The organism is Parerythrobacter aurantius, from assembly GCF_045291475.1.
Lineage (GTDB): Bacteria > Pseudomonadota > Alphaproteobacteria > Sphingomonadales > Sphingomonadaceae > Parerythrobacter > Parerythrobacter aurantius.
On sequence record NZ_CP147985.1, the window covers coordinates 1,393,240 to 1,449,002 of the forward strand.

The window sequence follows — 55,763 nt, forward strand, 5'->3', positions numbered from 1 at the left end:
CGAAGATCTCGAGCTGGCAGGCTGGCAACGGTGGATCGACGCCAGCCTGACCGCGGCTTTCCTGGTCACCCGTGAAGCATTGCCATTTCTCCGGCGCGCCGAGGGTGCAAGCGTCGCCAACATATCGTCCACTCGGGCCGTGATGAGCGAACCGGAAACCTTCGCCTACGCGGCGGCCAAGGGCGGGCTCGATGCCCTGACGCACTCCCTTGCCATCTCGCTTGGTCCCGGCATCAGGGTCAACGCCATCAGGCCCGGCTGGATCGAAACCGGACCATGGCAGAAGGAAGCGGCGCGCACCCGGCCCGACCACCGCCCGATCGATGGTGCCCAGCACCCGGCCGGCCGGGTCGGCGAGCCGCGCGATATTGCGCAGGCCGTGCTCTACTTGCACGAAGCTGGCTTCGTCACAGGCCAGGCGATCAACATCGACGGCGGCATGAGCGTCAAGATGATCTACGCCGACTGACCTCTCGCTTCCAGAGCGCATGGGCCCGGGCCACTGCCGTGCCGGGAATCGCTTGCAATATGCAGCCGGGCCGCTATGTGCGCGGCCTTCACTGACACGTGATTCAACCGCCTGCCTGGCTGAAAGGGCTGCCAGGGCCGACCGGACGTGTCTCTGCAAAGGAGATGAAAATGCCCAAGCTGAAGACCAAGAGCGGCGTGAAGAAGCGCTTCAAGCTCACCGCCACCGGCAAGGTCAAGCATGGTGTCGCCGGCAAGCGTCACCGCCTGATCAGCCACAATGCCAAGTACATCCGTACCAACCGCGGCACCACCGTCCTGTCGGAAGCCGACACCAAGACGGTGAAGAAATGGGCCCCTTACGGGCTCGATTGAGCGCGCTGGCTTAAGGAGAACTTGACATGACTCGTATCAAACGCGGCGTCACCACGCGCGCCAAGCACAAGCGGATCCTGGAACAGGCGAAGGGCTATCGCGGCCGTCGCAAGAACACGATCCGCGTCGCCCGCCAGGCCGTCGAAAAGGCCGGGCAGTACGCCTATCGCGACCGCAAGGTGAAGAAGCGCAATTTCCGCGCCCTGTGGATCCAGCGCATCAACGCAGCCGTTCGCGCGGAAGGCCTGACCTATTCGCAGTTCATGCACGGCACCAAGCTGGCCGGGATCGAGCTCGACCGCAAGGTGATGGCCGATCTTGCCATGAACGAAGGCGCCGCCTTCAAGGCGATCATCGCGCAGGCCAAGGCAGCCCTGCCGGCCTGACGACTTGCGAATGCCTATCGGAAGGGGTGCTGCGGGATGCCGCTGCACCCCTTTTCGCATCTGTTGCTTGTATGATTGCGACAGGATAGATTGTAGGGCGGACCGATGAGCGAAACAGCCGCCCTCGACCTGCAGTTTTTTCCCGCGCCCGCAGAGCTCGCGGATTGCATTTCAACGATCTATCGCCTCGATGTTGATCTTGCTGCCGGCGAGATGCTGAGCGACGAATTGCTGCCCGAATGGGGCAATCTGCGCTTCGTCAGCCATAGTCAGGAACGCGAAGGTCATCTGGGCGCCTGCAGGCTCGGCGAGGGCGGCTTCTATGCCAGCGGGCCGAGCGACCGGCGGACACCGGTCGAACTGGGCAAGACGCGGCTCTGGGGTGTGGGCTTGCTGCCGCTCGGTTGGGCCAGCCTGGTTCGCGCGCCTGCGGGCGAACTCGCCAATCAGGTATTCGACGGCGCTCGCCATCCCGCTTTCGCCCAATTCGCGTCGATCGCAAAAGAACTCGACCGGTCCGCGATCGACGATGCAACCGAATATGAATGCCTTTGCAAAGGCTTGTTGCAACACGCCAGGCCTCCGCGCGACGAGCAACGGATCCGCGATGTACAGCAGGTAATGAGCGACCCCTATCTCGTCCAGATCCCGGATTTCGCCACGCGGGCCGGCATCAGCGTGCGGACCCTCGAGCGGATCTGCCTGCGATATTTCGGGTTCAGCCCCAATGTTGTCCTGCGTCGGCAGCGCCTCGTCCGCAGCCTCGCCTCATTCATGAGCGAGGAAACCGCCCGCTGGAGCGATGCGATCGACCGGCATTACCACGACCAGTCGCATTTCGTGCGCGAGTTCCACCATTTTATGGGAATGAGCCCGACCGATTACGCCAGCCGACCGCATCCCATCGTCGGTTCCTTCATACAGAACAGGCAGAGAGTCTGGGGCCGCCCGGCCCTTGCCGGAGACGATGTGCCGGCAAGCCTCGCCTAGGGGGCGCGGAACAAGGGACCCTTGCGCACACGCTCAAGCGTACGCACTGGATGACGCATGTGCTTCGCCAGACGCAGAGCTCGTCCGGCCCACAGGTCGCTTGTCCGCATGGGGCGGCCCATCAGGCGTTCGAAATTACGCTCCGCACTGGCCCTGTGCTGGCTGGCAAGTCGCCCCGACATGGTGATGGAACCCGGGTGCAGCCGGTAGCATCCCAGAAAGGCGTCGACCGTGGATATTCGAGCGCCCGACAGGTAGAGCGAGGTCAGCAGGCTTCCGTCCCAGTTGCTGCGGTCGGCCGGATCGAAACCGCCGCTGGCCCGGAACGCCTCGGCACGGATGAAGGTGGCGGGCTGGATCTGGACATGGGCGCCCGTCGCGACGGCATAGCGGGTGAAGGGTTCCGACCACACCCGGCGAAGCGTCCGGCCCTGCGCATCGATCGCCAGCGCGTGGCCACAGGCGACATCGACATGGCCATGCCGCGCAAACCAGCTTTCCATGTGCGCCAGCGCGCCCGGCAGCAGCACGTCGTCGGAATTGAGATAACAGAAGATCGCACCCGTGGCCCGGGCGAACCCGTGGTTGAGGCCGTCGGCCGGGCCCTTATCCGGTTCGAACACCGGGACGAGGCGCGGGTCGTCGTAACCGGCGATAATGTCGCGGCTGCCGTCGGTCGAACCCGGATCGCAGACGATATACTCGAAGCTCGCGCCTTCCTGCGACAGGACGGAGTCCATCGCCTGCCGCAGGAACGCGGCCTGATTGAGCGAAATGGTGACCACGGAGAAAGTCGGGGTCATTCGATGAAGCCGGACTCGCGCAGGAAATATCCTAGGTCGGCAGGCAGTTCGCCGACCCGCATGGCGGGATTGCCGCGGTAAAGCCCGAGCGGCTGCGTCTCGCGCGTGTCGAGAACCGAACCCGCGCCGAGGATCGAGCGTTCGGGCAGGGCGCTGCCCTTGAGCAATATCGCCCGCGAGCCGACAAAGGCATGCGCCCCGATCGCGATGGCGGCTGCATCCTGCCGCGATTCGCGGAAGTCGAAGCTGTGGCTGATGATCTGCGAATGCCAGCCCGCCACTGTCGCATGGTGCCCCACGCTTACGCCGCCCGTGCAGTCGATCAGGTGCCTGTGCGTAACCGCGCCTTCGTCTGCGATGACGAGCGACGGAGTCCGGTCGGGCAGGTGGGCAAAGCTGCCGCCAGCCCCCCTGCGGACTGCCGTGACCCAATTCAGGTTGCCGAGACGGGCATTGTAACCGAGCTCGAGGAGCGACAGTCCCTTGACGAGGGTCAGGTGTCCGACAACCGCGCCTTCGCCGAGCACTGCCCTGTCGGCCCCGATCACCGACAGGCCGATGCGGGCGCTGCGCGCAATCGTGAAACCGGGGATCAGACCCAGCAACGGCCGCCTCAGCGGCCAGGGCAGCGGGAGCACCAGCAACTGGAACAGCATCCGCAGCGTCATGCGGCGCTGTCCCGTGTCGAAACCTGCTGCGCCGGATTGCCGGCCCATACCGTGCCCGCCGGGAGATCGCGCGTGGCGCATCCGCGCGCGCCAAGTACCGCCGCTTCGCCGACTGTCACGCCCGGGCCGACAAAGGCCTCGGCCGCGATCCATGCCTTGGCGCCGATGGCGATGGGACGGGTCACGAGCTGGTGCGCAGGATGACGATAGTCGTGATCGCCGGTGCACAGGAAGGCCCGCTGCGATACGACGGCGCCCGTACCGATGGCGACCGGCGCCTGGTTATAGCACTGCACCCCGGGGCCGAGCGTGCTCCATGCGTCCATCGTCAGATTGCGCGGCAACCAGATACGGGCGGAAGGATAGATGCGGGCGTGCGGGGCGAGACTGGCTCCGAACAGGCGCAACAGGGTGCGCCGCCAGGCCCAGCCGAACGGCGGCGGCAGGATCCGCGCGAGCAGCAGCCAAACGACCGCGAACAGGGCGCGCTCGATGCGATTGGCCAGCGAGAAACTGGGCCCGCCATGCACCGGATCGTGGGTGCGTGCATCCAGCGGTTCGCTCATGACCCCGCTTCCGCCAAGGCCTTCCCGAGCCGGGCCCTTTCGGCAGGCTCCATGGCAGAGGCTCCAAGGCCATGAGCCACCGATTGCAGCAAGTCGCGGCGTCGCGCCGTGTCCTGCCGTTCGAGCGCAAGCGCGAAATCGATCCGTCCTCCCAGCGCAGACGGCCGGCTTGCGGGCAGCCGCAGGTACACCAGCCACCATTGTCCGGCGACGGCGTTCACGGCCCGTGCCGCCAGAGCCTCGGGTCCGCCGGGTCTCGTCATCATCAGGTCGGCGGCCGGGGCCGCGGCTTCACCGCCGAGTGTTCGCCCCAGCGCGTCGATGCGCTGGGCGGCAATCTCCATGTCGCCATTGTCCAGCGCCAGGGCAGCGAGACGGGCGTTGGTGAGGGGGTCTCTCCAACCGAGCGCCGCCGAAAGGTTCAGCGCCCCCGTCCGGTCGAGCACCTCGCCGCTCTCTATGACGATTCCCAGCGCTTGCTGGCCAAGAGGCATGACCCTCAAGGCCGCGCGCGCGCGGGCCGCGGCCACTTGCTTCGCGTCACCAGCCGGGGATCGCAGCGCCGCGCGGGCACTGGCCAATACGGCTTGTGCCCCTGCTGGCAAGGGTGCCGCCGACGGATCGGTGGCCTGCAGCGCCGGCGGGAGCAGGATCGCCGAACCGGCCAGCGTTGCGAGCAAGGCGAAACCTGCCGCCAGTGCGCGGTGCATCACGCCCGCTCCGCACCATAGCTGTAGTAATAGCCGTATTCGTAGCCGTAGCCTGCACTTTGCGGATCGAACTTGTTGAGCACCGCACCGTCGATCGTCACATCGTTGCCGGCAAGGCGGCGGATGGCCGCCGCCGCCCGGCCATGGCTGGCCCGCCCGGCTTCTATGACGAACACGAGATGTTCGATCCGGCGGGCGAGCAGCACGGTGTCGGCAAGGCCCATCACGGGCGGTCCGTCATAGATTACGACGTCGTAGCTGCCGTTCGCCCATTCGCGGAACTCCTCGAAGGACTGGCCGGAGAAATATTCGGGAACCGATGGCGGAAGCGGGCCGGAGGCCATGAGATCGAGGTTGGGGCCGGCCGCGATCACGGCATCGGCCGGCGCGATCTGGCGGGTCAGCACATCGGTCAGCCCGCGCTCGCGCCCGACGCCGAAGATGGCGTGTTGCGAAGGACGCCGGAGATCGGCATCGACCACCAGCACGCGGCGCCCTTCGCGCGCGAAACTGCGGGCGATGCCATAGGCGACAAGGCTCTTGCCTTCGGACTGCTGTGCGCTGGTGATGAGGAGGTCCGTCTTGCCGCCCGTTCCCAGCAGGCCGAGCGAGGTGCGTAGCGCTGCAAAAGCCTCCGACACGCTGGACTTGGGATTGTCCAGCACCTGCGGCGGCGTCGCGCCAGGATCGAGCCGCGGTACGCTGCCGAGGAACGGCAGGCCGAACCTGGTCGAAACGTCGTCCGGCGTACGCGCCGCATCGTCGACGAATTCGCGCAGGAAGACATAGATGCCTGCCAGCAACAGCCCGGCCAGCAGGCCGAGCGCCGCATTGATCAGCGGCTTCGGCCTCACTGGCGATGCCGCCGGCTGGGCCTGTTCGATGACCGAAATGTTGGATGTGGTGATCCCGGCCGAGGCGCTGACTTCCTGGAAGCGCGCCAGGAGGTCGTCATACATGTTGCGGCGCGTGGTCGTCTCGCGGGCGAGGATGTTGAATTCGATCCGCCGTGCCTGCTCGCTGGCGGTATTCTGCTGCAGTCCGGCAAGATCGGCGGCAAGTTGCTGTTCGTTGCGGAGCGCTGCCTGGTACCGTTGCCGCAGCGACCCGCGAATGTCGGCCACGGCGCGCGAAAGGTCGCGTTGCAGCGAAGCGATGCGCCGGGTGTGTTCCAGCATCACCGGATGTTCGGCGCGATAGCGCGAGGCATCCCGGCTGCGGTCGGCTTCCACCACCGCCAATTCGCGCTGCAGCTGCCCGATATAGGGATTGGTCTGGACTTCGGGGATTTCCAGCGGATCGCCTGCAGAGGCAGCGCGATAGCGTTGCTCTGCCGCAATCCGTTCCGCCCGCACCTGGCCCAGCGAATCCGCCGCGCCGATCAGGGTCCGCTGCGTCAGCGACATCGGCGCATCGTCGTTCGATCCGTCGCCGTCGAGATTGACCAGGTTGTTCGCCTGCGCATAGCCGACCTGCGCCCGTTCCGCCTCTTCCAGGGCCTGCTTTGCCTCGGCCAGCTTGCCGGCGAGGTACTCGCGCGCGTAGGAGGTATTGTCGAATTGCCGCTCGATATTGCCGGCAATGAAGGCTTCCGCATAGGCGTTGGCGATGTCCGCCGCATAGGCCGCGTCAGGGCTTTCGAAATAGACGTCGACGATGCGGCTGTAGCGCGGGAGATCGGCGGAGACGTTGGCTTGGAGTGCGGCAGCGATGGCATCCTTGCGTGTCTGCGCCAGCGTCTTGCCGGCCGCCGGGGTGGTCGGCGCAGAGATATGCATCCGTTCGAAGAAGGTGTCGCCTTCGGCCAGCTTTTCGCGCTCGACCAGGGTCAGCGCGGTGCCGCGGCTCAGCAGGACGTCGATCTGGGTCTGGATGAACCGTTCCACGTCCCAGTCGACCGTCCGCAACGAGTTCTCTTCGCCGAGGACGTCGTCGGTTTCGCTGTCGATCTGGAGGGCGGTCCGGGCGCTGTAGACCGGCGTCGTTGCCAGCGCGAGCGCGATCGCAATGGCGAGGGCGAGCGACAGTATTCCGCCCACGGCATAACGATGGCGGTAGATCGCCGACCATACGCGCCTGAGGTCGATGCCGAGACCCGGCATGCCGCGGTCCTCGGCATAGAGGCCCTGGCTGGGTTCGGTGATGCTGCCGGACATATTCACGCCCGCCCCCGCCGGTTCGTGCGCGCGCGATCAGTTGCCGTCATCGGTATCCGCCGGCGCACTGCCGCTTCCGTTGTTGTCGGCCAGGATGGCGAAGGTCTGGAAGATGCCCAGCAGCGGCGCCATTTGCAGCGCATCGCGATAGGCGAGCTTGAGCCCGTCGGTTCCGACGATGACCTGGTCCCCGGCGAGGATTTCGATATCGGGCGCGGTGCCCGCGTTGATGGCCCCAAGGTCGAACATGCCGCCGACCCGTTCGCCATTGTAGCGCCGGAACACCACCACTTGGTCGAATTTGGCGACATTGGTCGGACCGCGGGCGAGGGCGACAGCATCGACCAGCGAAATCCGGCCCGGGATCGGATAAACCCCGGGCTGGGTAACGGCGCCGGCGACCGTTACCTGCTGCTGCGCGGATTCGAGGATCGACACCGTGACGCTGGGATCGACGAGGAAGCGGGCAGCGAACCGGCGTTCGAGGTCGCGGGCGAATTCCGCCGCGGTCAGGCCGGCGGCATCGACCGGGCCCAGCAGCGGTACCTGGATATTGCCGTCAGGGTCGACGATGCCGCGCTCGATCGACAGTTCCTCTTCGCGGTAAACCGTTATGGCGATGGTGTCGCTCGGCCGGATTTCCACGCGGCGCGGCGAAAAGACATTGCCTTCGGGTATCGCGGCATAGGCCGCCTCGCCCGCGGGTACCACCGGGGCGGGACCGGTGCTGCAACCGGCGAGCGCCAGCGCGGCCACCGATGCCAATGCCAGTTTCCGCCATTTGCCGTCCATTTCGACCCCTTGGTCCGACCCTTGTCCGGGTGTTAGTCCGGCCCGACCCCGGGTGGCAATGGCTTTCGCCGGTTATCCTGCATTGCGAACGCCAATGCCAACAGCGCCGCCAGCGCGTCGGTCCGCAACGGATAGTCAACGGCGGAATGGGCCAGCAGGACGGCGCATATCCACCACAGCGACCAAGACGCCGTCCCCGACCGGGTCTGCAGCTTGCCCGCAGCAAACGCTATCAGCGCGAGCGGAGCCGCCATGGCCACTGCCAGGCCGAGCCAACCCCCTTCCAGCATGAGCTGGAGATAGTCGTTATGTGCTGCGACCACGAAGTTACCGTCGAGCGTGTCGAGATCCTCGAAGGTCATGTAGACAGGAACGAAGCTGCCCCAGCCGGAACCCCACGGGAAATAGGCCCGTGCCGCTGCCAGCGTGGTTTCGGCTATGTGGAAACGATCATCCTGCGCCAGCCCGGCAAAGCGGTCGAACACAGGAGCAAGCGCGGGGACTTGCAGGAGCACCACTGCTGCCAGAATCAGGGCCAGGCCCCCGCCCAGGACGGTGCGGACAGAAGGACGCCACCACAGTATTTGCGACACCACTATGGCCACCAGGCCGAGTACGATGCCGGCGCGCGAGGTCGTGGCCAGGATGCCCGCGAACAGCAGCAGGCTTGCCGCCAGCATGACCGGGCTGGACCGACGGTCCCGCTCGTTCTTGCGCAGTGCCGGGAGCAGCAGCAGTGCACTGGCAAGGAACGCTGCCAGGTGATTGCGATTGGCGAAAAGCCCGGTGGCGTAGCCCGCGTGATCGATATCATAAGGGGCGAGCGTGCCGGAGATGCGCTGCACCACGCCGAGAACTGCCATGACGAGCGCTGCGCCGACGATACCTCGCAACAGGATCCGCCGTTCGTCGGCGCTCAGCCGGCCTGCGGCGACCAGCAGCACCAGCGGGGCTGCCAGAGATGCCAGCGCCGCCCCTGCCGCGCCGGGATCGAGTGCCAGTGGCCTCCATCCCGGCTGCATCCCTGCAGCGAGCAGCACATCGGCGGCAAGCGCGCGTCCCGGCAGGGCTGTCCAGACCGAAGGGGGCAGGGGTACCAGTTGCAACCAGGCGAGACCGTAAAGGGCGAGCGCAAGGCGCGCGGGCCAGGCCAGCGGCTCGCTGCGCGTGCCTGCAAGAAGCAGACCCAGCACAGGCATGGCAGCGAGAAAGCAGACCAGCACATTGGCGGGTCGCGCGGTACCGCCAGCGATCAGCACCACGGCGAGCTGGCAGGCGACGGCGGCGAACAGCCAGTCCTTGCGCGAGGGGGCGAGCGGGTCAGCCGCCATGATCAAGCCATTCGCCGAGCCTGCCGTGCGCCCGAGCGGTCGCCAGCAGGTCGCGCTGCAGGAGCGAGTGCCCCGTTTCGCGCAGGCGCCGCGCGAGCCAGCCGCCGCCGGTTTCGCCGGAGCCCGCCGTCCCGGCCGCTCCATGCCGTGGCCGGTCCCTGCCGCGCAGGCGCCGTGTCGCCTCGGCAAGACCGCCGCGAACACCGCCGCGCTGCCATCCCTGCACGACCGCAGTGGTGGCACCGACCGTCTTGCGATGGTCGAGGTCCTGCAGCAACAGGTCGGGCGTGATGTCGGCAATGTGCGGCGGCAGCATCGGCTGGAAACCCGATTGCGCCAGCAGGCCGGGGCTGCACCAGCGGTCCGCCAGCGCCACGACCAGCGCCGCGCCCCGTTCCCACCCGCCGGCCTGCGCCATGTGACGAAGGTCCTGCCAGTCGAAGCCGCCATGGCGGGCCATCATGGCGGTGTCGACCAGGCTGAGCGGGCCACCGTCGAGCCGGTTGGAATAGGCTGCATGGACTAGGGCATGGGCCATGCGGTCGAGCGGCACCAGATAGGGCACCGGATCGTCGCCTTCGCAAACAGCACGCTGCAGCATCGCCGCGCTGTCGCACGCGGGCATGACACGGCCGATCGTCTCGCTGCGTTCCCAAAGCCGCATATGCAGCTCGATCCTGACCCCGTCGGGCGCAAGCAGTGGCGGCAGGTGCTTGTCGTGATGGAGCATCTCTTCCGCTGGCCGGGCCGAAGCCTCTTCTTGGCGGTAGCCATTTGCAACCAGCAGGTCGAAAGCCGGCAGCACGTTGTCCGGCGCCAAGAGCAGGTCGAGATCACGCATCGGCCGCTCGGCGGCGGCTGGATAGGCGTGCCAGGCGGTCCATGCACCCTTCAGCGCCACCGCGCGAAGGCCCTCGCTCTCCAGCAGGGAGAGGGTTTCGAGCAGACGCCGCCGCATCGCGAGCGCGGCAATTCCGCTGGCGCGGTGAGCCGTCTGCCATTCGGCGCGGACCTGCGCGGGGATCGGCAGCGAGAGTTCCCCGCGCGCAAGCCGGGCATGGAGATAGGGTGCGATGCGGTGCTGGGCCGCCATGGCCGATACCTGCGCCCAAGCGGAGGCATCGAGTATGGGCGAGGCGCTCGCATCCGGCGCCGGACCGACGAGGGCCAGCAGGAACCGTCGCAGCTCGCCCCGGCCCGGCATGGCGCCAGGCTTCAGTTCTGCGGGACCGAGAACGTGCCCCGCACACGGCCGCCGCTCTGCGTGGTCGAAACAGGCGCATCGCCGGCGGTCGTCGTCCCGCCCGAAGCGCGGCCATCGATGCTGGCCACGCCGGTATCGAGATTGATGACCAGCCGTCCGCCGCTGAGGTTGTCGCTGCCCCGGCTGAGGCGGACATTGCCGACCATGGTGATGAGCCGGCTGTTGAGATCGTAGATCGCCGTCCCGCCCGAGGCCCGATCGCTGCCGCGGGTCACCACCACGCCCCCGGTGGCGGTAATCCGGTTCACATCGAGGCCGCTTGCATCGGAATAGTTCACCACCATCCGGTCCGATCGGACCGTCAGCCCGGCCTGCGATACAGTCACCGCACCCGACAGCAGCACCCGGTTCTCGCGGTCGCGCACTTCGAGCCGGCCGGCATCGAAATCGACCGGCGCGCGCGAATTGTGCCCGCCGAAGCTCTGCGCCTGCAACTGGATGCCGCCGGCGATGGCGCAGGTCGCGGCGAAACCGATCGCGAACAGGCGGAGCGGACGGGCAAGCTTGGTCGACAGGGTTTCGGTCATCGCGGCATCCTCATGGACTGGTTCACTTGGCCCGGCACCATGCGCAGTCTGGCATTGCCGTCGAGCGCGACGATGCGGGCGTCGAGATCGGCTTCGAGCCGATCGGCGGAAAAGGTTCCTGCCGGGATCGCGCCCTCGACCCCGTCGGAGCCCGTCAGGCGCTTGTTTTCGAGGTCGATGGCGACACCGCTGGCAACGAAGCGATAGCCGTCGGCAGCGGTCACCATCAGCGGCCCGGTGACCTGCAGGACCTCGTCCGCAATCGAATAGGTCCCGCCTTCGGCCGTCAACTGGCCAGGCCCGTCGCTGAGCAGGATCCGGGCAACGACATCCTGCAGCCGGACGACGCCTTCCGCGCTCGAGCGTTGCACCGCTTCATTTGCGGTCAGCGAGAACGGCCGCCCCTGGCTGTCGGTGCCGCGATACAGCGCATTGTCGACCCGCAGCCGTTCGTCGATCTGGGCCACTTCGTCGCGGTCGAGCAGGAAGGATATCTCGCCGCGCGGGCTCAATGGGGTGATCACCATCAGCGCGGCGACGACGCCCACCCCGATCGGCAGCGTGGTGCCGAGGAACTTGACCAGCGTGTCGTGGAACCCGCCGGGCGCAGCGAAGGCCTGGCGCCCGCGGCGCAGTTCCTTCGCATCCAGCGTCTCGATCCGTGGGGCGTGGTTCATCGTCGCCTTGGCCTGTGCCTACATGTGGCTGAATATATCCTGTTCCTCCCACCCGGCGAGGTCGAGCCGCGCACGGGTAGGCAGGAAATCGAAACAGGCCTGGGCGATGGCGGTGCGGCTTTCGCGCTCCAGCCGTTCGACCAGTATGGTGTGCATCCGGTGGAGGAAGCGCACGTCGCTGGCGGCATAATCGCGCTGCGCATCGTTGATGACAGGCGCGCCCCAGTCGCTCGACTGCTGCACTTTGGACAGGCTTTCGCCGAGCAATTCCTCGACCAGGTTCTTGAGGCCGTGGCGATCGGTGTAGGTGCGGGTCAGCTTGCTGGCGATCTTGGTGCAGAACACCGGCGCGGCGGTGACGCCGAGATAGTACTCGATCGCGGCAAGGTCGAAGCGGGCGAAGTGGAACAGCTTGAGCCGCTGCGGATCGGCCAGCAGCGCCTTGAGGTTGGGCGCATCATAGGCGCTGCCCGGAGCGAAGCGGACGAGATGCTCGTCGCCGCTGCCGTCGCTGATCTGGACGACGCACAGCCGGTCGCGCCGGGTCACGAGACCCATGGTTTCGGTATCCACCGCCAGCGGCGCATCGCCGCTCAGCACGCCTGCAGGCAGGTCTTCTTCGTGAAAATGTACAGCCATAGGGCCAAGGCCTCTAGGCCGATTGGGGAAAGAGGGAAAGGGGAGTTGGCACGGTCGGTGCCCAAGGCCTAGCAGTCTGGCATGAACGACGTTGTTCCTCCGGCGTGGCAAGCCGCGCTCGAACCTGCGCTGGGCACGCCGGAGGCGCGGCGGCTGGGCGGCTGGCTGCGGGCCGAGGAGGAGGCCGGCAAGGCGATCTATCCGCCGCGCGGCAGCCGCTTGCGGGCGCTGGAGCTGACCCCGCTCGATACCGTCAGGGTGGTGATGCTGGGGCAGGACCCGTACCACGGGCCGGGGCAGGCGCATGGGCTCAGCTTCTCGGTCCCGCCGGGCGTTCCCCCGCCGCCGAGCCTCGTCAATATCTTCAAGGAACTGGAGGCCGACCTCGGCATCCCGCGCCCCGCGCAAGGTACGCTGGAGCACTGGGCGCGGCAGGGCGTGCTGCTGCTCAACGCCTCGCTGACTGTGGAGGCGCACAAGGCCGGGAGCCATGCCGGGCGCGGGTGGGAGGCGATTACCGACGCGGCGGTGGCGGCGGTGGCAAGAAGCGAGCGGCCGACCGTCTTCATCCTGTGGGGCAGCCATGCCCAGAAGAAGGCGGGCAACATCCCGGAGCTTTCGGGCGGGCCGCATCTCGTCATCCGCAGCCCGCATCCCAGCCCGCTTTCCGCCCATCGCGGGTTCTTCGGCTCGAAGCCCTTCAGCAAGGCGAACGCCTTCCTCGAGGCGCATGGGCGCGGCGCGATCGACTGGGCTTTGGATGGCCGGGCGAGTTACGCCGAAACGCCGGTTTGAACCCGTGACCTTTCCGGTTCACCTCATGAAAACAGCAGGTTGCGTGCTGCTTGTAACCGGACTGTGTGACTTTCTGCGCCGCACCCTTCACCCCTTTCCGGTCACTGGAGCGACCTTGCGCATGATGGCGGTGTGTAGGACAGCGATTTAACGAAGGAGAGATCGATGAACGACGAGCTGGTCCTGTGCGAAATTGAAGACGGTATCGCCACCGTCACGCTCAACCGCCCGCAGGCGATGAACGCGCTGTCGAAGGCGCTGCGGCACCGCTTGTTCGAGGTCATGACCGCGGTCGATGCCGACGACGGCGTGCGCGCGGTGATCCTGACCGGGGCGGGGACAAGAGCCTTCACAGCCGGGCTCGACCTCAAGGAGCTGGGCTCGACCGCAGGCGCGCTGGGCGCGGCCAATGCCGCAGGTGCGGACGAGAACCCGGTCAAGGCGATCGAGCTGTGCCGCAAGCCGGTGATCGGGGCGATCAACGGGGTCGCCATCACCGGCGGGTTCGAGGTGGCGCTCGCCTGCGATGTCCTGATCGCCAGCACCAGCGCCCGCTTCGCCGACACCCATGCGCGGGTCGGCATCTACCCCGGCTGGGGGCTGAGCCAGAAGCTGAGCCGCATGATCGGCATCTCCCGCGCCAAGGAACTGAGCTTCACCGGCAATTTCCTCGATGCGGAGACGGCGAAGGCCTGGGGCCTTGTCAACCGCGTCGTCGCGCCCGACGAACTGCTTCCGCTCGCCCGCAAGCTCGCCGCCGACATGGCAACGATCGATCCGGCCTTTCTCGCCAACTACAAGGCGCTGATCGACGAAGGCTACGCCGCGACCTTTGGCGAGGGGTTGATACTCGAGAACGTGCGCTCAAGCGCGGCCAATGCGCAGGTCTCACCCGAAGAGGTCGAAGCGCGGCGGATGGCGGTGCAGGAGCGCGGACGGGGGCAGTAGGGTGCCCGCATTCAGGCGTAATTCGGTTAATTCGGAATGGCTGACATTGGGTGGAAAGCGGAAGGTCCGGTATCGGTCAGCCTTCCGGCAAAGCGGACAAGATGCTGACGATCAATCGGTCAGGGTCGTTCGAGAAGTCCCAATTGTTCGATTGACCCAGTCTGACGATGACAAGATTCCTGCTAGGTACGACGGCAACCAGTTGCCCAAATTGACCATTCATCAACAGTGTATCTGCAGGCAAGCGCGGTCTCGGCAATTGTACAGAGCCGTCCTTTTCGAAAGGCTGGTTCACCCAAACATGCAGTCCATATCCGCGTTCGGCACTCGCAGGCTGTGTCAATTGGCTCGCCTCAGTCCATCCCTTGGGCAGAACTCGCTGGTTTCCGCTCTTGCCATCGTGGAGATACAACAGCCCGAAGCGGAGCCAGTCGCGAGCGGTGGCGCTCGCACCAAAGCCACCATTGAGCGTACCGCTCGCATCGGGAGCGATTATCGCGCTAGCCATTCCCGTTGGCGCGAAAAGCTTTTCGCGCGGAAATCGAAGATAGGCTTCGGTGTCGTTGCCCAGCCTTTCCAACAGTAGCCGTGAAAGGATCAGGCTGGAGCCGCTGTTGTATTGAAACTTGCTGCCTGGCTCTCCTTCAGATTTTTGTTCCGCTGCGTAGGCCGCCATATCCCGTGAATGATAGGTCATTTTCAGTATCGGACTGAGAGGATCGCCTGTAGCCTCACTCCAATGCGTGGCGGTTGTCATGTGGAGAAGGTCCGCCATAGTTATCTCTCGACGCGAGTCATCGCCTTCCAAATCGTGCCATGCTTTGAGGTCGGCCCTATTACTCAAGAAATCGGGATCGTCGGCGTAGGCGATCCCGATTAGTGCCCCCAAAATCGTCTTCGTGAGCGAATAACCGGGGAGCGCAGTTTCGTCGGTAACGCCATCCGCGTAACGCTCGCCGACCAGCACACCACCATGATAGACGAGCAGAGCGCGTGTGTTGCGCTTGCTAGATGCATCAGGCTCGGCGAACGCTCGCTGCATTGCAGTATTCAGGCGACTGTTTTGCGCCGCTGAGGGATCAGGCTCGCTCCAATCGTCGGCCGTAGTTGGAAGCGGATCGTCTAATCCGTCCGGGACCGAAGGAAGGTCGTCTTCATAATCGGTCAGAGTGCACCCGAGACCTTCGCGATAGATAGCGGTTTGCGCGCCCATACCGAGCATTGTGGCAGACACCTTACCCGCATCAGCATCGACGGAAATCGAGACATAGTCGAGGATGGGATGAAGACCGGCGAATTCCTCGCGTTCCAATCTTTCAACAGAACGGCCCGAAACGAACAGAGCCGTGCAAGCGGTCATCGCCTTGTAGCCGGTTCCCGATGGGGCAATACGAGAGAGATAGCCGACGGCAGCTGCAAGCAGCACCAGCACCAAGCCAAGCGAAACAAAGGTAACAGTTTTGCGCCGGATCATCGGCCGTTCTCCTCCGGCACGGAAGTGGGAGCTAGCAGCTTATCCATATGACTCGAGAGACGCTCAAGAAGATCGAGCGCAGCTTCGATCTGCTCTTCATCCGCCCCGACGGTTTTGGCTGCATGCAGCAAAATAGGGCGCTCGCGTTTTGTAAACTCATCCAGCAAAGTCAGCCCTGATTTGGTTGGCGCCACAAGTTTGCTGCGCTTGTGCCGAGGGTTTTCCAACAGTTCGGCCAAACCGGCGGCGACCAGAGCGTTGACGACCTTCTGTACGTATTGCCGACTGACCGGTCGAAGAGCGGCGATCTCGGGAACGGTGCGCAACTGTTCAGCCGCCGCATCCCTCAGAACGCCACGCATGGCGGAAGGACTCACACCACGGGATGCGCTAAGGGATTCGGAATAAATAGTATCCACAACCGCGCTCAGCTTGAAATGCGAGCGGCTGATTTGATCTCCTAGGCGGAGAAGCTTCTCGGCGATCCTTTGGTCATTCTGGCTCATCTTAATCGGATGAGCTATGGCAACTTAGTTGTCAAACTCTATCGGCAGCTTTCCGGCTCCTGAAGTTAAGTTTGGTATGTCCGCAACTGGGTCGTTTGCTGAACGTCTGCATTTTGGTGTGACCCGTCTAAACTCTGACCTCAGCTTTCGCTCAGAACCGCGTCACCGCCCTCAGCCCGACAGCCCAGCCCGGTTTCCGCGCCGTGACCGTGCTGTCGATATACTGAACGTCGGCGGTGATCCGCAGCGGCTTGGCGACCTGGAAGGTATAGAAGGCTTCCGCGCCTTCCTCGTCCTCGAAGCCGACGAAGGGCGCGAGGTCGTTGACCAGCTTGTCGGCCAGCGAATAGCGGAACCAGCCGAGGCCGAAGTGATCCTGCGGGCGGAACGGGACATCGCCCGAAACGCCGAAGATGCCGCTGACGTCGAGCGGGGTCGGGTCGCCGTCGGAAAAGAACACCTGTCCGAACGCGCCCCAGCCCTTGCCCGGTGCATCCTTGTAGAGTCCCAGATACTGGTAGGCGGCGAAGACCACGCTCGCCTGCCCCCGGGCGTTGCCGAAGCTGCCGCCGGGGATCGGTCGCAGGCCCGCGGGCAGCACCTCGACCGGCGGGCCCTTGCGCGTCGTGCCCGACAGCTTGATCGCGTAGTAGCCCGGCTTGCCGCCTAGCTTGACCGGGAAGGTGACCGAGGCGAGCGCGCCGACGCCAGTCGAGAACGGGCTCTCGAAGCCGGTCTCCTGCGTCTGGATCACGGGGTCGAACACCCACAGCCGGAACAGCGCCTTCTTCGTCGGCACGGTCAGCATCGCGCCGAGCATGGATTGCGGCACGATGGTGCTGGGGGGCAGGGCGAAGGCGAGGTTTTCGAACCCCTCGATCCCGCCGCCGCCGACCACCGGCAGGCCGGCGGCGATATCGAGCACGTTGACTTTGCCGACTTCCAGCGAAGTGCCCGATTTCCAGGTCTTCTTCACGCTCAGCGACAGGTCGGACTCGGTGCCGTCATCGGTCGGGTAGAACAGCCCGGTCTGCACCGGCAGCACGCCGATCTCGCCGTTGATGCCCTGGCCGTAGCGCAGCTCGGGATGGATGTTGACGGTGATGGAATCGTCGAGGCCGAGGGTGGAGCCGGTGACCCGGGCATAGATGTCGACCCGCCCGCCATAGCGCCACCGGTCGTCGACATTCTCCCGGATCGAGGTGCCGAGGAACTGGGTCCAGGCGAATTCGATGTCCGGCGCTTTCTGGCCCTGCGCGGCAACAGGGGCAGGCGCGGGAAGCGCGACGGCCGGATCGGCGGTGCCATCGGCGGTGTCATCGGCGGCGCCATTCCCGGGTCCGCCAAGAGCTTCGCTTTCCTGTGCGACCACGGCAGCGGGCGATACGGATGCCAGCAGAAAGCTGCCCCACGCAGCAGCAACGCGCATAAGCAACGGAAAATCCCTCCCGATAGTCCCGGCCGCACTGTTGTGCTGGCGATGTGCGCGATCGAAGCCCAAGCCTAGCGAGAACCCCTTGGCGCGCAAGGGCTTTGCACCCGGGCGAGCTGAGAGTTTACGACTAGCGCGGCAATTCGGTTACGCCCATCAGCGCCTCGTCCACGGCGCGCGCGCACTGGCGCCCTTCGCGGATCGCCCAGACGACCAGGCTCTGCCCCCGGCGCATGTCGCCGCAGGCATAGACTCCCGGCTCGCTGGTGGCGTAGCGCTCGGTATCTGCCGCCACATTGCCGCGCGCGTCGAGCGCGACCCCGGCCTTGTCGAGCAGGCCGCGTTTCCGTGGGCCGGTAAAGCCCATGGCGAGCAGGATCAGGTCGGCGGGCAGGGTGAACTCGCTGCCGGGCACCTCCTGAATCTTACCGTCCACCCATTCGATGCGGACGCATTCGAGCCCGGTCACGGTCTCGCCGTCGCCGACGACGCGCTTGGTCAGCACCGACCAGTCGCGCTGCGCACCTTCCTGGTGGCTGGAGGAAGTGCGCAGCTTGAGCGGCCAGTCGGGCCAGGTCAGCGCCTTGTCCTCGTGCTCGGGCGGCTTGGGCATGATTTCCAGCTGTGTCACGCTCGCCGCGCCCTGCCGGTTGCTGGTGCCGACGCAGTCGCTTCCCGTGTCGCCGCCGCCGATGACGATGACATGCTTGCCCGTCGCGGTCAGCGTGCCGCGCGGCGCGGCGCGCACTTCGTCGTCGCCGGCATTGCGCTTGTTCTGCTGGGTCAGGAATTCCATCGCCAGCCGCACGCCCGCCATTTCCGCGCCGGGTATGTCCAGCCCGCGCGCTTCCTCGGCTCCGCCCGCCAGCACGATGGCGTCGAAATTCTCCTGCAGCGCCTTGAAGCTGACCTCGACGCCCACTTCGGCGCTGGTCTTGAAGGTCACCCCTTCGGCTTCCATCTGCACGGCGCGCCGATTGATGAGGTGTTTCTCCATCTTGAAGTCGGGGATGCCGTAGCGCAGCAGCCCGCCGATCCGGTCCTGCTTCTCGAACACCGTCACCGCATGGCCCGCGCGCGCCAGTTGCTGGGCGCAGGCCATGCCCGCCGGACCGCTGCCGATCACCGCGACCGACTTGCCGGTCTGCTTCTCTGGCACCTGCGGCTTGATCCAGCCTTCGCGCCAGCCGCGATCGACGATGGCGCATTCGATGCTCTTGATGGTCACCGGCTGGTCGATCAGGTTCAATGTGCAGCTCGCCTCGCACGGGGCGGGGCAGATGCGGCCGGTGAATTCAGGGAAATTGTTGGTCGAATGCAGCACCGTCAGCGCGTTCTTCCAGTCGTTTTCGTAAACGAGGTGGTTCCAGTCCGGGATGATGTTGTTCACCGGGCAGCCGTTGTGGCAGTAGGGGATGCCGCAGTTCATGCAGCGGCTGGCCTGCGCGGCCAGTACCTCCGCAGGCGGTTCGATCACGAATTCGCGATAGTTCCCGACGCGCTTTTCAGGCGCGATGTAGTCGCGCTCGCGGCGGTCGAGTTCGAGGAAGCCGGTTTCCTTGCCCATTACCTGTGACCCTTATTCCGCCGCTTCCATGGCGGCTTCGCTCTGCTCTTCCTCAAGCGTCTTCAATGCGCGGCGATAGTCGCTCGGCATGACCTTGACGAATTTCGCCAGGGCCGTGTCCCAGTCCTCCAGCAGTGCCGCCGCCTTGGGCGAGCCGGTGTGGAGCTTGTGCCGCTCGACCAGGATGCGCAGCCGTTCGGCGTCATGGCGCAGCATGTCGCCCATGCCGAAATCGTGCACGCTTGACGGACGCTGGCGTGGCCGACCCGAGCCTTCCTCCGCGTCCGCTTCGCCGGTGATCCGTTCGAGCTCGACCTGCGCCGGGTTGACCATGTCGGCGAACGCACCGTCCTCGTCGAGGACATAGGCGATCCCGCCGCTCATCCCTGCGGCGAAGTTGCGCCCGGTCTTGCCGAGCACGACCACCACGCCCCCGGTCATGTATTCGCAGCCATGGTCGCCGGTGCCCTCGACCACCGCGATCGCGCCCGAATTGCGGACCGCGAAACGCTCGCCCGCGACGCCCTGGAAATAGGCCTCGCCCGCGATCGCGCCATAGAGCACGGTGTTGCCGACGATGATGTTCTCGCCTGGCGTGCGGTCGGCGCTGGCCGGCTGCTTGACGATGATGCGCCCGCCACTGAGGCCCTTGCCGACATAGTCGTTGGCATCGCCGGTGAGGTCGAGCGTGACCCCGTGGGCCAGCCACGCGCCGAAACTTTGCCCGGCGACACCTGTCAGCCTGATGCGGATCGTGTCGGGCGCGAGGCCTGCATGGCCATGGCGCCGCGCGACCTCGCCCGACAGCATGGTGCCCGCCGTGCGGTTGACGTTGCGGATGGTGCGGTCGAGCACCACCGCCTCGCCCCGCTCCAGCGCCGGACGGCAGGCGGCGATCAGCTCGTTGTCCATCGCGCTGTCGAGCCCGTGGTCCTGCGTCAGCGTGTGGTGCAGCGATGCGCCTTCGGGCAGGTCGACGCGGTGCAGCAGGCGCGACAGGTCGACCCCGGCGGCCTTCCAGTGGCGCTCGACCCGGCGCATGTCGAGCCGGTCGACCCGGCCGATCATCTCTTCGACCGTGCGGAAACCGAGTTCGGCCATGATGGCGCGCAGTTCCTCGGCGACGAAGAAGAAGTAGTTGATGACGTGCTCGGGCGTGCCGGTGAAGCGCGCGCGCAGCACCGGGTCCTGCGTCGCCACGCCGACCGGGCAGGTGTTGAGGTGGCACTTGCGCATCATGATGCAGCCCGCCGCGATCAGCGGCGCGGTGGCAAAGCCGAACTCGTCCGCGCCGAGCAGAGCGCCGATGGCGACGTCGCGGCCCGTGCGCAGCCCGCCATCGACCTGCACCGCGATACGGCTGCGCAGGTCGTTGAGCAGCAGGGTCTGCTGCGTCTCGGCAAGGCCGATTTCCCACGGGGACCCTGCATGCGTCAGGCTCGTCAGTGGCGAAGCGCCGGTGCCGCCTTCATAGCCCGAGATGGTGACATGGTCGGCCTTGCACTTGGATACGCCTGCGGCGACCGTGCCGACCCCGACTTCGCTGACCAGCTTGACCGAGATGCGCGCGCTGGGCTGCACATTCTTGAGGTCGTGGATCAGCTGGGCGAGGTCCTCGATCGAATAGATGTCGTGGTGCGGCGGCGGGCTGATGAGGCCCACGCCCGGGGTCGCATGGCGGACCGCGCCGATGCGCTTGTCGACCTTGTGACCGGGCAACTGGCCGCCCTCGCCGGGCTTCGCGCCCTGCGCCATCTTGATCTGGATATCGTCCGAATTGACGAGATACTCGGCGGTGACGCCGAAACGCCCGCTGGCGACCTGCTTGATGCGGCTGCGCATCGAATCGCCGTTGTCGAGCGGCGCAAACCGGAACGGCTCCTCGCCGCCTTCGCCGGTATTGGAGCGCCCGCCGATGCGGTTCATGGCGATGGCGAGGGTCGAGTGCGCTTCGTGGCTGATCGAGCCGAAGCTCATTGCGCCTGTGGCAAACCGCTTGACGATCTCGCTCGCCGGTTCGACTTCGTCGAGCGGGACCGGGCCATGCTCGGCCGGTTTGAATTCCATCAGCCCGCGAATGGTCAGCAGCCGCTCGCTCTGCTCGTTGATCGAGGCGGCGAAGTCGGCATAGTCCTTGTAGCTTCCCCCGCGCACCGCATGCTGCAGCGAGGCGATGTTCGACGGCGTCCAGGCATGATCCTCGCCGCGCAGGCGGAATTGGTAGATGCCGCCGATGTCAAGCATCTCGCGGTGCAGCGGATCGTCGCCATAGGCGATCTCGTGCCGCCGCACGGCTTCTTCCGCCACTTCCTTGAGGCCGATGCCTTCGATGGTGGTGGCGGTGCCGGTGAAATACTTCTCGATGAACTCGCTCGACAGGCCGACCGCGTCGAAGATCTGCGCCCCGCAATAGGACTGGTAGGTCGAGATGCCCATCTTGGACATGACCTTGAGGATGCCCTTGCCGATCGCCTTGATATAGTTCGCCTGCACCTTTTCGGGCGCCATGTCGGGATGGCGGCGCTGGCGCAGGTCCTCTAGCGTTTCGAACGCGAGATAGGGATTGATCGCTTCCGCGCCGTAACCCGCCAGCACGCAATAGTGATGCACTTCGCGCGCCTCGCCGGTCTCGACGACCAACCCGGTCTGCATCCTGAGGCCCTGCCGGACGAGGTGGTGATGCACCGCGGCCGTGGCGAGCGCGGCGGGGATCGGGATGCGGTTCTCGTTCTGGGTCCGGTCGCTCAGGATGAGGATATTGGCGTCCTGCAGCACGGCCTCGGTCGCGGCCCAGCACATTTCCTTGAGCGCATATTCGAGGCCCTCGGCCCCGCTGCTGGCATCCCAGGTGATGTCAACCGTGGCGGTGCGGAAGGCCCCGTCGAGCGCCAGCTCGACCGAGCGGATCTTGGCGAGATCTTCGTTCGTCAGGATCGGCTGGCTGACCTCGAGCCGCTTGTGCGTGCCCGCGTCGAAGCCGAGCAGGTTGGGGCGCGGACCGATCATGGAGAGCAGGCTCATCACCAGCTCCTCGCGGATCGGGTCGATCGGCGGGTTCGTCACCTGCGCGAAGTTCTGCTTGAAATAGTCGTAGAGCAGGCGGCTCTTCTGCGAGAGGACCGCGATCGGCGTGTCGGTGCCCATGGAACCGATCGGATCGTCGGCGCTGAGCGCCATCGGTTCGAGGAAGCGGGTGATGTCCTCCTGCGTGTAGCCGAAGGCCTGCTGGCGATCGAGCAGCGTGGTCTCGTGCGGCGGCACCTCGGCCAGTTCGGGATCGACCGTTTCGAGGTCTTCGAGCTTGTACTGCGCGCTGGCGAGCCAGTCGGCGTAGGGCTCCTCGGCGCTGAGGCCGGCCTTCAGCTCGGCATCCTCGATGATGCGGCCTTGCTCGAGGTCGATCAGCAGCATCTTGCCCGGCTGGAGCCGCCACTTGCGGACGATGTCTTCCTCCGCAAACGGCAGCACGCCGCTTTCGGACGAGAGGCAGACGATGTCGTCCCTGGTCACGCAATAGCGTGCCGGGCGGAGGCCGTTGCGGTCGAGCGTCGCGCCGATCTGGCGGCCATCGGTGAAGGCGACCGCCGCCGGCCCGTCCCACGGCTCCATCAGCGCGGCATGGTATTCGTAGAAAGCGCGGCGGCCCTGATCCATCAGCGGGTTCTTGGCCCAGGCTTCCGGCATCAGCATCATCATCGCATGGGCGAGGGAGTAGCCCCCCACCACCAGCAGCTCGAGCGCATTGTCGAGGCAGGCGGTGTCCGACTGGCCATGCGGGATCAGCGGCCACATCTTGTCGAGATCCGGCCCCAGCAGCTCGCTTTCCATGGTGCGGCGGCGGGCGTTCATCCAGTTGACGTTGCCGCGAACGGTGTTGATCTCGCCGTTGTGCGCCATGAAGCGATAGGGGTGGGCGAGCCGCCAGCTGGGGAAGGTGTTGGTGCTGAAGCGCTGGTGGACGAGGCCCAGCGCCGACTGGCAATCGGGATCGCGCAGGTCGTCGTAAAACGAGCCGACCTGGGTCGCGAGAAGCAACCCCTTGTAGACCACCGTGCGCGAGCTGAAGCTCGGGATATAGGCGTCGGTGAGGCCGGGCAGGCCATGCTTCTCTGCCAGCTTGGCGAGCGGGTTCAGGGTCTGCTTGCGGATCACCACCAGCTTGCGCTCGAATGCGTCCTGGTTGGCGCAATTGGCCCCGCGCGCGATGATGCACTGGCGGATCACCGGCATGGAAGCGATCACTGCCTTGCCGAGCCCTGCCGGTGTGGTCGGCACGTCGCGCCAGCCGATCACCTGCTGGCCTTCCTTGGCGGCGAACTTTTCCAGCTGGCCGACCACGAAATCGCGCGCCGCCGCATCCTGCGGCAGGAAGCACATGGCAACGCCGTATTCGCCTGGCGCGGGCAGGTCGAAACCCTCTGCCGCAGCCCACTTGCGGAAGATCGGGTCGGGCGTTTGGATCAGGATGCCGGCGCCGTCGCCCAGCAGCGGGTCCGCGCCCACCGCACCGCGATGGTCGAGATTCTCGAGGATCTGCAGCGCCTGGCTGACGATGGCATGGCTCCGCTCGCCCTTGATATGCGCGACGAGGCCGACGCCGCAGGCGTCATGCTCGTTGCGCGGATCGTACAGGCCCTGCGAAGCGGGGTTGGCCATGGCATTCTTCCTGTCGTTTGCCTTGCACACGCCGATAGCGGCGGGGCGCGGCAATTAAGCACGCGTCTCGACGGGCGTTCCCGGACCGAAACTTTCGCGAACCGGCCTTGTGACGACAGGAAGTGTTTTTTGCAAGCGCGAAGGGGTGAAGAATAGCTTCACATGACGCAAGAACGCCCCGCTTCGCAGCAGGGCGTCCAAGATGGGGCGGGGTGGCGGAGCCGGGCCTGCTGTCAGGCGGCGCCGCTCATCCGCTGCAGTTTCTCGAGCGCTTCGCGCAAGGCCCGTTCCGTTTCGGCCGGATCGGCCGGTTTCTGGGCGGGATATGTCGGGGTGGCTGCAGCCATGCCGGAGCTGGCGAAGGCGCTCGGCGGTGCATCGAACGGACGCGGAGAAGCGGCGGGTGCTGCCGGTGCCGTTCCGTGGCCGGGGAACACGACGACCGGTTCCGGTGCCGCAGGCATGTCGACCCCGTCCTCGTCCTCGATCCGCACGAATTCGCGCTGGCTGCCGAGCGGGCTCTTCATGCTGAGAAGCGAGCTGTAGGCATCCTCGTTGTCGTCGTCCTCGCCGGCTTCGGCAGCCTGTGCCAGCGGGTCGGCGAAGGCGAAGGGCTGGGGCGCGAATGTCTGGGGAACAAAGGGCCCGGGCGCATCGTGTTCGCCTGCGGGGGATTCCCCGGGCGCGCCGGAAGCCGCGACCGGCGCCGCAACGGCGGGCGCGTTTTCCTCGGCCGCATTGCCGGACTTTTCGAACATCCGTTCCGGGATACCGAAAGCCAGCGGCGACGAATCGCCGAAGGGATCGTCGTTGTCGTCTTCCTCGAACGCCCCGAGATCGAGCGGCCGCAGGGCGGCGGGAACGGACGCCTCCGCCTGTGCGAAAGCAGGGGCCGCAAAGGCGGGCTGTTCCGGGGCAGGCTCGGCCTCGTTGGCGGCATCGAACGGGCGGGCGAAAGCAAAGGGTACGGCGGCCGCATCGGCTGCGATTTCCGATTCTCCTTCGGAAACGGTAGCGACAACTGCCGGGACCGGCTCTTCGGCGCGGGCGTCATGCTCCTGCATCGACTTGGCGAAGCGGGCTATTAGATCGCTCATGGACAAATCCGCGAGCGGTGCAGCAGGCGCCGCAGGAACGGCGGCGGCAAAGCGCTGCGCCGGCATGGCGAACGGGCGTGCAGTCATGGGGTCTTCCTGTGCGGGTTGCCAGGCGATCGCTTCTCCGGCCGCTTCTCCGGCCGCGGCAGGGGCGGCGAAGCCATAGTCGGCGCCATCGCCGCCGGTGGCCTCGGGCGACGGGAAGGCGATTGGCGTGTCGAAGGGTCGCGTTTCGGCGGGCGCTTCGACCGTTGCGGGTTCGGCTTCCGCAACGACATTGCTGCCGTCGCGGCGATTGGCCGGGTCGGCCAGGGCAAAATGGTCCGGTTCAGGCGAAGCGGTGCCCTCGGTGACGTCATCGGAAACCGGTGCGTAGGGATCCTCGCCGGGAAGCGGGACGACCGCCAGATATTCGCTCGGACCCGAATCGTCGGTTACGGAAAGTGCGCGGCGACGGCCCGGCAACGTGGCCGGACCGGCTTCGCCATCGTCGACGTGATGCGGCTTGCCGAGGCCTTCCTCGCCGAGTTCCTCGGTAGCGACGAAGGGCTTCTTGGCGGGCCTGCCAGCCTCGCGCGCGGCGGCCCTGCGGCCGAACCGCTTGGGGGCGGCGGGAGCCTGCGACTGGACGACCTTGCGCGCCAGCACCAGCCCGATGATCGCGCCGAGCCCGGCGGACACACTTGCCAGCAGCAGCTTGGCGGTAAAACCCAGCGGCGGTGCCAGCGACGGAGCGATTGCGGCGATACCGGTCGCGTCCACCGTGCTTTCGAGCAGGATATCCGGGACGACGAGGCTGCCGATCCCCAGCAGGGCTGCAAACCACAGCGCAACGATGGCCGGGAAAAGCGGGTGGGCGCTGATCGGCGGCTGGTTGCCGCCCTTTCGCTGTACCGTCGATGCCTTGGTCATTCGTCCTGTCCTGTTGCCCCGGGTCTGTCTTCGTGCCGCATCAGGCAGCACGCGAGACTTCCCCATCAGGCTGACGGGTTAGCAAATGATGGTAAACGCTTTGATAACGATCCACATTGCGCGCCCAGTCGTGCGAACGGGCGACATGGCGGGCGGCGCGTTCGCGCATCGCGGGCCAATCCTGTCGGTGCCGCGCCAGGTCGTCGAGAGCCTCGGCGATGGCTTCGGGATCATCAGCAGCGAACAGCGTTCCGGTAACCCCGTCCTCGATCAGTTCGCGGTGTCCGCCGACATCCGATGCGGCCACGATCCGTTGCTGCGCCATGGCTTCCAGCGGCTTCAGCGGCGTGACGAGGTCGGTCAGGCGCGACCGCTTGCGCGGATAGGCAAGGATATCGACCAGCGAATAATAGCGTTCGACCTCTTCATGCGGGACGCGCCCGGCAAAGACGATGGCATCGGAGGCGTTGCCGGCCGACGCCTGGGCCCTGAGAGCCGCCTCCACTGGACCCCCGCCCACCAGCAGCAGTTGCGCCTCCGGCTGCCGTTCACGCAGCAGCAGCGGCATGGCGGCGACGAGGTCGTCGAGGCCTTCGTATTCGTAGAAGCTGCCGATGAAGCCGATCACCGGGCCGGTTCCGATGCCAAGCTGTGCGGCCAGCCCGGCGTCCCGTGCCGCCGGCTCGCCGAACAACGACAAGTCCACACCATTGGGAGACAATCCGATCTTGCCGGCGGGATGGCCTCGCGCGACCAGGTCTTCGCGCAGGCCGTGGCAGATCGTGAACACCGCATCGGCCTGCGCCACCACGCGGTTTTCCAGCGCGCGGGTCAGGCGGTACTTGAACGATCCTTCGCTGCCCGCCCCGTTGCCGACGGCGGCGTCTTCCCAGAAGGCGCGAATCTCGTAAACGACGGGTATCCCTAGCCGCTGACCGGCGCGAACGGCCGCCATGCCGCACAATGCAGGCGAGTGAGCGTGCAGCACGTCCGGGCGCCATTCGTGCGCCAGGGCGACGATGGCATCGGCCAGCCGCGCGATCTCGCGAAATTCGCGCACGCCCGGCGGACCCGACACGTTTCCGCGGGTACGATGGAACGTCAGCCCGTCTATGTGTTCCACATCCGGACCGTCGGCGGCGTGGCGCAAACCGGTGATCGCACGCAGCTCGATCCCCTTGGCCTGCTGGCTCGCCAGGATCGCACGGGTGCGGAAAGTGTAGCCGCTGTGCAGCGGCAGCGAATGGTCGAGGACATGGAGCACGCGGGTCATGCGCCCCTGTTAGCCGCAATGTGCTTAACGCCGCGTCAACTCCAAGCTGCTAGCCGCAGGCACCATGATCGACATGTTCGCCCTCCTGCTGGTACACGGCCTGCTGTTCCTTGCCGCGTTCCGGCTGATGGGGGACGATACGGTCGATCGCGACCCGGCGCTCGAACAGCCTCGGGCCGACGATCCGGACGGGCCCGCGGCCCCATGACCGATCTTTTCTTCCTCGGCTTCTTCGGCCTGATCATGGCGATGGGCCTGCGCCGCCCGTTCCTGTGGGTGCTGGCCTATCTGTGGGTCGATATCCTCGCGCCGCAAAAGATCGCCTTCGGCTTCTTCGCCTCGATCCCGGTATCATTGGTGGCGTTCTGTGCGGCCTTTGCCGGCTGGGCCCTGACCGACAGCAAGAAGGGGGTGCGCTTCACCCTCCGCCAGGGGTTGCTGCTATTCCTGCTGGTGTGGTGTTTCTACACGCTGCAGGGATCCGATTTCCCCGAACCTGCCGGAACGAAGTGGGACTGGGTATGGAAGGCCATGGTCTTCGCCATCTTCCTGCCCTTCACCCTGTTCACCCGCAAGCGGATGGAGGGGGCGGCCCTTGTCATCGTGCTTACCGTCGGGGCCATCGCCATCTCGGGCGGCATGAAGACCGTTTTCGGCGGCGGCGGCTACGGCGTGCTGTCGTTGTTCGTGAACGACAACAGCGGCATCTACGAAAGCTCGACCATTTCCACCGCCGCCGTCGGGATCATCCCGCTGATCCTGTGGTTCACCCGCCATGGCACGATCTTCGCGCCTGACCGGCGGGTCAAGCTGTTCGCCTGGTGCCTCGTCCTTGCCTGCCTTATGATCCCGATCGGCACTGTTTCGCGCACCGGCCTGCTGTGCATTGCGGTCTTGCTGGTGCTGGCCCTGCGCGATGCGAAACGGCGCTTCGCCTTCATCCTGGCGGGTGCCTCGCTCGCGCTGGTGGCGCTTCCGTTCCTGCCGCAAAGCTACTGGGACCGCATGTCGACCATCGGCCAGGCGGACGGTGACGAGAGCGCCTCGACCCGTGTTGCCGTGTGGAAATGGACGCTCGATTATGTCGCGGCCAATCCCGCCGGCGGCGGCTTCGATGCCTACCGCGCCAACAAGTTCACCTACCGCCTGCCGGTCCGCACGGGCGAGGGCAACATGAGCTCGGTCCGCTACGAAACGGTGACCGACGAGGGCCGCGCCTATCATTCGGCCTATTTCGAAGTGCTGGGCGAACAGGGCTATCCGGGCTTTGCCGCGTGGATGCTGCTGCAACTGCTCGGACTGTGGCAGATGGAAAAGATCCGCCGCCGCTGGAAGAACCGGACCGCAGAAGGCGAGCGCTGGCAGGCGCCCTTCGCCACGGCGCTGCAATACGCCCACATCATCTACCTCGTTGGCGCGGCTTTCCAGGGGATCGGGTACCAGCCCTTCATCATGATGCTGATCGGGCTGCAGATCGCTTTCCATAGCTATTGCCGGCGGCTCGATTCGCCCGCCAGACTGCCGATCGGCGCCCGGCTGAGGGCGGCAGGCGCGGCGCGGCCTCCCGGGGACGTAACGGCAAACCGGACCGCATTGCGCTAGGCCCTGCTATCCGCCATGAACGCGCGCAACCGGCGCGCCGTTCACGGGAATCGCGCCTTCAACGCGAGCAGGAGGATAGGCCAATGAGCCCGCAGGAAGTAGCCGCCAAGACCGGCGAAGTGATCGGCACCAGCGACTGGGTCGAAATGACCCAGGACAAGGTCAACATGTTCGCCGATGCCACCGGCGATCACCAGTTCATCCACATCGATGAAGAAAAGGCGAAGATGACGCCGTTCGGCGGCACCATCGTGCACGGTTTCATGACACTGTCGATGATCCCCTATCTCGGCGCCAACAGCTCGACGCCCAAGATCGACGGCGTGAAAATGGGCGTGAACTACGGCGGCAACAAGACCCGCTTCATCAGCCCGGTCCGCGTCGGCAAGCGCATTCGCGGCCACTGGAAGCTGCTCGAAATGGTCGAGAAGCGCCCCGGCCAGTGGCAGCAGACCTGCGAGATCACCATCGAGATCGAAGGCGAGGACAAGCCCGCCCTGATCTGCGAATGGATCACGCAGCTGTTCGTGTGACAATTCCCTGCCTTCCGGCGAACTCCTCCCCCGGAGCCGGATCTTGCAGTTCAATCTGAAAAGGAGCTCGCCATGCGCGACGCAGTTATCGTTTCCACCGCCCGTACCCCGCTGACCAAGGCGGCGCGCGGCGCTTTCAACAACACCACCGGCGCGACGCTGGGCGCATGGTCGATCAAGTCCGCGGTCGAGAAGGCCGGGCTCGAAGGCGGCGAGATCGACGACGTGCTGATGGGCACCGCGGTCCAGCAGGGCTCGACCGGCGGCAACGTCGCCCGCCTCGCGGCGCTGCGCGCCGGCCTGCCGGTGACGGTCCCGGCCATGACCATCGACCGTCAGTGCTCCTCGGGCCTGATGACCATCGCCACCGCGGCCAAGCAGGTGCTGGTCGACAATATGGACATCTGCGTCGCCGGCGGCGTCGAGAGCATTTCCAAGGTCGTCGGCAGCGGCAAGATGTTCGTCGAGCCGGACCGCGAGCTGCTGGAAATGCACCCGCACATCTACATGCCGATGATCGGCACGGCCGAAGTCGTCGCCAAGCGCTATGGCATCAGCCGCGAATATCAGGACGAATACTCGCTCCAGTCGCAGCAGCGCACCGCCGCGGCGCAGGCCGCGGGCAAGTTCGACGACGAGATCGTCGCCTGCACCGCGACGATGGCGGTGATGGACAAGGAAACCAAGGAAGTCTCCTACCAGGAAGTCACCGCGACTCGCGACGACTGCAACCGCCCGGACACCACGCTCGAAGGGCTTGCCAGCCTGAAGCCGGTCATGGGCGAAGGCGGGGTCATCACCGCAGGCAATGCCAGCCAGCTGTCGGACGGTTCGTCCTCCTGCGTGGTCATGGAAGCCAAGGTCGCCGAGAAGCGCGGCCTCGAACCGCTCGGCCGCTATGTCGGCATGGCGGTCGCCGGCACCGAGCCGGACGAGATGGGCATCGGCCCGGTCTTCGCCATTCCCAAGCTGCTCGAGCGGTTCAATCTAAAGATGGACGACATCGGCCTGTGGGAGCTCAACGAGGCTTTCGCGGTGCAGGTGCTCTACTGCCGCGACAAGCTCGGCATTCCTGACGAGCTGCTCAACGTCAATGGCGGCTCGATCTCGATCGGCCACCCCTTCGGCATGACCGGCGCGCGCTGCACTGGCCACGCGCTGATCGAAGGCAAGCGCCGCGGTGCGAAATACGCGGTGGTGACGATGTGCATCGGCGGCGGCCAGGGTGCAGCGGGCCTGTTCGAGGTTTTCTGACACCGATGAAGACGATCGTGGCGCGGGCCGTCGTGGCCTGCCTTTCGACCATGCTCTGCGCCTGTGCCACGGTCGCGGAAACGCCTGATACGTCCCGGCTCGGATTCACCGACCTGACCGGGCAATTCGCCGCCGCCTACGAGGCTGCGCCGCAGGACGATGCGGCGCGGCTGGAGGCGTTGGGCGGGGCCTTTGCCGATGACCTGCCCGGGTTCTACGACCCGGCGCGCTTCGGCAAGGATGCAGATGCCTACCGCCGCATGGCCGGTCGCTTCCTCGCTGCCTATCCCGCCCGACGTGGCGAGATTGGCGCTGTCGCGCAGCGTTTCGGCGCCATGTTCGATCCGGCGGTGGCCGATTTCGAACGCCGTGTCGGCCCTCTTCCCACCGATACGCCGGTCGCCCTGGTCGTATCGATGGGCGAGTTCGACGGCGCGACCAGGACGCTCGGCGGGCGCGAATACCTGCTGTTCGGGGCCGACATGATTGCCGAGATTCACGGCGGCGAAGCGCGTGCATTCGTCCAGCATGAACTGTTCCACATCTACCACAGCCCCCGGATGGGCCATTGCGAGCCGTTCTATTGCAGCCTCTGGACCGAAGGGCTGGCGGTCTACGCCGCCAAGACGCTCAACCCCGATGCCACCGACGCGCAGCTCTTGCTGACCTTGCCGGAGCCGATCCGCCCGGCGGTCGAGCCGCATCGCCGCGAAGCCGTCTGTGCCACGCTGGCGAGGCTGGACGAGCGGGGCAGCAAGGATTGGGGCGCCTTTTTCTCCGGCGCGCGCCTCAACGAACGATTGCCGCCGCGCTTCGGCTATCTCGTCGGGTTGTGGGTGGCGCAGGAACTTGGCAAGACGCACAGCCTCGAACAGATGGCGCAGTGGCAGGGGCCGGATCTGCGCGCCCGGATCGGCGTTGCGCTGGAGAACATGGCCGACTGCGGCGGATTGGCCACGGTCTCGAGCGGTTGAGGCTCCAGCCGGTCCGGATGGGCGCGCTCCGCCACTTGGGGCAAGGAAGGACAAGCGAGATGCGATTGGCGATACTGGCACCGGTCTTCGGGGCGATTGCGCTTTCGGCCTGCGGCGGCGGTGAGCCGGCCGACACGCCCGAACCGGGCACCACCGTCGGCGAAGAGGCCGGGGCCGAGCTGACCGGACTCGCCTCGACCTACTCCGACGTCGATCTCGAGAAATGCGAACTGCTCAGCGAAGAGCGCGAGGAAGGCAGCAGTGCGACCTGGCGCTGCGACGGCTTCGGCGCGGTGCCGCTGATCGTCAAGGAAGGCGACGGGCGCTTCGACGTCGATGTCGGGGTCGAGAGCGACGATTTCGCCACCATCGGCGCGTTCAATTCGATTGGAAAGACGGTCGAATGGCGGCTGCGCGACGGCAAGCCCTTCGCGGTCATCTTCCGCTACGAGGACGCGACGGAAGGTGCGGCGGGACGCACCGTGCTGGCGGTCGAGAAGGTCGGCGCGGCGGGCAAGCCCGGGTGCCGCGTGGGCCAGGTTGCCGGCGACACGCCCGATGCCAATCAGGTTGCCCGCGACATGGCCGACAGTGCGGCGGCGGACTTCGTGTGCGGGCAGGACGAACCGGCGATGATCGGCAACGCCGCCTGATTTCAAACGCTTGCCAGCCCTGCCGATCGGGCGCATTCTCCCCCTGAGGGAGAGTGCGGCCGATGGGCGTCATCGAAATCATCGGGGTGGCGGGGAGCGTCAGCCTGCTGGCGGGCTGGCGGCTCTACCTGTGCATCTTCGCCACGGGGCTTGCCATGCGGCTTGGCGTGCTGCCCTTGCCGGAGCATCTCGAAAGCCTTTCAGTCCTCGCCAACCCGTGGGTGATGGGCATCGCCGCGCTGGCCGCGCTGGCGGAATTCTTCGCCGACAAGGTTATGTGGCTCGATTCGCTGTGGGACACGGTCCACACCGCGATCCGCCCGGTCGGCGGGGCGCTGCTGGCGCTGGCGATCGTCGATCCTTCCGACCCGGCGACGCAGGTGATCGCGTTCCTGCTCGGCGGCGGGGCGAGCTTCCTCGCCCACGGCGGCAAGGCGAGCGCCCGCGCGGTGGTCAACACCAGCCCCGAGCCGGTCAGCAATATCGCCGTCTCGAGCGTGGAGGACGTCGCGACCATGGGGCTGCTGTGGCTCGCCTACGAAAACCCGCTGGCGGCGGGCGCGGTCGCGCTGGTGCTGCTGGCGTTGACCGTCGCGCTTCTGCTGTGGGCGCGGCGCGTGATCAAGCGGCTGTTCTTCAGGGTCCCGAAGGCGGAGGGGGTGGGTCGGGGTATGCCGTAGTCTTGGGCTGCTCTCGGGACGCGGAAATGGGTCAACGAATGTCCACAATGAGGGTGGGAGTTGCCTTAACCCTCTCCCCTGGCGGGAGAGGGGTCCGGAGCAAAGCTTGCGGCCCTGTGCCCCCTCTCAACTGCGACTAGGCAGCAAGCTGCCTAGTCTAAGTATCTCTCCCACAAGGGGAAAGAATTCTACGTCCGTCATGGAGGCGATGCGAGGGCCGCGTGCCGGTTAGGGAAGCACACATCGTCTCGCTGCGCCAATGGATTCCCCTTAATCTCCGCTAGACAGGCCCATGGTCCATTGGCAGTATCCGGACATGCATCAAAAATTCCTTTGTCTCAGGGCGTTACCTCTTCTGGTTGTTGCATCGAGCATGAGCTTCGCTGTGCCAGCACTAAATGCGCAGTCTTCTGAAGTGGGTGAGGCCGAGCGCAGCTTGGGTTTGCCTTCGGAGATCGTCCCCGAGACAATTTTCGGTGTGCCCTGTAAATTTCACGCTGGCAATCAGGACTTCGCGCCAACGCTGCAGTGTTTGCCCAACGACATTATCAACCAGCCTTCGATCGTAGTGACGGTAAAGACTTTGGCCGAGCCGCAAACCCGAGCCGACATGGAGGCCCGCTTCCGTGAAGGGCTGCACGAGCGGATGATCTTGCGTGTAGTCGACAAAGGCGATTTCACGCTGGAGAACGATCAGGAATCGGTCGGCTTCAAGGCACTGTATCAGACAGATGTAGGCAACCGCTATGTTTGGTCGGTGCTCAGCAAAGGCCGCAAGATTGTAGTCGTCGCCACGATACTAAGCTATGTCGATATCGACGCGCTGGTCCGCGATATAGAGACCAAGATTTTTCGTTCGCCCCAATCCTGAGCGGGTGGCAGAATCGGGGTCGTTTGCATACAGTCGGTTTTCGTCTCCGAGTTTTAGGAAGCTGACCGTCTCGATTACGCCCAACGCGTCGTAATCCTCCCATCAATCAGGCCGCAGCCTTGGCCTTCGCCGTCCGGTGCTCGGCGATGAATTCCTCCACCACCGGCGCGATGCGGTCGCGCCATTTGCTGCCGTTGAAGATGCCGTAATGGCCCGCCCCTTCGGCGAGGTAGTAGCGCTTCTTCGCTTCGGGCAGTCTGGTCGCGAGCGTCAGCGCGGCCTTGGTCTGGCCGATGCCGGAGATATCGTCGCGCTCGCCCTCGACCGCCAGCAGCGCGGTGTCGGTGATCGCGCCGAGATCGACCGGCTCGCCCTTGTGCAGGAAGGTGCCGTTCGGCAGCGAGTGCTTCTGGAACACTTCCTCGACTGTCTGGAGGTAAAATTCCGCCGTCATGTCGCAGACGCTGCGGTATTCGTCGTAGAAGTCCTTGGTCGCCTGCGCGCTCGCTTCGTCGCCGACGGTGAGATGCTTGAACATCTCGTAATGGCTCATCATGTGGCTGCCGAGGTTCATGGACATGAAGCCGGCCAGCTGCAGGAAGCCGGGATAGACCTTGCGGCCCGCACCCGGATAGTTGAGCGGCACGGTGGCAATCACGGTCTGGCGGAACCAGGCGATCGGGCGCTCCATGGCGAGGTCGTTGACCGTCGTCGGGCTTTCGCGGGTGTCGATCGGGCCGCCCATCATGGTCAGCGTCGCGGGGCGGAACGGGTCCTTCCTGGCGTTCATCAGCGCCGTCGCGGCGAGCGCGGGGACGGACGGCTGGCACACCGCCACCATATGCGCGCGGCCGCCAGTCGCATCGGGGCCGATGAAGTCGAGGAATTCGACGAGGTAGTCGATGTAGTCGTCGAGGTCGAAGCGGCCGGCGCTTTCCGGCACCATCCGCGCATCGGCCCAGTCGGTGATATAAACCACCGCGTTTTCGACCATCCGTTCGACCGTGCCGCGCAGCAGCGTGGCATAGTGCCCGCTCATCGGGGCGACGATCAGCACGGTGGGCGCATCGTCGGGCAGGCCGTCGCGCCGGAAGCGCAGCAGGTCGCCGAACGCCTTCTTGAGCACGCGGGTTTCGCGCACCACGAAGGGCGCGCCATCCACCTCGACCATTTCGATGCCGAAGCCGGGCTTGCCGCGATCCTGCGAGGCATGGGCGAAGACATCGAGCGCGCTGGCGGCGATTGGGCCCATGCTGGTGTAGGACCACGGATTGACGGGGTTGGTCAGCCATTCGGCGGAAATCGCGGCCAGCGCGCTGGCGCTGTGTAGCCAGCTCCGCTGCAGCTCATAGGCGTGGTATAGCAATGCGTGTCCCCTGCGAGGAGCTCTCCGGCCCCTTTGGTAAAGGGTTCTCCCGACCCTTGATTTCGGCAACTTGGACCCGATTTTCCCATTGTGCAATGCACAATTGCTGAATGAAACCGGTCGCAGTGGATTTTGCTCCCGCTTGCGACTAGGCGACGAGACGAATGTCCGACACCGAAACTACTTCCGCCGTCCCGCGCCTGTTCGAAGGCGAGCCCGAAGAGGGTACCAAGCCCAAGCGCCGCTCGCTCGGCCCCTTGCGGATGATCTTCCGCGAGGCGCTGAAATATCCCGACAAGGTGGCGCTGGCCTTCCTTGCATTGCTGATCACTGCGGCGGCGACGCTGGCGATTCCGGCCGGCTTCAAGATGATCATCGACCGCGGCTTTGCCTCTGGTGGCGATCCGGCCGACATCGCCCGCTGGTTCCGCTACCTGCTGATGATCGTCGGCGTGCTAGCACTGGGCACCGCGCTGCGGTTCTACTTCGTCAGCTGGCTGGGCGAGCGGGTGGTCGCCGATATCCGCCTGAAAGTGCACGCCAACCTGCTGCGTCAGGAGCCGGGTTTTTACGAAGAGAACAGCCCCAAGGAAATCTCCAGCCGGATGACCAGCGACACGGCGATCATCGAACAGGTCGTCGGCACGACGGTTTCGGTCGCACTGCGCAATATCCTGATGGCGATCGGGGGGGCGGTCTACCTGTTCTACCTCGCCCCGTCGCTTACTCTGGGGATGCTGCTGGTAATCCCGGCAGTGGTCATTCCCATCACCGTATTCGGGCGGCGGCTGCGCAATGTCTCGCGCACCAGCCAGGACCGCGTGGCGGATGTCGGCGCAATGGTGACCGAGGTGCTCGGCGCCATGAAGATCGTCCAGAGCTTCAACCAGGAAGGGCGCGAGACGAGCCGCTTCAGCGAAGCGGTCGAGAGCATCTTCACCGTTGCCAAGCGCCGCATCCTGATCAGGGCGGCGATGACCTCGATCATCATCCTGCTGATCTTCGGCTCGATCACCCTGCTGATGTGGCGCGGTGCCATCGGGGTGAGCGAAGGCTCGATTTCGGGCGGCACCATCGCCGCCTTTGTCATCACCGGCGGGCTTGTGGCGGGTGCGTTCGGTGCGCTCACCGAGGTCTATGGTGATTTGCTGCGCGGCGCCGGCGCGGCAAGCCGCCTCAACGAATTGCTCACCGCCCAGCCGATGATTGCAGCCCCCGCACGGGCGCAGGCCCTGCCCCTCCCTTCGCGCGGCAGCCTGTCGTTCCGCAATGTCACCTTCCGCTATCCCACCCGGCCCGATGCCCCGGCACTCAAGGACTTCACGCTGGAGGTCGAACCGGGCGAAACCGTCGCCATCGTCGGCCCCTCGGGCGCGGGCAAGTCGACCATCTTCCAGCTGGCCGAGCGGTTCTACGACCCGCAGGCCGGTACCGTCCGTATCGACGGCATCCCGCTGACGCAGGTCGACCCCGCCGAGGTTCGCCAGCGGATCGCGCTGGTGCCGCAGGACGGCGTGCTGTTCAGCGCCGATGCGCGCGACAATTTGCGCTACGGCAATTGGGACGCGACCGACGACCAGATCTGGGAAGCGGCGCGTGCTGCCAATGCCGAACGCTTCCTGCGCGAGCTGCCCGACGGGCTCGACACCTTCCTCGGCGAAGACGGTACGCGGCTGTCTGGCGGCCAGCAGCAACGTGTCGCCATCGCCCGCGCGGTGCTGCGCGATGCGCCGATCCTGCTGCTCGACGAGGCCACCAGTGCGCTCGATGCCGAGAGCGAGCGGCTGGTGCAGGATGCGCTCGAGCACCTGATGCGGGGCCGCACGACGCTCGTCATCGCGCATCGCCTCGCCACCGTGCGCGCGGCGGACCGGATCGTGGTGATGGAGAACGGGCAGATCGTCGAACAGGGCACCCATGCCCAGCTGAGCAAGGCCGGCGGCCTCTACGCACGTCTCGCCAAGCTGCAGTTCGACCATCCGCAGGCGGGGGCGGCCTGATTCTAATCGACGGAGCGCAAGGGCGCGCCGACCAATGACAGCGCGGATTCCCCCGTCCGCGCTATGACCCTCGTGCTGCTCCCGGCAGGTCGCGCAGGGAGCCAACCGACCATAAGGGGGTCCGTCCATGATCCGTACCGTTTTCGCCACAACCGCGAGCGCGCTGGCGCTGGCTCTCGCTGCCCCGGCGCTCGCCGCCGATGACGGCGATTCGATCGATCTACTGTTCGACGATGCCGCGCCGGAAGCTGCCCCGCAACCGGCCACGCCGACAATGAGCTTCGGCACGTGGGGCGTCGACACCTCGCTGTTGTCCGACACCATCAAGCCGGGCGACGACTTCTTCGGTTACGTCAACCAGGAGTGGCTCGATGCGAACCCGCTGCCGGCCGAATACAGCCGGTTCGGCGCGTTCAACCTGCTGGCAGAAAAATCGACCAGCGACGTCAAGGCGCTGATCGACGAGATGGCGGCGCAGGCCGAAAGTCTTGCGCGCGGCGAACGTCGCGTCATCGACGCCTATCGCGCTTACGCGGACACCGCCGCGATCGAGGCTGCGGGTCTCGCGCCGGCGAAGCCCTATCTCGCCGCTATCGGCGATGCGGGCGATCTCGAGGCGCTGGTCCGGGTCTGGGCCACGCCCGGCATGCCTTCGCCGGTCAACGGCTTCGTCACGGTCGACCAAAAGGCCCCAGACAGCTACGTCACCTATGTCGGCAGCGGCGGTCTAGGTCTGCCGGATCGCGATTACTACAGCGACCAGACCGAACGCGGCCAGACGATCCAGCAAAAGTATCGCGAGTATCTGCAGTTCCTGCTGAGCGAGAGCGGCCATGCCGATCCCGCCGCTGCGGCCGCGGCTGTCTACGCCTTCGAGGAGCGGATTGCCCGCGAGATTTCGTGGGATCGCACCGTCAGCCGCAATCGCGATCTGACCTACAACGCCGCCACTCCGGCCGAACTGGCGGCCATGGCGGGCGGTTTCCCGCTCGCTGCCACGCTGCAGGCGACCGGCTTCGACGGGGCGACCAAGTTCGTCGTGCCCCAAGTTCCGCCGAGCGACGAGGAGATCGCCGCCCTCGGCCTGACGCCCGAAGTGGTGGCGAAGATCGGCAAGGGCACGCCGGGCATGTTCGCCCTGCTCGCCGAAACCTCGCTGGAAACGCTCAAGGCCTGGACTGTCGTTCGCTTTCTCTCCGGCAATGCGGCGGTACTGCCCGAACGGTTCGACAAGGCGCAGTTCGCGCTGTTCGGTACGCTGATGACCGGCACGCCCGAGCAGCGCCCCCGGTGGAAACGGGCGATCGGCGAGACCGAGGGACTTCTCGGCGAGGTCGTCGGCAAGGCCTATGTCGCGCGCCACTTCCCGGCCGAGAACAAGGCGGCGATGGATGCGCTGGTCGCCAATCTGCGCACGGCGATGGCGCAGTCGATCGCGGAGATCGACTGGATGGGGACGGAAACCAAGGCGCAGGCAAGGGCAAAGCTTGAAAGCTTCGATCCCAAGATCGGCTATCGCGACAATCTCGAAACCTATGAAGGTCTCGAAATCGGCAGCAATCCGATCGCCAATCGCATGGCCGCAGCTAAATGGGGTTTCGAGGACAATCTTGCCAAGCTGGGCAAGCCCATCGACCGCACCGAATGGGGCATGCTGCCGCAGACAGTGAATGCCTATTACAACGCGACCAAGAACGAGATCGTCTTCCCGGCCGGCATTCTGCAACAGCCGTTCTTCGCCCTGACGAATGATCCGGCGGTCAATTACGGAGCCATCGGCGGCGTCATCGGGCATGAAATGGGTCACGGCTTCGATGATCAGGGTTCGAAATCGGACGCGACCGGCGAACTGCGCAACTGGTGGACGGACGCCGACCGGGCCGAATTCGACAAGCGCGGCGACAAGCTGGTCGAACAGTACAACAAGTTCTGCCCGCTCGACGATGGCACGACCTGCCTAAACGGACGCCTGTCGCTGGGCGAAAATATTGGCGACGTCGGCGGCCTCAGCCTTGCCTATCGCGCCTACAAGCTTTCGCTGGGCGGCAAGGAAGACAAGGTGATCGACGGGCTGACCGGCGACCAGCGATTCTTTATCGCCTGGGCTCAGGTATGGCGGGCCCAGAGCCGCGAGGATGCCATGCGTCAGCGCATCCGCCTCGGGCCGCACAGCCTGGAACAGTTCCGTACCAACGGGGTCGTGCGCAACATGGACGCGTGGTACGACGCCTTCGGCATAACCCCCGACGACCCGATGTATCTGCCGCCCGAGCAGCGAGTGCGGATCTGGTAGTCGGCGGGGATTTCTGCGGAAATCGGCTACGGGGCCGCCAAGTTCCTTGACTTGGCGGCCCCCAGTCTTTTGAGCGGCAGGCCATGGACACCACGGTCACCGCCATCCTGCTCGGCATCCTCGAAGGGTTCACCGAGTTCCTGCCCATTTCCTCGACCGGGCACCTGATCCTGGCGCAGGCCTTCTTCGGCTACGACCCGGAAGAGTGGCGCCAGTTCAACATCGTCATCCAGCTCGGCGCGATCCTGGCGGTGGTGGTGAGCTACTGGTCGACCTTCTGGTCGATGGGGACCGGACTGTTGCGGCGTGAAACCGAAGCCGTGCGCTTCGTCCGCAACATCCTGCTCGGCTTCGTGCCGGCGGCCGTGATCGGCGTGCTGGCCAAGGATGCTATCGACGCCATGCTGACCAGCCCGATGATCGTCGCCGTGGCGCTGGTGGTGGGCGGCATCGCGATCTTGGTGCTGGAGCGCGTCATCCCTGCCCGGCCGGACACGGGGGTGGCGGCCCTGCCGTGGCAGACCGCCATGGCCATCGGGCTGGTGCAATGCCTCGCCATGATTCCGGGAACCAGCCGCTCGGGCGCGACCATCATGGGCGCGCTGGCCATGGGCGTGGGCCGCAAGACGGCGGCAGAATTCTCGTTCTTCCTCGCCGTGCCCACCATGCTGGGCGCAGCGACGGTCAAGATCCTCGACGAACCCGCCTTGCTGGCAGGCGAGGCCGCGATCGGCTGGGCGGAGATCACCGGCGGTTTCCTCGCTGCCTTCGTAACCGCCCTGCTCGTGATCCGCGCCTTCGTCGCCTATGTCAGCAAGCGCGGCTTTGCGCCCTTCGCCTGGTACCGCATCGCGCTGGGGCTCGTGGCAATCTGGTGGTTCGCGGCGGGCTGAGTGTCACGTCCCGCCGACCGGGGTCGAAATGCGCGGAACCTTTCGCTGCGCCTTCACGTTGGCAAACCACAACCGAAACAAGTTTTAACAAAACCATGACCTTGCTCGTTTTCATCGTGCTTGGGGCTGCGATCGGATGGCTGGCGTCCATAGGGTTCCGCCATGATTCGCTGCGTGCCAGCCTCGCCAACATCGCGCTTGGCGCGCTCGGTTCGCTCGGCGGGATGCTGGCGAGCGAGGGCGGCCTCGACGCGCCGGTCGCGAGCGTCGACTCCCTCTTGCTGGGGGCGGGCTGCGCGCTTGTCGTGGTGGGCATAGCGGCACTTATCCGCAAGCAAACGAGCCGCTGACACATTTCGGACATTTTTTCGCTTCGCAAGGCGAGGCCACGTTGCTATTGGGGGCGTCCCAATCCAACTAGGGGAAGATTACCATGAAGAAGTTTGCTCTCGTTTCGGTTGCCGTTCTGGGCCTCGGCCTCGCTGCTTGCGCCGAACAGGCTGCTGAAGCTCCGGCTGAAGAAGCTGCGATGGAAGAAGCTGCTCCGGCAGAAGCTCCTGCCATGGAAGAAGCTGCTCCGGCCGAAGGCGCCGAAGCTGCTGCTCCGGCCGAAGGCGCGATGGAAGAAGCCGCTCCGGCAACCGAAGCCGCCGCTTCGTAATCGCTTTCAGCGATTCGCCCGCAAGGGCGAGCAGGAATTACCGGTGGGGAGCGATCCCCGCCGGTTTTTCTTTGCCCGGGTCTGGCGTGGCCATCCTGATGCCTGTGGCGTCAGACCTGCGGCGTCAGACTGGCCGGGCGCCGCTGCCGCGCCCGCCGCGCAGCCAGTATTCCTGCGTTCCCCGGTGCAGCACATTGTCGACGTCGATCACCGCCGAATTGGCATAGGTGAAGCTCGGCGGCAGGCTACGATAGAGCCGGTCGAAATCGCGCTCGACCGTCTGGCGGTAGAGATCCTCGAAACTCTCGATGACGAAATAGGTCGGCTGCAGGTCGTCGATGACGTAGTCCGTGCGCATCACCCGGTCGACATTGAGCATGATGCGGTTGGGGCTTGCGGCCTCGACCGAGAAAACGGCCTCGGTCGGCCCTGACAATATGCCTGCGCCATAGGCCCGGACATCGTCCGGCGCCTCCTCGATCAGGCCGAATTCGACCGTGTACCAGTAGAGCGCGCCCAGCGCCTTCAGCCGGTTGTAGCGCATCGCCTTCCACCCGGCCTTGCCGTATTCCTGCATGTAGTCGGCGAAAACCGGATCGGTCAGCATCGGCACATGGCCGAACACGTCATGGAAGACGTCGGGTTCCTGGATGTAGTCGAAGGTCTCGCGGGTACGGATGAAATTGCCCGCCGGGAAACGCCGGTTGGCGAGGTGCCAGAAGAACACGTGGTCGGGGATCAGCATCGGCACCGGCACGACGCTCCACCCCGTCAGCGCGCCGAGGTCTTCGCTGAGCTTGCCGAATTCCGGCACGCCGCCGCGGTTGAGGTTGAGCTTCTGCAAGCCCGCCATGAAGGCGCTGGCGGCGCGGCCCGGCAGGATATCCATCTGGCGCGCGAAGAGGTCGTTCCAGATCGCGTCGTCCTCGCTGGAATACTGCGTCTGGGCAGGCTCGAGCCAGTCCTCGCCGACATGTGCGGGACGCTTGAGCGGTGCGGTAAAGACATCCGCCGGCAAATCGGGCAGGGTGCTGAAATCCTGCGCTGGGGTCGCGAGTGAGGCCATAGTTTCAACTGTAACCACTAGCACAGCCGTTGCAATTTTTCAATTCGGGAGAGCGCCTTGGGCAAGCTGAAATCGAAGGAGTTCGCCGCACTGCTGGAACCGCTGGAGGCGGAGCTGGTCGGCATGGCGCGCTGGGTCAAGGCGACAGGGGCGCGCGTCTGCGTGCTATTCGAAGGGCGCGACACGGCGGGCAAGGGTGGGGCGATCCATACCGTGAGCGACCCGTTGAACCCGCGCCAGTGCCGCATCGTAGCGCTGAGCAAGCCGACCGATGCGGAGAAGACCCAGTGGTATTTCCAGCGCTACGTCCCGCACCTGCCGGCTGCGGGCGAAATCGTGCTGTTCGACCGCAGCTGGTACAACCGTGCCGGGGTCGAAAAGGTGATGGGCTATGCCAGCGAGGCCGAAGTCGAAGCCTTCCTGGGCGATGCGCCCCGGTTCGAACGGATGCTGGTCGATGACGGCATCCTGCTGTTCAAATACTGGCTCACGACCGACCAGGACAAGCAGGAGGAGCGGCTGAGGGAACGGCTCGAGGACCCGCTCAAGCGCTGGAAGCTCTCGCCCATCGACCTTGCCGCGCGCGAGAATTACGATGCCTATACCGAAGCGCGCGAAGCCATGCTGAAGGCAACGCACACCGACCATGCGCCCTGGACGCTGGTCGATTTCAACGACCAGAAGCGCGGTCGCCTGACGCTGGTGCGCGACCTGCTCGACCGGCTGCCGGATACGCATGTGGAGCCCGAGCCGCTCGACTTTCCCGAGCTGGGCCGCGAGCCGCAGAAGGAGCGGTTCGGCGTGCTGCAGCCGATCGGGGATTTTCCGCTCGACTAGGCCAGCGAAGCCGACGCCTTCAGCGTTTGCCGCCCGTCGCTGGCGAACGAACCGAGTTCGATTGTGTCGCCGGAGTGCTTCAGCGCCAGTGTCAGCGGTTCGCCGCAGATCGCAGGGCTGACCGCACGGAAGCCGAAGCGGGCGAGGCGGTTGTCGCCGAACTCTCGCCCCGCCATTTGCAGCAGCAGGGAGGCGATCAGCGGACCGTGCACCACCAGCCCGCGATAACGCTCCACGTCGCAGGCATAGGGCGCATCATAGTGAATGCGGTGGGCGTTGAAGGTCAGCGCGGAGTAGCGGAACAGCAGCGTTTCTGACGGAGTGAGCGTGCACGTGGCATCCCAGCCTGCCCCGTCGAAACTGCCGCTGCCCGCTTCCGGGGGGCTCAGCGGAGCATCGGGCGCGGCGTTGTCGCGATAGACCAGTGTCTGCCGCTCATGCACCGCTTCGACGTGATCGGCCGTGGTGACGTGCTCCACCTCGACGAAGCCGAGCTTGCCCGTCGAGCCGTCCTTTTCCGTCACCGAGGCAATGCGGCTGATGCGGTCGATCCGTGCGCCGATCCGGATAGGGTTGAGGAAAGTGATGTCGCTCGCCGCCCACATCCGGCGCGGCAGTGGGATGGGCGGGAAGAAGCTGTCGCCGCTGTCCTCGCGCGCGGGGTGGCCGTCAACGCCAAGGCAATCCGTGCGAGCGAGCGGTGTGCACAGGGCCAGGTGGATGCCCTGTTGCATCACGCCATCGCCGGGCCATTCGAGGTCGAAGGTCGAACACCATTGAAAGCCATGGCTCGGCGTCAGCTGGTCGGTTGCAACCTGCTTGCGCCCGATCCATGCGTCCCACTGGCCCACGGCTAGGCAGCCCTTTCGAAGATCGCGGCAATGCCCTGGCCGCCGCCGATGCACATGGTCTCAAGCCCGAAGCGGATCTCGCGGCGGTGCATTTCGGCGGCCATGTCGGCGAGGATGCGCCCGCCAGTCGCGCCAATGGGATGGCCGAGCGAAATGCCCGAGCCGTTGACGTTGACGATATCGCGGCGGCTGTCATCGGCGCTGAAACCCCAGCCCTTGAGCACCGCCAGCGCCTGCGGGGCGAAGGCTTCGTTGAGTTCGATCAGGCCGATATCGTCCCAGCCCATGCCCGTCCGCGCGAACAGCCGCTCGACTGCCGGGACCGGGCCGATGCCCATACGGCTAGGGTCGCAGCCCGCCGCCGCCCAGCCGTGGAACCACAGCAAGGGGGTGAGGCCCATCTCCTCGAGCTTGTCCTCGGCGACCACCAGGCACGCCGCCGCCGCATCATTCTGCTGGCTGGCATTCCCGGCGGTGACGATAGCCTCGGGGTCACGCTTCAGGTCGATGGCGCGCAGCGCGCCGAGCGTTTCCATGCTGGCGTCGGCGCGGTAGCCTTCGTCGTGGTCGAACACGACTGGGTCGCCCTTGCGCTGGGGGATTTCGACCGTGACGAGGTGTCCGTCGAACTTGCGCTCCTGCCAGGCTTTGGTCGCGTTCTGGTGCGAGCGGACGGCAAAGGCATCGGCCTCCTCGCGGGTGATGCCGTAATCCTTGGCGAGGTTTTCGGCCGTCTCGATCATGCCGGTGATGACGCCGAAACGTTCGATCGGCTGGCTCATCAGCCGGCCGCGCGAAAGGCGGTCGTGCAGCACCATGTCGCCTGCCCGGACGCCGCCGCGCAGCGCAGTGGTGTAGTGCTCGACATTGGACATGCTCTCGCACCCGCCGGCCACCACAACGTCGGCCATGCCGGTCTGGACCATCATCGCGGCATTGGCGATCGCCTGCACGCCCGAGCCGCAGCGCCGGTCGAGCTGGTAGCCGGGCACTTCCAGCGGCAGGCCGGCGGCGAGCCAGCTCCAGTGGCCGATTGCAGGCGCCTCGGCATTGCCATAGCCCTGGCTGAAGACGACATCGTCCACCCGGGCCGGATCGATCCCGCTGCGCTCGATCAGCGCCTTGAGGATCACGGCCCCGAGCGCGCCTGCATCGAGCGGGGCCAGCGTGCCGCCGAACTTGCCGACAGCGGTGCGCAGGGGGGTGCAGATGGCTACGCGGCGTGTGGTCATGGTTTATTCCTTGTCGGACAGGCGGACGGTGCCCGCGTCCACCAGCCTGGCGATGGAACCGGATGAGAGGCCCAGTCGCTCGGCCAGAACCTCTTCGCTGTGCTGGCCGAGATAGGGGGCGGGCAGCGGGTCGCCGACTTCCTTTTCCGGCATATTGGCAAAGCTGCGAGTGGCGGGATATTCGAAACCCGAGGGGTTGGCAGGCGAGGGGCCGAACAGCGGATTGTCGGTCACGAGCTGCGGATCGTTCGCCGCCTCGTGCATGGTGCGGTAGCGTTCGTAGGTGCAGCCCTGCGCGCTCATGCGGGTCGATAGCTCGGCCCATTCGAAAGTGTCGGCAGCCCGCTGGAAGACGTCGAACAGGCTATGGCGGTTGACGAAACGCGGAGTGTCACCATCGGCGAAGCGCACGCCGAGTTCCTGCTCCAGCGCAGCGATGTCGCCCTCGACCCCGAAGGCGGCAACCAGCCCGGTCCATTGCTTCGGCGTCAGCGCGGCGACCATGAAGCGGACGCCGTCGCGGCTGCGGAAATCGCGCCCGAACGCGCCCCAGATGGCGTTGCCGAGCCGCTCGCGGTCGCTGCCGCGATAGAGCATCTCCGCCATCGAACCGCTGTTTGCAAAGGTGCCGACCGCCACGTCGCCAAGCGGTACACGCACTTCACTGCCCTCGCCGGTGGCATCGCGGTGGCGCAGCGCGGCGAGCAGGGCGAAAGCGCCATAGGCCCCGGTGATGAAATCCCACGCGGGTAGCACCTGGTTGACCGGCGGCGCGGTCGCGGGATCCCACTCCTCCGGCCCGCACATCAGGGGATAGCCGGTCGCGGCGTTGACGGTGAAGTCCATCGCCTGCCGCCCGTCGTGCCAGCCCATTATGCGGACCGACACCAGATCGGGCCTGCCCTCACTCATCGCGGCATGGCTGAGGAAGCTTTTTTCCGGCAGATTGGTGACGACCTGCCCGGTCTTGCGCGCCAGTTCGACCAGCAGCTCGCGACCCTCGCCCGATTGCAGGTCGAGCGCGACCGACTTCTTCCCCCGGTTGAGGTTCTCCCAGCTGAGCGAGCGGCCCTCTTTGGTCAGCAGGTAGCGGTCGTAGTCGAGCCCGCCCGCCTTGTGGTCGACGCGGATGACTTCCGCTCCCATCTGCGCGCAATAGAGCCCGATGGTGGGCGAGGCGACGAAGCTCGACACCTCGATAATCGAGAGGTCGCTCAGCAGCTTGTACACTGCAGCGCTACCCGTTCTGCGCCGCCCAGTCGCGCAGCATGTGCTTGGCGATCTGGAGGTAGAGGATCTGCGTCGTGCCTTCGTAGATGCGATAGATGCGCGCATCGCGGAAGAACCGCTCGGCGTCGTATTCGGCGAGGTAGCCCGCGCCGCCGTAGATCTGCACCACCCGGTCGACCACGCGGCCGCACATTTCGGACGAGAAGACCTTGAAGGCGGCGGCCTTGCGAAGGATGTTCTCGCCCCGGTCGGCGCGTTCGGTGACGTCCTTCATCATCGCCTCGGCGGCGTAGATTTCGGTCTCGCTCTCGGCCAGCATCTGCTGGATCAGCTGGAAATTGGCAATCGGTTCGCCAAACGCCTTGCGCTCGTTGGCATAGCGGATCGCGCTGTCGAGCGCGCGGCGGGCATAGCCGGCGGCGGCCGCGCCGACCGAGATGCGGCCGTTATCAAGGCTCTTCATCGCGAAGATGAAGCCCTTGCCGGTTTCCCCGCCCAGCAGCGCCTCGCCCGGGACGTGGACGTCGTCGAGCATGATGTCGGATATGTGGCTGCCTTCCTGCCCCATCTTCTTGTCGGGGCTGGCGGTCGAGACACCGGGCGTGTTCATCGGCACGATGAAGGCGCTGACATGGGCGTTCTTGGGCAGCGCTTCCTTTTCCGTACGCGCCATGATCAGCGCGACATCGGCATGGGGCGCGTTGGTGATGTAGCGCTTGGTGCCGCTCAGGATCCAGCCGTTGCCCGACGGATCGGCGCGCGCGGTAGTGGCCATGGCGGCGGAATCCGATCCGCTGCCGGGTTCGGTCAGGCCGAAACAGGCGATCTCGCCCGCCGCGATGCGCGGCCACCATTCGGCCTTCTGGGCATCGGTCGCGCCGTTCTTGATGGCGGAGTTGAACATGCCGACATTGATCGAGAAGATCGAGCGATAGGCGGGCGCGGCATAGGCCATCGTGTTTACGACCCGCGCATATTGCGAGGTGTTGAGCCCGGCGCCGCCGTATTCCTCGGGCACGGTCAGGCCGAACAGCCCCATGTCCTTCATCTCCTGGACAATATCGTCCGGGATGCGGTCATTAGCGATGACGTCCTTTTCGGCCGGGATCAGCCGCTCGCGGACGTAGCGTTCGAGCTGCTCGATGAACTGTTCGAAGATATCGGCGTCCATGCCGGCTGTGGCCATCGCGGTCGGTCCTCTTGCTAGCTGGCGGCCGTCGGTGCGGCAGCCCGTTCCTTGTTTCCTGCATCGCCCAGCGTGCCGGGTGGAAGCTTGCGCCCGTCCAGCATTTCGGCGGCCTCGTCGAGCGCGCGTGCTTCTTCCATGGTCACGCCGCCCGGCCCCGGATCGTTCTCACCCGGCCCGCAGGCCGCTGTCAGGGCCGCAAGCAGTGCGGCCATGGCGATCCGCATGGCGGCTGCGCGCGGCATACCCATCCGGCCGGCCGTTATTCGCTGGGTTCGGCGGGCGCTGGCGGCGTTTCGGCGGCCGGAGCCTGGCCGAGCTCGGCGCGGATCTTGTCGGCCAGAGCGGCGGCATCCTCGCTCTGTTCCTCGTTCGACTTGACCTCGACCGGGTCGAGCTCCGGCCCTTCCTCGGCCGCGTCGTCTTCCGGACGGGCGACAACGGCGCTGTCCTGCACCGGCGTTTCCGTGACGTCTTCCAGCGCCTCTTCCGCCGTTACCTCGACGTTTTCGGCTGCGGCGTCTTCCGAGACATCATCGGAGTTGCTGCAGGCGGCGAGGGCGAGCACGAGGATCCCGGCGAGCGCGAAGCCTTTGCGCGACGACGGGCGGATGGCGGCGGACATGGCGTTACTCCTGGATGGTGTTATCTGGCACCGACCCTAGCGGGCGAGGATTGGCGAGGCCAAGGGAAAAGTGTCGGTGCGACGCTTGCCTCGCACCGACCAGGCCGTGCATGGCGGCGGGATGAATTCCCCCCTGCCAATCGATGTGCCGGAACAGGCGCGCGCACGGCTGCGCGCCCTGTTCGGTTACGACGATTTCCGCGGTCGCCAGCTCGAAGTGATCGAGCGCGTCCTTGCCGGGCAGTCGACGCTGGGGGTGATGCCGACCGGTGCCGGCAAGTCGCTGACCTACCAGCTTCCAGCGACCATGCTGCAGGGCACCTGCGTGGTCATCTCGCCGCTGATTGCGCTGATGCACGACCAGCTGCGCGCTGCGCGTGCCAACGGCATTCGCGCGGCGACACTGACCAGCGTCGATGCCGACTGGCGCGAGACCATGGACGCATTCCGCAGCGGCGAGCTCGACCTGCTCTATGTGGCGCCCGAACGCGCCAGCCAGGGTTCGTTCTGCGACCTGCTGACGGCCGCGCCGGTCAGCCTGTTCGCCATCGACGAGGCCCATTGCGTGTCCGAATGGGGGCACGACTTCCGTCCCGACTATCGCCAGCTGCGCCCGCTGATGGACCAGTTCGGCGATGTCCCAAGACTGGCGCTGACGGCGACGGCCGACAGGCACACACGGGCCGACATCCTCGAGCAGCTCGGCATCCCGCAGGACGGCATGATCGTGGCCGGATTCGACCGGCCCAACATCCGCTATGCCATCCGCCATCGCGACAATCCGGTCCGGCAGCTTGTCACCCTGATGCGCGAGCAGCCGGGACCGGGGATCGTCTATGCGCCGACCCGGCGCAAGGTCGAGGAACTGGCGGAGAAGCTCGCCGCCGCAACGGGGCGCGAAGTGCTGCCCTATCATGCCGGGCTCGAACCGCAGCAGCGCGCCGATCACCAGGCGCGCTTCGTCGCCAGCGAGGACATGGTGATGGTTGCGACCATCGCCTTCGGGATGGGGATCGACAAGCCCGACGTGCGCTTCGTCGCCCATGCCGGCATCCCCAAGTCGATCGAGGCCTATTACCAGGAAACCGGCCGCGCCGGGCGCGACGGCGATGCGTCGCTGGCACTGATGCTGTGGGGTGCGGAGGACTTCGCCCGCGCGCGAATGCGGCTGTCGGAGGCGCCCGAGGACCGCCGCGAGGGCGACCGCCAGCGGCTCGATTCGCTCAGCACGCTGGTCGAGACGGCGGGGTGTCGCCGCGCGGTGCTGCTGCGCCACTTCGGCGAGGACCCGCCGCAGGGCTGCGGCAATTGCGACAATTGCCTCGAAGCGCCCGGCGTCATCGACGCGACCGAACTGGCGCAGAAGCTCCTCTCGGCAGTCTATCGCACGGGACAGAGCTTCGGTTTCGGGCATATCCAGAAAGTCCTGACCGGCGACGAAGACGACCGGGTGCGCCAACGCGGTCACGATGGCTTGAGTGTGTTCGGTATCGTCGGGAGTGAAGAAGCACCGATGCTGCGGGCTGTCAGCCGCGCGTTGCAGGCACGCGGCTCGCTGGTGGCGACCGAGCATGGCGGACTGGCGCTGGGCGGCGATGCCAAAAATATCCTCAAGGGCGAGCAGGCGGTGATGATCGTCAAGCCGCCCAAGCCTGCACGCGGTGGCCGCAAGTCACGGGACGGCGGCGCAAACCCGGTGGGCGACCCGCTGTTCGATGCGCTGCGCGAGTTGCGGCGCGAGCTGGCGGTCGAGGCAGGGCTGCCGCCCTATGTCATCTTCCATGACGCGACCCTGCGCGAGATGGCGCAGGCGAGGCCGGCGACGCTGGACGAACTGGGCCGGGTCGGCGGGGTGGGGGCGAAGAAGCTTGATGCCTACGGCAGCAGGTTCCTCGATTGTATCCGTCGCCATTGAACCGGAGCCGCGACGGGTTTCGCTTGACGATCCTTCCATATGATATAAATATGATATCATAATTATTCAGGACGGAGGGCCATCATGGTCAGCGAACTTCAAGGGATGAATGTCAGCCGCGAACGGGCAGCGAAGAGCTACAACGGTTACGCCATGTTGCTGGTCCTCGCGCTGATAGCCGGATGGACTGTCTGGCTGATCAGCGGAGGTATCCCTCCGGAAGGGGCCGACCGGCCCGCCAAGCTGGCCTTTGCCGCGACGTTCCTCGGCTCGATTACCGGCATCGTCCTCGTGGCCTCGGGCTTCTTCATGATCCAGCCCAACCAGACCGCCGTCATCACCCTGTTCGGCTCCTACAGCGGGACCGAGCGGACCGAGGGATTGCGCTGGGTGTGGCCGTGGATGATGCGCAAGAAGATCAGCGCCCGCGCGCACAACGTGCATTCGGAAAAGGTCAAGATCAACGACCTGCGCGGCAACCCGATAGAGATCGCCTGCAACGTGGTGTGGCGCGTGCGCGATACGGCGCAGGCGGCGTTCGATGTCGACGACTACAAGACCTTCGTCGAAATCCAGATCGAGGCGGGGCTGCGCACCGTCGGCGCGCGGCATCCCTATGACGACATGAGCGACGAGGACGAAACGACGTTGCGCGGCAGTGCCGAGGTGGTCAATGGCGAGCTCTGCGCGGAACTCAACGATCGCCTCCGCGTGGCAGGCATCGTTGTCGACGAGGCCGGGCTGACGCACCTCGCCTACGCGCCGGAAATCGCCGGGGCCATGCTCCGCCGTCAGCAGGCCGATGCCGTGATCGCCGCGCGCAAGAAAGTGGTTATTGGCGCGGTCGGCATGGTCGAGGATGCGCTTGCCAAGCTGAGCGAGGACGGCATCGTCGACCTCGACGACGAGCGCAAGGCGGCAATGGTTTCCAACCTCATGATCGTCCTGTGCGGCGACAAGGAAGCGCAGCCGGTCGTCAACACCGGTACGCTCTACCAGTAACGTCGGCCCGGCGGCACAACCGATGTCTGCGAAAAAAGCCTTTGCCCTGCGGCTCGATCCGGCGGTTCACGCCGCGATCGAGCGGCTGGCCGGGGCCGAGCTTCGCAGCGCCAATGCCCAGATCGAGATGCTGCTGCGCGAAGCCCTCGACGCACGCGGGATCGAGGTCGGCAAGAGCAAGGCTGCGCGCCGTGGCCGCCCCCCCTCGCGCGAACAGAAGGAGTAAAGGACCATGCTGCACAAATTCTTCGAAAAGGGAGACTGGTTCTCGGCCAAGACCCTCGGCTACGGTGCCGGCTTGCCCATCGCGTGGCAGGGCTGGGTGCTGCTGGCGGCGTATCTCGGTATCATGTTCGGTATCGGCCTGTTCATCTCCGCGGGCGGTTTCGCCAACCTGGTTGTCGGCATCACCGGCATCGTGCTGGCGACGGCGGTGTTCGCCCTTATCGCGAAAAAGCGCACCCGCGGCGGCTGGAAGTGGCGGCCCTGACGGGAAGGGCCCGGAGGCTTAGCGGGCCGTAAACCAATTCCCCCTATGCGGGCACAATGGAAAACCGCGCCCGCACACCGCTCACCCGTTCCACCCGCCGGACCGATTGGCTCCTGGGCATTGCTGTGGTTTCCGCAGTCGCCCTGATTCCTGCCGCCGCTGTCTTCGCCCAAGGGGCCCCGGCTCCCTTCACCGTGGTCGAGACGGGGCAAGGCTACGGCACATTGCAGCAGGCCGTCGACGCCATCGGCGCAGGCCAGGGCACCATCGCCATGGCACCGGGCGAATACCGCCAATGCGCCGTGCAGCAGGCAGGCACGATCGCTTTCCTCGCCACCGAGCCGGGCAAGGCGATCCTCGACGGCGTGGAATGCGAAGGCAAGGCAGCCTTGGTACTGCGCGGGCGCGAAGCCAGCGTTTCCGGAGTTGTCTTCCGCAATATGGCGGTCGCCGATTTCAACGGCGCGGGCATTCGGCTGGAGGCGGGTACGCTGACAGTCGCCAACAGCTGGTTCGTCGACAGCCAGCAAGGCATACTGACCGCGCATGATCCGAACATCGCGCTGGTGATCGACCGATCGACCTTCTCCGGTCTCGGCACCTGCGAAGGCGACGGCGGCTGCGCGCATTCGGTCTATACCGGCAGCATCGGACGTTTGCGCGTGACCCGCAGCCGGTTCGAACGGGGCACCGGCGGACATTATCTCAAGTCGCGGGCCCGCGTGACCGAGATTTCGGCGTCCAGCTTCGATGATTCCGCCGGCCGGGCGACCAATTACATGATCGACCTGCCGCAAGGATCGATCGGACAGATCACCGACAACTGGTTCGTCCAGGGGCGCGACAAGGAAAACTACTCCGCCTTCATCGCCGTCGCGGCGGAAGAGGGCGACCAGCCCTCGGCGGGGCTGGTGATTGCCGGCAACGATGCCCGCTTCGTCCCCGGCCTCGAACGCAGCTCGGTTTTCGTGGCCGACTGGAGCGGCGCGCCGCTGACGATCGAGGACAACGACCTCGGCCCCGGCCTCAAACTTTTCGAGCGACGCTGATCAGCCGAAGCCCCGGGCGAGAGTAAGCTTGCCCGACGGGAGGTCGCCTTTCAGGACCAGCACCTGGAGGAAAGGATCGAGCGCCTGCGACAGGCTCAGCCCATGATCGCGTGTGAAGCCGAAGCGGCTGTAATAGTCGGGGTTCCCGACCAGTGCGATGCCATGCGCCCCGCTGCCCTTTAGCCGCCGGATGCCTTCTTCGATCAGCGCCGATCCGATGCCGGCGCTCTGGCCACTGGGAATGACCGATACCGGGCCGAGCTGGTACCAGCTGCCCGCAGCGCCCTCGATGACGACGGGCGAGAACGCGACATGGCCGATGATCGCCTGGTCGGCATTGGTCGCTACCAGCGACAACACGAGATCGCCGTCGGCGCGCAACCGCTCGATGACGTCCGCCTCGTCGCCATCGGCATAGGCCCGATCGCGGAACGCGGCCTGCGTCAGGGCACGAATGGCCCGCTCGTCGCCCGCCTGTTCGGGCCGGATGGACACGGTCACGGGAGCAGGTGCCCGGCGCGGTCGCGTTTGGTGTCGAGGTAGCGCCGGTTGTGCACATTCGCGGGCAGCGAATGCGGCACGCGGCGCGCGATGGTGATCCCGTTGTCGGTCAATTCTGCGATCTTTCTCGTATTGTTGGTGAGGAGTCCAATCTCACCAATGCCGAGCAGTTTAAGCATCTTCGCAGCGGTTGTAAAATCCCGTGCCTCATCAGGCAGGCCCAGCCGTTCGTTGGCCTCGATCGTGTCAAAGCCCTGATCCTGCAGGCGATAGGCCCGCATCTTGTTGACGAGGCCGATGCCGCGCCCTTCCTGCCGCATGTAGAGGAGGACGCCGTATCCCCCGTTTTCCGCCTCCTCGGCCATCCGCGCCAGCGCCGCGTCGAGCTGCGGCCCGCAATCGCACTTGAGACTGCCGAGGACGTCGCCGGTGAGGCATTCGGAATGCAGGCGCACCAGCGGCACGCGGTCCGCCATCTGCCGGCCGACGATCAGCGCGCAGTGTTCGCGCATGTCGTCGGGCTTGCGGAAGACGACGAGCTCGCAGTCCTGCTCGGCGGCGATGGGCAGGCGGGCACGCGTGGCTATCTGCAGCTTGTCCGGATCGGCCCAGTCGGCAAGGTCGGCCGGGCTGACGGGTTGCGGCTCGCCTGCCTGGCCTGGATTGACCATGAAGGCCGGCAGTATGCCCGCGATCCGCGCCAACTCCAGCGCCGTCGCAGCAGCCTCGGCCCAGTCGATCGGCTCCGCCTTGAACGGGCCCTTGAGCGGGTTGGCCAGGTCCAGCGCCGGATCGGCGACCGCCAGCGCCAAGTCGAGATCGAACGGCTCGGCGCCCCGTATCAGCACGGGGTTGTGCGGCACTGCCGCCTCGAGCTGGTTGGCAAGCTTGAGCGTCGCGGCGCGGGCCGCCGATATCAGGAGGTGGGAACTGCTTGCCTGCCGCGCGATGGCGGTCTCGATGGGCAGCAGAGTCCCGGCACCCTCCACCGCGATCGGCCAGCCGTGCCGCAACGCATCGATCGCCTGCGCCGCCCGGCGGGAAGGCGAGGGCGTGCTCAGAAGGTGAATTCCGTCGTCAGCGGTACGTGGTCGGACGGCTGGGTCCAGTCGCGCGCATCCTCGAACACGCGGTGCGCGGTTGCCTGCGCTGCCAGTTCGGGGCTGGCCCACATGTGGTCCAGGCGCCGCCCGCGATCCCCGTCGCGCCAGTTCTTCGCGCGGTAGCTCCACCAGCTGTAGTAGCGTTCGGGGGCAAGGATATGCTGCCGCCCGATATCGGCCCAGCCGTGCGCGTCCATGAAGCGCTGCAGCGTCTCGACCTCGAGCGGGGTGTGGCTGACCACCTTGAGCAATTGCTTGTGGTTCCACACGTCGCTTTCCAGCGGGGCGATGTTGAAATCGCCGACGATCAGCGTCGGGCGGTCGACCGCGTCGGCCCAGCGGGTCATCCGCTCGAGGAAATCGAGCTTCTGGCCGAACTTGGGGTTGATTTCGCGGTCGGGTTCGTCGCCGCCGGCGGGGATATAGACGTTCTCAATCACAGTACCCTTTCCGGGCCCGTGGGTCAGTTCGACGCCGACATGGCGTGCCTCGCCATTATCCTGCCAGTCGTGGCGCGAAAATTCGGTGAAAGGCACTTTGCCCACCGTGGCAACGCCGTGATAGCCCTTCTGCCCGTGCACCGCGAAATGATGGTAGCCGAGTGCGCGGAACGCCTCGTAGGGGAACTGGCTTTCCTGGCACTTGATTTCCTGCAGGCAAAGTATGTCGGGCGCCTGCTCCTGCAGGAAGCGTTCGACGATCGGCATCCGCAGGCGGACCGAGTTGATATTCCATGTCGTGACCGAAACCATGGCGCTGCCTTAGGTCGCAGCACTGCCAGCGGCAAGCGGGCCGTTGGCGCTTTCGCTTTCCTGTCATGCGAAGGCGCGATAGCAGGCGGCACACCAGTTGCTCTGCGGGAGATCGAGAATGCGCCTGTCCACCAAAGCCCTCCTCGCCGCGATGGCGCTGCCGCTCGCCGCCTGCGGAGCGGCGTACGACAGCGGCGGGGTGAAGAGCGCGTCTGCCGGTTCGGCCGTCCAGCAGAAGAAGGCGAAGAACGTCATCCTCTTCATCGGGGACGGGATGGGGATCTCGACCGTCACCGCCGCGCGCATCTATGCCGGGCAGAAGCTGGGGCAGACCGGCGAGGAGTATGTGCTGCCGTTCGAGACCTTCGAAAACGTGGCGCTGGTCAAGACCTACAATACCAATGCCCAGGTGCCCGACAGCGCCGGGACGGCGAGCGCGATGAACACCGGGATCAAGACCCAGATCGGTTTTCTCGGCATCGGGCCCGAGGCAAAGCGCGGGGATTGCGCGAGCGGCAAGGCGCACGAACAGGCGCTGCTGGGCGAACAGGCCAAGGCGCGCGGCCTCGCCCTCGGTATCGTCAGCACGGCGCGGATCACCCATGCGACCCCGGCCGCGGTCTATGCCCGCAGCACCGACCGTAATTGGGAATCGGACGCAGCCATTCCGGAATCGCAGCGCAGCCTGGGCTGCGACGACATCGCCCGGCAGCTGGTGGCTGCCGATTTCGACGTAGCCCTCGGCGGCGGGCGGGCGGCCTTCTTCGGCGCCGACAAGGGAGGCCGCAGGCTGTCCGCAGCAGCCGACCTGCCAGCCCAATGGACTGCGCGAACCGGCGGCAGCTATGTCGAGACCGCCAGTGCCATGGCCGCAGCGCCGCTGGACAAACCGCTGTTGGGCATCTTTTCGCCCAGCCACATGACCTACATGGTCGACCGGCCCGCCGACAGCAGCGAGCCGACGCTGACCGACATGACGAGGGAAGCCGTCAAGAGGCTCTCGCAGGATCCCGACGGCTATTACCTGATGGCGGAAAGCGGCCGCATCGATCACGGCCATCATGCCGGCCAGGCCGGCTATGCGTTGGAGGAAGCGGTCGAATTCGCGCGCGCCATCCAGTGGGCGATCGAC

At 65.9% G+C, this 55,763-nt stretch carries 55 protein-coding genes (2 of these 55 only partly in view); 26 read left to right on the forward strand and 29 right to left on the reverse strand.

Annotation, left to right across the window (positions count from 1 at the left end):
* The 4 genes from WAB17_RS06895 to WAB17_RS06910 form a co-directional block, all read left to right on the forward strand.
* Positions 1-469: the 3' portion of an SDR family NAD(P)-dependent oxidoreductase gene (locus tag WAB17_RS06895; protein WP_435419272.1), read on the forward strand. It extends 287 nt beyond the left edge of the window; 469 of the gene's 756 nt are visible here — the last part of the coding sequence; its start codon lies beyond the left edge, outside the window; its stop codon occupies positions 467-469.
* A 170-nt stretch (positions 470-639) separates the two neighbouring features.
* Positions 640-843 carry a 50S ribosomal protein L35 gene (gene rpmI / locus WAB17_RS06900; RefSeq protein ID WP_234092401.1) on the forward strand — a complete coding sequence of 68 codons (204 nt, stop codon included), beginning with the start codon at positions 640-642 and terminating at the stop codon, positions 841-843.
* A 26-nt stretch (positions 844-869) separates the two neighbouring features.
* Complete coding sequence (rplT, locus tag WAB17_RS06905) at positions 870-1,229, forward strand: 50S ribosomal protein L20 (RefSeq protein ID WP_435419273.1); 360 nt, start codon at positions 870-872, stop codon at positions 1,227-1,229.
* 105 nt (positions 1,230-1,334) lie between these two features.
* A complete protein-coding gene (locus tag WAB17_RS06910; RefSeq protein WP_435419274.1) occupies positions 1,335-2,219 on the forward strand; it encodes a helix-turn-helix domain-containing protein in 885 nt (294 codons plus the stop codon).
* Here the strand turns inward: WAB17_RS06910 and WAB17_RS06915 are convergent.
* Genes WAB17_RS06915 through WAB17_RS06965 form a run of 11 tightly spaced genes read right to left on the reverse strand, consistent with a single transcriptional unit; the run spans position 2,216 to position 12,352 of the window.
* On the reverse strand, positions 2,216-3,022 hold the full coding sequence (locus WAB17_RS06915; protein WP_435419275.1) for a glycosyltransferase family 2 protein: 807 nt from the start codon (positions 3,020-3,022) through the stop codon (positions 2,216-2,218). The two genes, WAB17_RS06910 and WAB17_RS06915, sit on opposite strands and share 4 nt — an antisense overlap.
* Positions 3,019-3,690: an acyltransferase gene (locus WAB17_RS06920; RefSeq protein ID WP_435419276.1), complete on the reverse strand. Its 672-nt coding sequence runs from the start codon at positions 3,688-3,690 to the stop codon at positions 3,019-3,021. The genes WAB17_RS06915 and WAB17_RS06920 overlap by 4 nt, the downstream gene beginning before the upstream one ends.
* On the reverse strand, positions 3,687-4,256 hold the full coding sequence (locus tag WAB17_RS06925; protein WP_435419277.1) for a putative colanic acid biosynthesis acetyltransferase: 570 nt from the start codon (positions 4,254-4,256) through the stop codon (positions 3,687-3,689). Before WAB17_RS06925 ends, WAB17_RS06920 begins: the two co-directional genes overlap by 4 nt.
* Positions 4,253-4,966 (reverse strand): hypothetical protein, encoded by a 714-nt coding sequence (locus WAB17_RS06930; protein WP_435419278.1) that lies wholly within the window; start codon positions 4,964-4,966, stop codon positions 4,253-4,255. Before WAB17_RS06930 ends, WAB17_RS06925 begins: the two co-directional genes overlap by 4 nt.
* Complete coding sequence (locus WAB17_RS06935) at positions 4,966-7,122, reverse strand: GumC family protein (RefSeq protein ID WP_435419279.1); 2,157 nt, start codon at positions 7,120-7,122, stop codon at positions 4,966-4,968. The genes WAB17_RS06930 and WAB17_RS06935 overlap by 1 nt, the downstream gene beginning before the upstream one ends.
* Positions 7,123-7,158: 36 nt before the next feature.
* A complete protein-coding gene (locus WAB17_RS06940) occupies positions 7,159-7,914 on the reverse strand; it encodes a polysaccharide biosynthesis/export family protein (RefSeq protein WP_435419280.1) in 756 nt (251 codons plus the stop codon).
* A gap of 32 nt (positions 7,915-7,946) precedes the next feature.
* Entirely contained in the window at positions 7,947-9,245 is a 1,299-nt protein-coding gene (locus tag WAB17_RS06945) for an O-antigen ligase family protein (protein ID WP_435419281.1), read from the reverse strand.
* Positions 9,235-10,449, reverse strand: a complete 1,215-nt coding sequence (locus WAB17_RS06950) for a nucleotidyltransferase domain-containing protein (RefSeq protein WP_435419282.1) — start codon at positions 10,447-10,449, stop codon at positions 9,235-9,237. Before WAB17_RS06950 ends, WAB17_RS06945 begins: the two co-directional genes overlap by 11 nt.
* A gap of 11 nt (positions 10,450-10,460) precedes the next feature.
* Positions 10,461-11,036, reverse strand: coding sequence for an LptA/OstA family protein (locus tag WAB17_RS06955; RefSeq protein WP_435419283.1), 576 nt, complete (start codon positions 11,034-11,036; stop codon positions 10,461-10,463).
* Positions 11,033-11,713 (reverse strand): LPS export ABC transporter periplasmic protein LptC, encoded by a 681-nt coding sequence (lptC, locus tag WAB17_RS06960; RefSeq protein ID WP_435419284.1) that lies wholly within the window; start codon positions 11,711-11,713, stop codon positions 11,033-11,035. Before lptC ends, WAB17_RS06955 begins: the two co-directional genes overlap by 4 nt.
* Before the next feature lie 18 nt (positions 11,714-11,731).
* Positions 11,732-12,352, reverse strand: a complete 621-nt coding sequence (locus WAB17_RS06965) for a ribonuclease D (protein WP_435419285.1) — start codon at positions 12,350-12,352, stop codon at positions 11,732-11,734.
* An 81-nt stretch (positions 12,353-12,433) separates the two neighbouring features.
* Between WAB17_RS06965 and ung the strand changes: the two genes are divergently transcribed.
* Positions 12,434-13,147, forward strand: coding sequence for a uracil-DNA glycosylase (gene ung, locus WAB17_RS06970; protein ID WP_435419286.1), 714 nt, complete (start codon positions 12,434-12,436; stop codon positions 13,145-13,147).
* A 165-nt stretch (positions 13,148-13,312) separates the two neighbouring features.
* On the forward strand, positions 13,313-14,095 hold the full coding sequence (locus WAB17_RS06975; protein ID WP_435419287.1) for an enoyl-CoA hydratase: 783 nt from the start codon (positions 13,313-13,315) through the stop codon (positions 14,093-14,095).
* Between the two features lie 76 nt (positions 14,096-14,171).
* On the opposite strand, the gene WAB17_RS06980 is transcribed toward WAB17_RS06975, so the two are convergent.
* The 7 genes from WAB17_RS06980 to WAB17_RS07010 all read right to left on the reverse strand — a co-directional run bounded on the left by WAB17_RS06980 (position 14,172) and on the right by WAB17_RS07010 (position 27,012).
* Complete coding sequence (locus tag WAB17_RS06980) at positions 14,172-15,569, reverse strand: serine hydrolase domain-containing protein (RefSeq protein ID WP_435419288.1); 1,398 nt, start codon at positions 15,567-15,569, stop codon at positions 14,172-14,174.
* Positions 15,566-16,075 carry a MarR family winged helix-turn-helix transcriptional regulator gene (locus WAB17_RS06985; RefSeq protein WP_435419289.1) on the reverse strand — a complete coding sequence of 170 codons (510 nt, stop codon included), beginning with the start codon at positions 16,073-16,075 and terminating at the stop codon, positions 15,566-15,568. Before WAB17_RS06985 ends, WAB17_RS06980 begins: the two co-directional genes overlap by 4 nt.
* A gap of 151 nt (positions 16,076-16,226) precedes the next feature.
* Positions 16,227-17,504 (reverse strand): carbohydrate porin, encoded by a 1,278-nt coding sequence (locus WAB17_RS06990; RefSeq protein WP_435419290.1) that lies wholly within the window; start codon positions 17,502-17,504, stop codon positions 16,227-16,229.
* Between the two features lie 133 nt (positions 17,505-17,637).
* On the reverse strand, positions 17,638-19,074 hold the full coding sequence (locus WAB17_RS06995) for a glutamate synthase subunit beta (RefSeq protein ID WP_435419291.1): 1,437 nt from the start codon (positions 19,072-19,074) through the stop codon (positions 17,638-17,640).
* Between the two features lie 12 nt (positions 19,075-19,086).
* Positions 19,087-23,730 carry a glutamate synthase large subunit gene (gene gltB / locus WAB17_RS07000; RefSeq protein WP_435419292.1) on the reverse strand — a complete coding sequence of 1,548 codons (4,644 nt, stop codon included), beginning with the start codon at positions 23,728-23,730 and terminating at the stop codon, positions 19,087-19,089.
* Positions 23,731-23,963: 233 nt separating this feature from the next.
* Positions 23,964-25,739 (reverse strand): hypothetical protein, encoded by a 1,776-nt coding sequence (locus WAB17_RS07005; RefSeq protein ID WP_435419293.1) that lies wholly within the window; start codon positions 25,737-25,739, stop codon positions 23,964-23,966.
* Between the two features lie 40 nt (positions 25,740-25,779).
* The gene (locus WAB17_RS07010) at positions 25,780-27,012 is read right to left on the reverse strand and encodes a TIGR04063 family PEP-CTERM/XrtA system glycosyltransferase (RefSeq protein WP_435419294.1); all 1,233 of its coding nucleotides are present in this window, start codon (positions 27,010-27,012) and stop codon (positions 25,780-25,782) included.
* A 64-nt stretch (positions 27,013-27,076) separates the two neighbouring features.
* Between WAB17_RS07010 and WAB17_RS07015 the strand changes: the two genes are divergently transcribed.
* The 8 genes from WAB17_RS07015 (at position 27,077) to WAB17_RS07050 (ending at position 33,579) form a co-directional block, all read left to right on the forward strand.
* Positions 27,077-27,220, forward strand: a complete 144-nt coding sequence (locus tag WAB17_RS07015; protein WP_435419295.1) for a hypothetical protein — start codon at positions 27,077-27,079, stop codon at positions 27,218-27,220.
* Positions 27,217-28,614 (forward strand): putative O-glycosylation ligase, exosortase A system-associated, encoded by a 1,398-nt coding sequence (locus WAB17_RS07020; RefSeq protein ID WP_435419296.1) that lies wholly within the window; start codon positions 27,217-27,219, stop codon positions 28,612-28,614. Before WAB17_RS07015 ends, WAB17_RS07020 begins: the two co-directional genes overlap by 4 nt.
* A gap of 83 nt (positions 28,615-28,697) precedes the next feature.
* Positions 28,698-29,147 (forward strand): MaoC family dehydratase, encoded by a 450-nt coding sequence (locus WAB17_RS07025; RefSeq protein WP_435419297.1) that lies wholly within the window; start codon positions 28,698-28,700, stop codon positions 29,145-29,147.
* Between the two features lie 72 nt (positions 29,148-29,219).
* Positions 29,220-30,401 (forward strand): acetyl-CoA C-acyltransferase, encoded by a 1,182-nt coding sequence (locus WAB17_RS07030; RefSeq protein ID WP_435419298.1) that lies wholly within the window; start codon positions 29,220-29,222, stop codon positions 30,399-30,401.
* Positions 30,402-30,406: 5 nt separating this feature from the next.
* A complete protein-coding gene (locus WAB17_RS07035) occupies positions 30,407-31,375 on the forward strand; it encodes a hypothetical protein (protein ID WP_435419299.1) in 969 nt (322 codons plus the stop codon).
* Between the two features lie 59 nt (positions 31,376-31,434).
* Positions 31,435-32,028 (forward strand): hypothetical protein, encoded by a 594-nt coding sequence (locus tag WAB17_RS07040; protein WP_435419300.1) that lies wholly within the window; start codon positions 31,435-31,437, stop codon positions 32,026-32,028.
* A 62-nt stretch (positions 32,029-32,090) separates the two neighbouring features.
* On the forward strand, positions 32,091-32,708 hold the full coding sequence (locus tag WAB17_RS07045) for a DUF4126 domain-containing protein (RefSeq protein WP_435419301.1): 618 nt from the start codon (positions 32,091-32,093) through the stop codon (positions 32,706-32,708).
* A gap of 373 nt (positions 32,709-33,081) precedes the next feature.
* A complete protein-coding gene (locus WAB17_RS07050; protein WP_435419302.1) occupies positions 33,082-33,579 on the forward strand; it encodes a hypothetical protein in 498 nt (165 codons plus the stop codon).
* Between the two features lie 106 nt (positions 33,580-33,685).
* Here the strand turns inward: WAB17_RS07050 and WAB17_RS07055 are convergent, their stop codons facing one another.
* Positions 33,686-34,945 carry a polyhydroxyalkanoate depolymerase gene (locus WAB17_RS07055; protein ID WP_435419303.1) on the reverse strand — a complete coding sequence of 420 codons (1,260 nt, stop codon included), beginning with the start codon at positions 34,943-34,945 and terminating at the stop codon, positions 33,686-33,688.
* Positions 34,946-35,109: 164 nt separating this feature from the next.
* Here WAB17_RS07055 and WAB17_RS07060 point away from each other — a divergent pair, with 164 nt between their 5' ends.
* The 5 genes from WAB17_RS07060 to WAB17_RS07080 all read left to right on the forward strand — a co-directional run bounded on the left by WAB17_RS07060 (position 35,110) and on the right by WAB17_RS07080 (position 40,792).
* Entirely contained in the window at positions 35,110-36,945 is a 1,836-nt protein-coding gene (locus tag WAB17_RS07060; protein ID WP_435419304.1) for an ABC transporter transmembrane domain-containing protein, read from the forward strand.
* Positions 36,946-37,072: 127 nt separating this feature from the next.
* Positions 37,073-39,238: a M13 family metallopeptidase gene (locus WAB17_RS07065; RefSeq protein ID WP_435419305.1), complete on the forward strand. Its 2,166-nt coding sequence runs from the start codon at positions 37,073-37,075 to the stop codon at positions 39,236-39,238.
* An 83-nt stretch (positions 39,239-39,321) separates the two neighbouring features.
* Positions 39,322-40,131, forward strand: coding sequence for an undecaprenyl-diphosphate phosphatase (locus WAB17_RS07070; RefSeq protein WP_435419306.1), 810 nt, complete (start codon positions 39,322-39,324; stop codon positions 40,129-40,131).
* Positions 40,132-40,226: 95 nt separating this feature from the next.
* Complete coding sequence (locus tag WAB17_RS07075; RefSeq protein ID WP_435419307.1) at positions 40,227-40,481, forward strand: hypothetical protein; 255 nt, start codon at positions 40,227-40,229, stop codon at positions 40,479-40,481.
* Positions 40,482-40,564: 83 nt separating this feature from the next.
* A complete protein-coding gene (locus WAB17_RS07080; RefSeq protein ID WP_435419308.1) occupies positions 40,565-40,792 on the forward strand; it encodes a hypothetical protein in 228 nt (75 codons plus the stop codon).
* A gap of 124 nt (positions 40,793-40,916) precedes the next feature.
* Here the strand turns inward: WAB17_RS07080 and phhA are convergent, their stop codons facing one another.
* Entirely contained in the window at positions 40,917-41,858 is a 942-nt protein-coding gene (gene phhA / locus WAB17_RS07085; RefSeq protein WP_435419309.1) for a phenylalanine 4-monooxygenase, read from the reverse strand.
* Positions 41,859-41,915: 57 nt separating this feature from the next.
* On the opposite strand from phhA, the gene ppk2 reads away from it, so the two are divergent.
* Positions 41,916-42,695, forward strand: coding sequence for a polyphosphate kinase 2 (gene ppk2, locus WAB17_RS07090; protein ID WP_435419310.1), 780 nt, complete (start codon positions 41,916-41,918; stop codon positions 42,693-42,695).
* On the opposite strand, the gene WAB17_RS07095 is transcribed toward ppk2, so the two are convergent.
* Genes WAB17_RS07095 through WAB17_RS07120 form a run of 6 tightly spaced genes read right to left on the reverse strand, consistent with a single transcriptional unit; the run spans position 42,692 to position 47,819 of the window.
* The gene (locus tag WAB17_RS07095) at positions 42,692-43,546 is read right to left on the reverse strand and encodes an FAS1-like dehydratase domain-containing protein (RefSeq protein WP_435419311.1); all 855 of its coding nucleotides are present in this window, start codon (positions 43,544-43,546) and stop codon (positions 42,692-42,694) included. The two genes, ppk2 and WAB17_RS07095, sit on opposite strands and share 4 nt — an antisense overlap.
* A gap of 2 nt (positions 43,547-43,548) precedes the next feature.
* The gene (locus tag WAB17_RS07100; RefSeq protein ID WP_435419312.1) at positions 43,549-44,778 is read right to left on the reverse strand and encodes an acetyl-CoA C-acetyltransferase; all 1,230 of its coding nucleotides are present in this window, start codon (positions 44,776-44,778) and stop codon (positions 43,549-43,551) included.
* Positions 44,779-44,781: 3 nt separating this feature from the next.
* Complete coding sequence (locus tag WAB17_RS07105) at positions 44,782-46,008, reverse strand: CoA transferase (protein ID WP_435419313.1); 1,227 nt, start codon at positions 46,006-46,008, stop codon at positions 44,782-44,784.
* Between the two features lie 7 nt (positions 46,009-46,015).
* Entirely contained in the window at positions 46,016-47,194 is a 1,179-nt protein-coding gene (locus WAB17_RS07110; protein ID WP_435419314.1) for an acyl-CoA dehydrogenase family protein, read from the reverse strand.
* Positions 47,195-47,211: 17 nt separating this feature from the next.
* A complete protein-coding gene (locus tag WAB17_RS07115) occupies positions 47,212-47,445 on the reverse strand; it encodes a hypothetical protein (protein ID WP_435419315.1) in 234 nt (77 codons plus the stop codon).
* 11 nt (positions 47,446-47,456) lie between these two features.
* Positions 47,457-47,819 (reverse strand): hypothetical protein, encoded by a 363-nt coding sequence (locus WAB17_RS07120; protein WP_435416667.1) that lies wholly within the window; start codon positions 47,817-47,819, stop codon positions 47,457-47,459.
* A gap of 121 nt (positions 47,820-47,940) precedes the next feature.
* On the opposite strand from WAB17_RS07120, the gene recQ reads away from it, so the two are divergent.
* From recQ to WAB17_RS07145, 5 genes are all read left to right on the forward strand, one after another.
* Complete coding sequence (recQ, locus tag WAB17_RS07125) at positions 47,941-49,734, forward strand: DNA helicase RecQ (RefSeq protein ID WP_435419353.1); 1,794 nt, start codon at positions 47,941-47,943, stop codon at positions 49,732-49,734.
* An 84-nt stretch (positions 49,735-49,818) separates the two neighbouring features.
* Positions 49,819-50,736 (forward strand): SPFH domain-containing protein, encoded by a 918-nt coding sequence (locus WAB17_RS07130; RefSeq protein WP_435416668.1) that lies wholly within the window; start codon positions 49,819-49,821, stop codon positions 50,734-50,736.
* Between the two features lie 22 nt (positions 50,737-50,758).
* Positions 50,759-50,962: a toxin-antitoxin system HicB family antitoxin gene (locus WAB17_RS07135; RefSeq protein ID WP_435416669.1), complete on the forward strand. Its 204-nt coding sequence runs from the start codon at positions 50,759-50,761 to the stop codon at positions 50,960-50,962.
* A gap of 6 nt (positions 50,963-50,968) precedes the next feature.
* Positions 50,969-51,226: a hypothetical protein gene (locus WAB17_RS07140; RefSeq protein WP_435416670.1), complete on the forward strand. Its 258-nt coding sequence runs from the start codon at positions 50,969-50,971 to the stop codon at positions 51,224-51,226.
* Between the two features lie 56 nt (positions 51,227-51,282).
* Positions 51,283-52,275, forward strand: coding sequence for a right-handed parallel beta-helix repeat-containing protein (locus WAB17_RS07145; protein ID WP_435416671.1), 993 nt, complete (start codon positions 51,283-51,285; stop codon positions 52,273-52,275).
* Here the strand turns inward: WAB17_RS07145 and WAB17_RS07150 are convergent, their stop codons facing one another.
* The 3 genes from WAB17_RS07150 to WAB17_RS07160 are packed head-to-tail and all read right to left on the reverse strand — an operon-like array spanning position 52,276 to position 54,631.
* Complete coding sequence (locus tag WAB17_RS07150) at positions 52,276-52,776, reverse strand: GNAT family N-acetyltransferase (protein ID WP_435416672.1); 501 nt, start codon at positions 52,774-52,776, stop codon at positions 52,276-52,278.
* Positions 52,773-53,798 carry a GTP cyclohydrolase II gene (gene ribA / locus WAB17_RS07155; RefSeq protein WP_435419354.1) on the reverse strand — a complete coding sequence of 342 codons (1,026 nt, stop codon included), beginning with the start codon at positions 53,796-53,798 and terminating at the stop codon, positions 52,773-52,775. Before ribA ends, WAB17_RS07150 begins: the two co-directional genes overlap by 4 nt.
* A gap of 35 nt (positions 53,799-53,833) precedes the next feature.
* Positions 53,834-54,631, reverse strand: coding sequence for an exodeoxyribonuclease III (locus WAB17_RS07160; protein ID WP_435416673.1), 798 nt, complete (start codon positions 54,629-54,631; stop codon positions 53,834-53,836).
* Positions 54,632-54,749: 118 nt separating this feature from the next.
* Between WAB17_RS07160 and WAB17_RS07165 the strand changes: the two genes are divergently transcribed.
* On the forward strand, positions 54,750-55,763 hold the 5' portion of the coding sequence (locus tag WAB17_RS07165) for an alkaline phosphatase (RefSeq protein ID WP_435416674.1). 417 nt of this gene lie beyond the right edge of the window; only the first 1,014 of its 1,431 coding nucleotides appear in the window; it begins with the start codon at positions 54,750-54,752; its stop codon lies beyond the right edge, outside the window.

Bases quoted from the DNA above. Each gene is read 5' to 3' on its own strand.
- rpmI (WP_234092401.1), top strand. From the start codon at position 640: ATGCCCAAGCTGAAGACCAAGAGCGGCGTGAAGAAGCGCTTCAAGCTC.
- rplT (WP_435419273.1), top strand. From the start codon at position 870: ATGACTCGTATCAAACGCGGCGTCACCACGCGCGCCAAGCACAAGCGG.
- WAB17_RS06910 (WP_435419274.1), top strand. From the start codon at position 1,335: ATGAGCGAAACAGCCGCCCTCGACCTGCAGTTTTTTCCCGCGCCCGCA.
- WAB17_RS06915 (WP_435419275.1), bottom strand. From the start codon at position 3,022: ATGACCCCGACTTTCTCCGTGGTCACCATTTCGCTCAATCAGGCCGCG.
- WAB17_RS06920 (WP_435419276.1), bottom strand. From the start codon at position 3,690: ATGACGCTGCGGATGCTGTTCCAGTTGCTGGTGCTCCCGCTGCCCTGG.
- WAB17_RS06925 (WP_435419277.1), bottom strand. From the start codon at position 4,256: ATGAGCGAACCGCTGGATGCACGCACCCACGATCCGGTGCATGGCGGG.
- WAB17_RS06930 (WP_435419278.1), bottom strand. From the start codon at position 4,966: ATGCACCGCGCACTGGCGGCAGGTTTCGCCTTGCTCGCAACGCTGGCC.
- WAB17_RS06935 (WP_435419279.1), bottom strand. From the start codon at position 7,122: ATGTCCGGCAGCATCACCGAACCCAGCCAGGGCCTCTATGCCGAGGAC.
- WAB17_RS06940 (WP_435419280.1), bottom strand. From the start codon at position 7,914: ATGGACGGCAAATGGCGGAAACTGGCATTGGCATCGGTGGCCGCGCTG.
- WAB17_RS06945 (WP_435419281.1), bottom strand. From the start codon at position 9,245: ATGGCGGCTGACCCGCTCGCCCCCTCGCGCAAGGACTGGCTGTTCGCC.
- WAB17_RS06950 (WP_435419282.1), bottom strand. From the start codon at position 10,449: ATGCCGGGCCGGGGCGAGCTGCGACGGTTCCTGCTGGCCCTCGTCGGT.
- WAB17_RS06955 (WP_435419283.1), bottom strand. From the start codon at position 11,036: ATGACCGAAACCCTGTCGACCAAGCTTGCCCGTCCGCTCCGCCTGTTC.
- lptC (WP_435419284.1), bottom strand. From the start codon at position 11,713: ATGAACCACGCCCCACGGATCGAGACGCTGGATGCGAAGGAACTGCGC.
- WAB17_RS06965 (WP_435419285.1), bottom strand. From the start codon at position 12,352: ATGGCTGTACATTTTCACGAAGAAGACCTGCCTGCAGGCGTGCTGAGC.
- ung (WP_435419286.1), top strand. From the start codon at position 12,434: ATGAACGACGTTGTTCCTCCGGCGTGGCAAGCCGCGCTCGAACCTGCG.
- WAB17_RS06975 (WP_435419287.1), top strand. From the start codon at position 13,313: ATGAACGACGAGCTGGTCCTGTGCGAAATTGAAGACGGTATCGCCACC.
- WAB17_RS06980 (WP_435419288.1), bottom strand. From the start codon at position 15,569: ATGATCCGGCGCAAAACTGTTACCTTTGTTTCGCTTGGCTTGGTGCTG.
- WAB17_RS06985 (WP_435419289.1), bottom strand. From the start codon at position 16,075: ATGAGCCAGAATGACCAAAGGATCGCCGAGAAGCTTCTCCGCCTAGGA.
- WAB17_RS06990 (WP_435419290.1), bottom strand. From the start codon at position 17,504: ATGCGCGTTGCTGCTGCGTGGGGCAGCTTTCTGCTGGCATCCGTATCG.
- WAB17_RS06995 (WP_435419291.1), bottom strand. From the start codon at position 19,074: ATGGGCAAGGAAACCGGCTTCCTCGAACTCGACCGCCGCGAGCGCGAC.
- gltB (WP_435419292.1), bottom strand. From the start codon at position 23,730: ATGGCCAACCCCGCTTCGCAGGGCCTGTACGATCCGCGCAACGAGCAT.
- WAB17_RS07005 (WP_435419293.1), bottom strand. From the start codon at position 25,739: ATGACCAAGGCATCGACGGTACAGCGAAAGGGCGGCAACCAGCCGCCG.
- WAB17_RS07010 (WP_435419294.1), bottom strand. From the start codon at position 27,012: ATGACCCGCGTGCTCCATGTCCTCGACCATTCGCTGCCGCTGCACAGC.
- WAB17_RS07015 (WP_435419295.1), top strand. From the start codon at position 27,077: ATGATCGACATGTTCGCCCTCCTGCTGGTACACGGCCTGCTGTTCCTT.
- WAB17_RS07020 (WP_435419296.1), top strand. From the start codon at position 27,217: ATGACCGATCTTTTCTTCCTCGGCTTCTTCGGCCTGATCATGGCGATG.
- WAB17_RS07025 (WP_435419297.1), top strand. From the start codon at position 28,698: ATGAGCCCGCAGGAAGTAGCCGCCAAGACCGGCGAAGTGATCGGCACC.
- WAB17_RS07030 (WP_435419298.1), top strand. From the start codon at position 29,220: ATGCGCGACGCAGTTATCGTTTCCACCGCCCGTACCCCGCTGACCAAG.
- WAB17_RS07035 (WP_435419299.1), top strand. From the start codon at position 30,407: ATGAAGACGATCGTGGCGCGGGCCGTCGTGGCCTGCCTTTCGACCATG.
- WAB17_RS07040 (WP_435419300.1), top strand. From the start codon at position 31,435: ATGCGATTGGCGATACTGGCACCGGTCTTCGGGGCGATTGCGCTTTCG.
- WAB17_RS07045 (WP_435419301.1), top strand. From the start codon at position 32,091: ATGGGCGTCATCGAAATCATCGGGGTGGCGGGGAGCGTCAGCCTGCTG.
- WAB17_RS07050 (WP_435419302.1), top strand. From the start codon at position 33,082: ATGAGCTTCGCTGTGCCAGCACTAAATGCGCAGTCTTCTGAAGTGGGT.
- WAB17_RS07060 (WP_435419304.1), top strand. From the start codon at position 35,110: ATGTCCGACACCGAAACTACTTCCGCCGTCCCGCGCCTGTTCGAAGGC.
- WAB17_RS07065 (WP_435419305.1), top strand. From the start codon at position 37,073: ATGATCCGTACCGTTTTCGCCACAACCGCGAGCGCGCTGGCGCTGGCT.
- WAB17_RS07070 (WP_435419306.1), top strand. From the start codon at position 39,322: ATGGACACCACGGTCACCGCCATCCTGCTCGGCATCCTCGAAGGGTTC.
- WAB17_RS07075 (WP_435419307.1), top strand. From the start codon at position 40,227: ATGACCTTGCTCGTTTTCATCGTGCTTGGGGCTGCGATCGGATGGCTG.
- WAB17_RS07080 (WP_435419308.1), top strand. From the start codon at position 40,565: ATGAAGAAGTTTGCTCTCGTTTCGGTTGCCGTTCTGGGCCTCGGCCTC.
- phhA (WP_435419309.1), bottom strand. From the start codon at position 41,858: ATGGCCTCACTCGCGACCCCAGCGCAGGATTTCAGCACCCTGCCCGAT.
- WAB17_RS07100 (WP_435419312.1), bottom strand. From the start codon at position 44,778: ATGACCACACGCCGCGTAGCCATCTGCACCCCCCTGCGCACCGCTGTC.
- WAB17_RS07110 (WP_435419314.1), bottom strand. From the start codon at position 47,194: ATGGCCACAGCCGGCATGGACGCCGATATCTTCGAACAGTTCATCGAG.
- WAB17_RS07115 (WP_435419315.1), bottom strand. From the start codon at position 47,445: ATGGGTATGCCGCGCGCAGCCGCCATGCGGATCGCCATGGCCGCACTG.
- WAB17_RS07120 (WP_435416667.1), bottom strand. From the start codon at position 47,819: ATGTCCGCCGCCATCCGCCCGTCGTCGCGCAAAGGCTTCGCGCTCGCC.
- recQ (WP_435419353.1), top strand. From the start codon at position 47,941: ATGAATTCCCCCCTGCCAATCGATGTGCCGGAACAGGCGCGCGCACGG.
- WAB17_RS07130 (WP_435416668.1), top strand. From the start codon at position 49,819: ATGGTCAGCGAACTTCAAGGGATGAATGTCAGCCGCGAACGGGCAGCG.
- WAB17_RS07135 (WP_435416669.1), top strand. From the start codon at position 50,759: ATGTCTGCGAAAAAAGCCTTTGCCCTGCGGCTCGATCCGGCGGTTCAC.
- WAB17_RS07140 (WP_435416670.1), top strand. From the start codon at position 50,969: ATGCTGCACAAATTCTTCGAAAAGGGAGACTGGTTCTCGGCCAAGACC.
- WAB17_RS07145 (WP_435416671.1), top strand. From the start codon at position 51,283: ATGGAAAACCGCGCCCGCACACCGCTCACCCGTTCCACCCGCCGGACC.
- WAB17_RS07160 (WP_435416673.1), bottom strand. From the start codon at position 54,631: ATGGTTTCGGTCACGACATGGAATATCAACTCGGTCCGCCTGCGGATG.